Below are 57,671 nucleotides of genomic sequence, written 5' to 3'. Positions count from 1 at the left end.
TGGTGACCGGATTCCAAGTGACTACACGCTACAACAGTCGACCGGCTCCTGGCACGGTCACGACCGACAATATGTATTTCCTCACCTTCGGCTATGCCTTTGACACCACCCGCAAGCGATAAGTGGCTTGCAACACTGAACCGTGCGTTGATAGGAGGAGCGTCATGTTGAAAGAGTTCAAAGAATTCGCCATGAAGGGCAACGTCCTGGATATGGCGATCGGGGTCATCATCGGAGGAGCGTTCGGAAAAATCGTCTCGTCGCTCGTCGGCGACGTGCTCATGCCTCCCCTTGGCCTATTGATGGGCAAGGTGGATTTTTCAAGCTTGTTCATCAATTTATCCGATACCTCCCACCCGTCTTTGGTGGCGGCGAAAGCCGCTGGGGCTCCGACGCTCAATTACGGGGTCTTTCTGCAGAGCGTGTTTGACTTTCTTATCATCGCGTTCGTCATTTTCATCCTGGTCAAGCAGGTCAACAGATTCAAGAATGCAGCGCCTCCACCTCCACCGCCTGCTCCGCCGGCGCCGACCAATGAGGAAAAATTGTTGATGGAGATCCGCGATCTGCTGAAGGGTCGTCAATAATCCCGTATTCCGCAGTAGCCAGTGCAGCAAGACAATGAGCGCAAGGAACAGCTGGATACTCCATGGTTTGCGATCCTAACGCCGAACCGCGCCGCCGTTGAATCCGGTGAAACCCGGTATTGCCGGTTGTACAGACATTCGTTCCGCTGGATCCTATGTATTTCGAGACACCTTGTCTTGCAACCGCAGAATCAGGGACAATACGACCGTGATAACCAGAACAGGAAGGTTACGAGGTATGTACCATGCGTCCAAATCAGAAGGAGATCATCATGCGAGGGCTTAAGACGACTGTGGTTATGACAGGGGTGGTTGTCCTGATGGGCTGTGCTTCCTCCCTCAAGCAACCTGACCCATACATCAAGCAGTCGCAAGTGTGCACCGACCGATGGTACGGCTATTATCAAGAGAGTGGGTGTCCATCCGTGGTCAAGGCAGCGGCACCCGATCCATCAAAAGAAATGGCGGCCCGTCAGGCGGCGCTGGAGGGGGACCGTCAACGGCTGTCTGACGACCTGGACGCAGCGCGGCAACAGAATGGAGCATTGAGCAGCCGCGCGAATGACTTGGAGAGGCAGCTCGCCGACCGCGATGGGGAAATTGCCGTACTTCGTACCGGCGCCGACGAGCACGCGGTGGTCGCGAGTCAACTTTCGGCTGAATTGGCCGCGGCTAGGCAACGCAACTCAGATCTTGAGTCTCAATTAGCCGATCGCGACAAGGAACTGGAGGAGCTCCGGGGAGCTCTGTCGGCTGAAATGGAAAAGCTGAAAGAGGCCCAACGGGGGGTGCTCCGGGCGCTTCGTCCTGAGTTCGAGAAGGGCGACATTACGATCGATCTGAACAATGAGCGGTTGCTGATCAACTTGTCCTCCGCCTACCTGTTTGCTTCAGGGCAAGATGAACTGAAACCGGCTGGAGTGAACGCACTCAAGCAAGTCGGGGCAGTCTTGAAGGATTACCCCGAGTACAAGGTGGCAGTAGATGGTCATACCGACAGCGTGCCGATTCAGGGAGCACTCAAGAAGAAGTTCCCCACGAATAAAGAACTCTCTGAGTCCCGTGCGGTCAATGCAGCAAAGGCACTACAAGAAGGCGGCCTTAGCGCTCCGACGACGCATGGTTATGCAGACACCAAGCCGGTTGAGTCGAATACGACCGCTGCGGGTCGTGCAAAAAACCGCCGCGTCGAGGTTCGCGTCACGAGGTAGCGATTCGCGCGGAGAACGACGACGGAGGCTTCTCCCTACCGGAAAAGCCCCCGTTGCCTCGTTTGGTATGCACTACAACGTACAGGGACCCTGCTCACCTATCTCGATAGTCACATCTACCGCCGCCATGGCCAGGGTTTCATAATCCCGGATTCCGCAGTAGCCAGTGCAGCCAGACAATGAGCGCAAGGAACAGCTGGATACTCCATGGTTTGCGATCCTAATGTCGAACCGCGCCGCCGTTGAATCCGGTGAAACCCGGTATTGCCGGTTGTACAGACATTCGTTCCGCTGGATGCTATGTATTTAGAGGCACCTTGTCTTGCAACTGTAGAACCAGGGATAATACGACGGTGATAACCAGAGCATGAAGGCTACGAGGTATATACCATGGGTCCAAAGCAGAAGGAGATCATCATGCGAGGGCTTAAGACGACCGTTGTCATGACAGGGGTGGTTGTCCTGATGGGCTGTGCTTCCTCCCTCAAGCAACCTGACCCATACATCAAGCAGTCGCAAGTGTGCACCGACCGATGGTACGGCTATCATCAAGCGAGTGGGTGTCCGTCCGTGGTCAAGGCAGCGGCACCCGCTGCCTCAAAAGAAATGGCGGCCCGTCAAGCGGCTCTGGAAATGTCCTCCGAATTGGCTGCCGCCAACCAGCGGGTGGCTGATTTGGAAAGCCAACTTGCCGACCGTGACAAAGAACTCTCCGGTCTTCGGGGCGACTTATCCGCAGAAACGGCGAAGTTGCAAGAGGCGCAACGGGGGTTGTTCCGGGCCCTTCGTCCTGAGATCACCAAGGGGAATATCGCGGTCGATTTAAACAGCGAGCGTCTTCTGATCAACTTGGCTTCCGGCTATCTCTTCGGCTCGGGCGAAGCTCAACTCAAGCCTGCGGGAGTCGATGCGCTTAAGCAAGTAGGAGCAATCCTGAACGAGTATCCCCAGTACAGGGTGGCAGTTGACGGTCATACTGACAACCAGCCGATAGGCGATGCGTTGAAAAAGAGGTATCCGACGAACAAAGAACTGTCGGAAGCCCGCGCCAACAACGCGGCTCAAGCTTTGCGGGACGGCGGGCTCGCCAGCAACCTGTCGGCCACCGGTCATGGCGAGAGTAACCCGGTCGCCAGCAACAACACGGCAGAGGGGCGAGCCAAGAATCGTCGGGTTGAGGTTATCGTCAAGTAACGGACGCGAAGGATTCTTGCTATTGTTGAAGACGGAAGGGGCTCTTAACAGCTAGGAAGGCCCTTCACCGCACGTAACCATCTCACGTTCTTCGGGACTCAGCTGATCCTCCAGGCGCTCCTAAAAACCGAGGTCGGACAAGGAGGCGTAATCATCTGGGCGCCGGCCCAGCGGCCAGTGGTACCTCCGCTCCGATTCTTTGATAGGAAGGTCGTTGATGCTCGCGATGCGCCGACGCATGAGGCCGTTTCCATCGAACTCCCAGTTTTCATTGCCGTAAGATCGGAACCAGTTTCCTGAGTGGTCGTGCCATTCGTAGGCGAAACGTACGGCGATGCGGCTATCTTGGTATGCCCACAGTTCCTTGATTAAGCGGTAGTCCAGCTCTTGGCTCCACTTGCGCGTTAAAAACCGAACGATTGCCTCCCGGCCGATCAGAAATTCCGAACGGTTTCGCCATACGCTATCGACTGTGTAGGCCAGCGACACCCGGTCGGGGTCGCGTGTATTCCAAGCGTCCTCCGCCATGCGTACTTTCTGGATAGCAGTCTCCTGAGTAAAAGGCGGGAAAGGGGGCGTCTGCTGGGGGCTGCTGACATCACGACTTCCTGCGGAAGTGTCACGGCCGACAATCGAAAAAACTGTTCTCGGCTCAGATTCTTGAGAATCCTGACCCTGCTCTTGCAGCACGCAACTCGGTCTCCGGTTCGGCAATGCGCATCTTTAGAGAATCAGTATACTCTTCAACCTCTTCTGCAGAATATCATGACCTGATGTACTTAGGGTGATGGCTCATTGAGAAGGTCCGCATCTCGCTCCTTGTCGTTGTGACAAGCTCCCTGTCCGTCCGCGAGCAAATCGTATTGACAGCTCACAGGTTCCAATGCTACGTTTCGCCGCTCTGCTTCGTGGTTCGCACGAACCCTTTAGGTTTGTCCAAATATCGCACGTGGATCTGGAACGGTGATTAAGACAACGGTTGCGCGACGTTACGCTCAAGCCCTCTTCGGGCTTCTCGATCAATCAACCATCGAAGCCACGCGAGGGACGCTCACCGGCCTCGGTCAGGCCATGAAGGAATCAGCTCAGCTTCGCCACGTCGTGGCCTCACCTGTGTTCGGGGTGGAGGAGAAGATTGCTGTACTGACCGCACTCGGCGACAAGCTGGGGTGCCCTCCTGCCGGTAAGGCATTTTTGGGTCAGTTGGTGAAGAAAAACCGGGTGGGCTTTTTGCCGGAAATTGCCGACGCGTTCGGCAAGTTGGTCGATCAATTAAAACGGACACAGCCGGTGACGGTTTCCTCCGCGACGGCTCTTCCGCCGGTGGAACAGGATCGAATCAAGACGCACCTACGCGAATCGCTGAAGCGCGAAGTCGATGTGACGTTTCAGACCGACGCCGGTCATCTCGCCGGCTTGCAGATCCACATCGGCAGCACGGTGGTCGACAGCACTGTCCGAGGCCGCTTGCGCGATTTGCAAGTTCTGTTGACGCGAGAATAAGGAGTAGCCATGCAGATCAGGGCCGAAGAAATCAGTGCGATCATCAAAGAGAAGATCAAAGGCTTCGATAAACAAGTCGATGTCAAGGAGACGGGGTCCGTCATTCAGGTGGGCGACGGCATCGCCAAGGTCTATGGTCTCGATGGAGCCATGGCCGGCGAGATGCTCGAATTCCCCGGAGGCCTCTACGGTATCGCGCTGAACCTCGAAGAAGACAATGTCGGCGCCGTCTTGATGGGTGACGATGTCGGCATCAAAGAAGGCGATCCGGTCAAGCGCACGAGCCGCATCGCGGAAATTCCGGTCGGCGAAGCGCTCGTCGGTCGCGTCGTGAACGCCATCGGTCAGCCGATCGACGGCAAAGGCCCGATCAAGTCACCCCACTCCTCCCGTATCGAGGTGGTCGCGCCCGGCGTGAACACCCGGCAATCCGTTCGCGAACCGCTGCAGACCGGCATCAAGGCCATCGATGCCATGATTCCCATCGGCCGAGGCCAGCGTGAATTGATCATCGGCGACCGCCAGACCGGAAAGACCGCCATAGCGGTCGATACGATCATCAATCAAAAAGGCCTGAATGTCTTTTGCATCTATGTTGCCGTCGGCCAAAAGCGCTCGACTGTTGCGCGAGTCGTGAAGACGCTCGAAGAAAACCACGCGATGGAATACAGCATGGTGGTCTCCGCCAGCGCCAGCGACCCGGCGCCCATGCAATTCCTGGCGCCCTTTGCCGGCGCCGCGATCGGGGAGTATTTCCGCGACCACGGCAAGCATGCGCTGATCGTGTATGACGATTTGTCGAAACACGCGGTCGCCTACCGTCAGCTTTCGTTATTGCTCCGCCGACCACCGGGACGTGAAGCCTATCCGGGCGACGTATTCTATCTGCACTCACGGCTGCTCGAACGCGCAGCCAAGCTGAGCGATAAACTGGGTGGAGGTAGTCTCACGGCTCTTCCCATTATCGAGACACAGGCAGGCGACGTATCGGCTTACATTCCGACGAACGTCATTTCGATCACGGACGGCCAGATCTATCTGGGAAGCGATCTCTTTTACTCCGGTATCCGCCCGGCGATCAACGTCGGTCTGTCGGTCTCTCGGGTCGGAGGATCGGCGCAGATCAAGACCATGAAGCAGGTGGCTGGAACACTCCGGTTGGACCTTGCGCAGTATCGCGAAATGGCGGCGTTCGCTCAATTCGGAAGCGAGCTGGATAAGGCGACCCAGATGCAGCTGGCCCGTGGTGTGCGCATGGTGGAATTGCTCAAACAGGGGCAGTATAAGCCGATGCCGGTAGCCGATCAGGTGCTCTCGATCTACGCGGGTGTCAACGGATACCTCGACGATGTGCCGGTGGACAAAGTGCAGCAGTTCGAGGGCGATCTGCTCCACTACATCCAACAGAACCATTCGGACCTGAAAAAGGAAGTCACCACCATCGGCAAGATCGACGACAAGGTCGGCGGCCGCTTGAAAGAGATCATCACGACTTTCAAGCAGAAGATGGGATACGGGACGAAAGCGTAAGCACAGGACTGAGTATCGAGGACTTAGGACTGAGATGGACGGCAGGGAGCCGGGTTTGCCACCTTAGTCCTCAGCACTCAGCACTTGAGCAAAGGAGTAATACCGTGAGCACAGGAAAAGTTATTCAAGTCATCGGACCAGTCGTGGACGTGGAATTCCCTCCTGGCCGGCTACCCAACATCTACAATGCGATTAAGGTGACGCAGGAAGAGAATAAGGCTGCGGGCAAGCCTGTTGTGAATATCACACTCGAAGTCGCCCAACATCTTGGCGAAAACCGCGTGCGTGGGGTTGCCATGTCTTCGACCGACGGGTTGACGCGCGGAATGGATGTACTGGATACCGGAGCTCCGATCTCGGTGCCGGTCGGGCGCGAAACCCTCGGCCGCCTCATCAACGTGCTCGGTGAACCGGTCGACGAAAAGGGGCCGATCAAGGCGAAGAATAACTACCCGATTCATCGCCCCGCTCCCAAGCTCGAAGATCAGGAAACCAAGACAGAGGTGCTGGAAACCGGCATCAAAGTCGTCGATTTACTCGAACCCTACAGCAAGGGCGGCAAAGTCGGACTTTTCGGCGGCGCCGGGGTAGGCAAGACCGTCATCATCATGGAACTGATCAATAACATCGCGTTGCACCACGGCGGATTCTCCGTGTTCGCCGGTGTCGGTGAGCGAACCCGTGAAGGTAACGATCTCTGGCACGAAATGCAGGAGTCGAAGGTCATCGACCCGGACGATTACACGAAGTCGAAGGCCGCTCTCGTGTATGGACAGATGAACGAACCTCCTGGAGCCCGTCTCCGCGTCGCGTTGACCGGCCTGGCCGTCGCCGAATTCTTCCGCGACGAGGAGAACCAAGACGTGTTGCTGTTCGTTGACAATATCTTCCGATTTACCCAGGCCGGTTCGGAAGTATCCGCGTTGCTGGGCCGCATGCCCTCCGCAGTGGGATATCAGCCGACCCTCTCGACGGAGATGGGTGCGTTACAAGAGCGCATCACATCGACCAAACGAGGTTCGATCACCTCCGTGCAGGCCATCTACGTGCCGGCCGATGACTTGACTGACCCTGCCCCGGCGACGGCGTTTGCACACTTGGATGCGACCACTGTGTTGTCCCGCTCACTCGCCGAGTTGGGGATTTATCCGGCGGTCGACCCCTTGGATTCGACCTCACGTATTCTGGACCCGCAGATCATCGGGGATGAGCATTACAAGGTTGCGCGCGGCGTACAGTCCGTCCTCCAGCGATACAAGGACCTTCAAGACATTATCGCGATTCTTGGCATGGACGAGTTGTCGGAAGATGACAAATTGGTCGTGGCTCGCGCCCGGAAGATCCAGCGCTTCCTCTCGCAGCCCTTCCACGTCGCCGAAGCGTTTACCGGTGCACCCGGCAAGTACGTCAAACTCAAAGATACGGTCCGTAGCTTCAAAGAGATTCTCGACGGCAAGTACGATCACTTGCCGGAGCAGGCCTTCTACATGGTCGGCCCGATCGAGGAAGCGGTGGCCAAAGCCGAGAAAATGGGAGTGAAGGTATAAAGAGGCGATGAACCGTGCATCCTCCTGGCTCGCGCAACGCGCGGTCTCGGAAGACCCTCGTTGCATGCGCGCAATGGAGGATGCCTCGCTTCCTCGCCTCTAGGGGGAAGGGAATTAGGGAAGAGAAATCATGGCGGGAAAGATTCTGTTGGAAGTCGTCACGCCGGAGAAGCAGCTGTTGAGCCAGCAGGTTGATGAAGTCATCGCCCCTGGGTCTGAAGGAGAATTCGGTGTCCTCCCGGGGCACTGCCATTTCCTGTCGACCCTTCGCATCGGCGAACTTCGTTATCGTGTTAATGGTCACGCCCATTCAATGGCAGTTCTGTGGGGCTTTGCCGAAGTCACCCCGACCAAAGTCACCGTCATGGCGGAAATCGCGGAGAAAGCGGAAGATATTGATGTGGACCGTGCTACCGCTAAAGTCGCTGAGGCGGAGCGACGTCTTCAAGCGGGTGGCTTGCCGTCCGAGGTCAAAGAAGCCGAGATCAGTCTCGAAAAGGCTCGTCTTCGCAAGAAGATCGCCGAGCGGACGAGAAAGATCGGCCACGCCTAGGTTATTCGATTCCTGCCGTGCCTCGCGGACCCAACGTGATAGTACGAAGGAGGTCCTGGGTATGACACGCCCGACCAGCAGAGCGACCTCCGCCCTGCCGGTCGGGGATTCAGTGATCGCTGAATCATCCACGCTCTCAACCGTCTATAGATGCTCAGTAGCCGTTATGGCCGGACGCTTCTGTTGCCGGTGATTGTCTCAACTCGATACTGATCACGATTGCCCCCATGACATCGTTGAGCTTGAAGTCACGCTTCGGGCTGTCGGGATGGGCATTGTGACAGCCGATACAAGCCTGTGTGACGGCCAGATCGGCATACACCGCCTCAAAATACCGCTTATCAGCCACCCTCGTGACTCCGGTGTAGGGACGGTTGGGTTGAGCCATAATGGTGCCGAGTCCGATGCTTTCCATAGCATTCGTCGCGATATTGCGCTTGTTGATCGGCCATAAGCTGATCAGCCGGTAATGCATACCAAGGCCTCTCCTGTCGTTGTACCGTCCTGATTCCAGCAGGAATTGAGCGGGTAGGGGCAACGTATGCTTCTGTTCCCAGTTTTCCGATGCGACGACCACACCTTTCGCTTGCATACGCTCCACGACATGCTTGGTATAGATATCTCGGTCGGCCTCGATGACGGCGTGGATATAGTCGGCCACCGTTTCGATCGGGAGAGTGATCGGTGCTGTTTCAGGAACAGCGCGAGCCGGCCAAAGGACGGTCGCGCATCCTACTGCAAATCCCAGCAGAGCGGCTCTCCACCACAATTTTTGGGAGGACATCATAGGTACCTCCTGGTTGTGCGCGCGGATGGATCGTCTGACCGGTTACACTCCGCGAGCAGATGAATTGCACGGATGTTCAACACGAGGAATCGTTGTGCCGGCAGACGGACCAATCTCTGTGCAGGATCAGTACAAGCAATTACATGAGCGGGTCGGAAGGGTCTGATGGACCTGTACAAGTCAGTAGGTAAGCGTGTCTTACCGGCGGGTTTCCTGCGGTGCAAGAAATCGTGGGAAGGTACCAATGACATGGCCCCATTCCCTTGCTCGTATGAGGTGACATACGCGCACAGTCATACGATCCAGAAGCATACTCTCCAGTTCTACACATTGTCCAATCGCTGCCTGCCGGAGTCCCGGGTAGGAGTACGAGGCGCCACTGAAAGCCATCATCAGTCGATTTGGCATGGTTCTTTGTCGTATCTTTCGACTTGATCCGTGGAAATGGGTCACCGGCTAACTCGAACTGTCTCACGAAGGCCTGGTGCGAACCTCGGTTCCATAGGATGAGTCGAGGGAACAACATAAAATGAAAACGATTTGTGGAACGAGGGTGCATTTTCAGACAGGTGACTGGTCTGTCGAGGCAACACCTAGCTGAGGTCAATCCATGCAGTTCCCGCCTGAAACCAAACTGAAAGACGGCACCCCAATTGAGCTGGTGCTGGCGGAGAGCCGGGATTTTCCCCTGCTCGCCAAGCTCTATGATCGAATCGTCGCCGAGGGCACGTCGTACCCGCACGAGCGGTCGCTCACGGAAGCTGAATTTCATGACTATTGGGTCACCGGCAAGAGCACTGTGGTCGCGTATGAACGACCGAGAAAATCGGCGCAGGAACCGCTCGGTGCCTTCTACCTCAAGCCAAACTGGCCCGGGCGGGCACGGCATGTGGCGAATGCAGGATTCATCGTGGTGCCGGAATGGCGGAATCGCGGATTGGGTCGACTGCTTGGCGCCGTGATGCTCGACTATGCCAAAGAACTTGGGTATCGCAGTGTGATCTTCAATCTCGTCTTTTCAGAGAATCAGGTCGCGCGTCACTTGTGGGAGAAGCTCGGTTTCCGTGTGCTCGGCGTGCTTCCCGGCGCGGTTCGCATGAACGACGATCAGTACCAAGATGCGCTCATTATGTTTCGTTCGTTGATCTAGGTTGAGTCTTCCATGTCAACCCAACCAATCTGGAATCCCCAACAGTACGCAGAGCATGCGCGGTTTGTGACGGACATCGGCGCGCCGCTGATTGACATGCTGGCTCCCAAACCGGGTGAACGTGTCTTGGCTGTTGGTTGCGGCGACGGAGTGGTGACCGAGCAGATTCGGCATGGACGAGTTGTCTTGACGCCCCACAAGGGCATAGGCTACGCTTCCGATCTCGGAACCCGGTCTTTCTGAACTCGCAAGAGACGACCGAGGGTGTTCGTGTCATATCCAAACCATGGAGAGATGGAGATGACGTATTGTGTGGGGGTTATCATGGGGTCGGGCTTGGTGCTTGCGTCGGACTCACGGACCAACGCCGGCGTGGATCAAGTCGGCAACTTTCGAAAAATGGCGGTGTTCGAGCGCCCCGGTGAACGGGTGATCGTGATGCTCAGTTCAGGCAATCTTGCCGTAACCCAAGGTGTGGTGGAGTTGCTGGAACAGCGGGCCCAGATGCATCAAGAGAACATTTGGAACACCTCATCCATGTATGATATCGCCTGCCTCGTCGGCGAGACCTTGCGCGAGGTGCAGAAACGAGACGGTCCCTATCTCATGCAGCACAATATCGAGGCCAGCGCCGGGTTCATTCTGGGAGGGCAGATTTGCGGCGAACGGCACCGGCTCTTCAATATCTATACCGAAGGCAATTTCATCGAAGCCACCCAAGACACGCCCTATTGCCAGAACGGAGAAGTCAAGTATGGGAAGCCCATGATCGACCGAGTGATCACCTATTCCACCGGCCTGATGGAAGCGGCGAAATGTGTCCTAATCTCGTTCGACTCGACCATGCGCAGCAATATCTCCGTCGGCCCGCCGATCGACTTGCTGTGTTATGAGCGGGACAGCTTGAAAGTCGGACTCCAACGGCGCCTGGGAGAACAAGACTCGTATTTTGACGAGGTGCGTCAGCGATGGGCAGAGGGATTGAAGCGGCTGTTCACCGACCTGCCCGACCCGCATTGGAACGATTGATCCTATGAGTATCAGAGTCGCCCTGAACCACAGGACCCATTATCGTTTCGATCGACCGGTGAGCCTGTCCCCGCACGAGGTCCGGCTGCGCCCCGCCCCTCATTGCAGGACCCGCATTCACAGCTATTCGCTGAATATTCGTCCCGCCGACCATTTCATCAACTGGCAGCAGGACCCCTACGGCAATTACCTGGCCCGCCTCGTCTTTCCGGAGCGGGCCACGGAACTCGAAGTGGTGGTGGATGTGGTTGCCGATATGACGGTGATCAACCCATTCGATTTCTTCGTCGAGCCGTCCGCCGAGCGATTTCCGTTTACCTATGCCCCACAGCTGAGGAAGGAGTTGGTGCCGTTCCTCGAAGTCGACCCCCCCGGGCCGTTGCTTGGAGCTTGGCTGGAACGGTTTAAGAATGCCAACCGCGAGGAGTCGAACTTCATTAACGACTTTCTGGTTCGCCTCAATCAACGGCTTCAAAAAGATATCGACTACATTGTCCGACTAGAACCGGGCGTTCAAACCTGTGAGCAGACGCTGCAATCGCGGCGGGGCTCGTGTCGTGATAGTGGCTGGCTGTTGGTGCAGATTCTGCGGAACTTTGGTCTCGCTGCGCGATTTGCATCTGGGTACCTGATTCAACTGGTAGCTGATGTGAAGCCTCTCGATGGACCGGCCGGGCCCAAGCAGGATTTCACCGACCTCCATGCTTGGGCAGAAGTCTATATTCCTGGGGCCGGTTGGATCGGGCTTGATCCGACCTCTGGTCTATTGGCGGGTGAAGGGCACATCCCCTTGGCCTGCACGGCCTCTCCGTCCAGCGCCGCGCCGGTGATCGGGAGTACGGGTGTCTGCGAGTCCGAGCTGGACTTCCGCATGACTGTGACGCGGATTCACGAAGATCCACGAGTCACGAAGCCCTATACCGACGAACAATGGCGAGCCATCGAGGCGCTGGGTCTGCAGGTCGATGTCGATCTGCAGGCCGGCGATGTGCGGCTCACGATGGGAGGCGAGCCGACGTTCGTTTCGATCGACGATATGGAAGGGGCCGAGTGGAATACCGATGCGCTCGGTCCCACCAAGCGGAAGCTCGCCGGCGATGTGCTCAAACGCCTGAAGAGCCGTTTTGCGCCGGGTGGGCTGCTGCACTATGGCCAGGGCAAGTGGTATCCGGGTGAAGTGCTGCCCCGGTGGGCCTTGGGGTGCTATTGGCGGCTGGATGGCGAGCCGGTTTGGAATGATCCCACATTGATTGCCGATGAATCAGTTTCCTACGGCTATTCAGCTGATCACGCGCAGAAGTTTGCGGCCCGGTTGGCCGAACGGCTGAATCTCGACCCCGCCTTTGCCATCCCTGCCTATGAAGATGTCTGGCATTACCTCATGGAGGAACAGAAACTGCCGGTCAATGTGGACCCGCTCCAAAAGGACCTCAAGGATCCGGCGCAGCGTCGGACGTTGGCGCGTCTGCTGGATCGAGGGTTGGGGGAAGTGGCCGGCTATGTCTTGCCTCTCAGAGAGATCGCGCCGCCGAGGCTCCGCCGGTCTGGTCCGCGCAAAGCCCGATGGATTTCCGGTCCCTGGCCGCTCAAGCGGGGGCGGCTGTACCTGTTGCCGGGAGATTCGCCGATGGGCTATCGGCTGCCCTTGACCTCTCTCCCCTGGGTGGCTCCGGACGATGTTGAGATCGAGCCGGAACAAGACCCTCTGGAGGCGCGCGAGCCCTTGGGACCGGCCGGGTCTCGACCGCGCGGATCGGGAGCGCCTGATCAACGCCAACTCGCGCTCAACACAGCATGGGCGGTCGGCGAATCGGCTCGGGACGTGCTTCGGACAGCATTATGTGTGGAAGTCAGACAGGGACGACTGCACGTCTTCATGCCACCTCAGGCCTATGTGGAAGACTACCTCGATCTGGTCATCGCGGTTGAGGAGACTGCTGCTGAATTGCAGAGCCCGCTGTGGGTGGAGGGCTATCCGCCTTCCTATGATCCTCGATTGCAGTCGTTCAAAGTAACTCCCGATCCAGGCGTCATTGAGGTCAATATTCACCCCGCCAAGACCTGGGACGAACTAGTCAGCAACACGCACATCCTCTACGAGGAAGCGCGCCAGTCACGATTGGGGACGGAAAAGTTCATGCTCGATGGGCGCCATACCGGCACGGGCGGCGGAAACCATATCACGCTGGGCGGCCCCACGCCGGCGGACAGTCCGATGTTGCGCCGCCCGGATCTGCTCCGGAGCCTCACCACCTACTGGCTGAATCATCCCGGGTTGTCCTACCTTTTTTCCGGCATGTTTGTAGGGCCGACCAGCCAGGCGCCTAGGGTGGATGAGGCCCGCCACGATCACCTGTATGAACTCGAGATTGCGTTTCAGCAGATGACGGCCAAGCAGCAGGCCGGGCAGGGCACTCCGACGCCGTGGCTAGTGGATCGTTTGCTTCGGCATTTGCTCGTGGATCTGACCGGCAATACGCACCGCGCGGAATTCTCCATCGACAAGCTCTATTCGCCGGATTCCGCGACAGGACGCCTGGGATTGGTGGAATTCCGGGCCTTTGAAATGCCGCCTCATCCCAGGATGAGCTTGTCACAGATGTTGTTGCTGCGTGCCCTCGTTGCGAAGTTTTGGAACCAACCCTATCACGCTCCGGTGGTGCGCTGGGGGACCGAATTGCATGACCGGTTCATGCTGCCCCATTTCGTCTCGCAGGATATGAAGGACGTGCTGGGGGACTTACAAGCCGGCGGGTATGCATTTCACGACGAGTGGTTTGCACCGTTTCTTGAGTTCCGCTTTCCCCGATACGGGAGCGTGGTCTATGACAATATTGAGCTGGAACTGCGGCAGGCGATTGAACCGTGGCACGTGTTGGGAGAAGAAGCGGTTGCCGGCGCCACTGCGCGCCATGTGGACTCGTCGGTGGAACGCATTCAAGTCAAGGTCAACGGCATGATCGATCCACGCCACGTCGTGATGTGCAATGGCCGTCCGGTCCCGCTCCATCCAACAGGGACGCGCGGCGAATTCGTGGCGGGAGTCCGCTACCGGGCCTGGCAACCGCCTTCGGGGTTGCATCCGACCATCCCGGTGCAGTCCCCGCTGGTGTTTGATCTCGTCGATACCTGGGCCGGCCGTGCAATCGGCGGGTGCACGTACCACGTGGTGCATCCGGGAGGACGGAGCTCCCCCTCGTTCCCGGTCAACGCAAACGAAGCCGAGGCCCGACGCGCCGCTCGGTTCTGGGACCACGGTCACACGCCAGGGCCGATGACCATCCAACCCGAAGAGCGCAATCGCGACTTTCCCTTTACTCTCGACCTGCGACGTAGTCCCGCCTCAAGTTAGGAGCCTGTCCGAGTAATGCCATTCTACTGCGGCACACGATCCGCAAGCATCTGCATCGTTCTCGGCTCAAAAAATTCCTCAGCGTATTCCAGCGAATACGCCTCCGGATTTTTCGAGCCTGCGGCCTTGCATCTGCCAGCGGCTCCTTCGCCTCGAAACGAAGGATTACTCGGATAGGCTCCTGGCCCGCCCCACCACCTCTTGACCGGCTTCCCACAGTCCTTCGGGTGTTGTACCGGTCGCCACTTCCGACCGATCTATCCGTGGTGAGTTGAGGGCTGGATACACCCCGAGGACAGGCGATCTATCCGTGCGAGCCAGACTTGACACCAGCTTGTAACGTAGGGATATTGGGGCCGATTTCCCCACAACAGCCGAGAGTCCAAACGGGATATCCCGCTCCCCCGTTTAGGTGACCCAGCGGTTCACTTAATAGTTAGGCATGATGAGGCCGCGCCAGTGTCTCCCAAGAGTTCTTTGATCAGATTGTGGGACCCTCAGCTTAGTGAACGGGAGATCTACTTCGTTGGCTCTATCTCGGTTCATTGGGCAAGCATGGAGCATGAGATCTTCATGCAGACCCTGTCTACGTTCGAATCGGAAGCATTCAATGTCGCCAAGCTCCCAAAGGAGATGAACAACCTTCAGTTCACAGGAGTTCTCGCGCTCTGGAAAGAGCGCGTGGTCGACAAGGTGAGAGGTCGACGAGCAAAGACCTTGTTCCAGCAGTATGAACGGATCACTCAGCTCAAGACCTACAGAGATGCTTTGACGCACGGTATGTGGCATTGGTCCCCGGACGATCTTGGTTCCATCAAGACTACTCGCGTGAGGAAGCGAGAGGTCATCACAACGCGGTTTTCCGCCGCCGACCTTGAAGACTTTGCGAAGAAGATTGCTGAGATCAACTTCTGCATCCGCTTTCCGGCTGGCCTTCCCGATCTAGCGAGAGCACACTTGCAAGAAGGTGGCTATATCAGTCGCAGAGCAGCAGCCATGTTTACGGGTGCGCCAGTCGATAGCGAAGGCTTTCCCACGGGCAATCCACCCAAGCCCCAGTCCATCGCCGAAGAATGATGCCTAACCCTTCGCTCGAGCCGACTCGCACCGGCATGGCACTCGCGCCTCAGCTCAAACGTTAGGCCGCCTGTGTGCACTATTATTGCGACCGGTTCCGGAATCCGAGTCCGGCGTTACCTCCGCAAAGCCTACGGTCCAGGCCGCTGGCGGAAGCTGAAAGGAATCGTCCCGTCCGGTTGCCGAACGGTATTCTGCGAAGGGTAGAGCTTCATTGGTATGAAGCCCACAACATCGGCAGGCGAGACCTCAAGATCAAGCGGTACTTGGAGGAATCATGAGACAACTAGCCAAATCATTTGCCCTCTGCGTGGATAATACCGACTACAAGGCATCTTTGATTCCAGGCAAGGTGTATCGAATCATCCCGGACCCGCAAGCGGCCAAGGACGATCTGGTGCGGATCGTGGACGAAAGCGGCGAGGATTATCTCTATCACAAGGCATACTTCGTCTTTGTCGATTTTCCACGAGCCATTGCGAAAAAGAGTCGATCGCTTGAGGCCGCCACCGCCTAACTAACCGTTGCAGCGAATGGTGCTTCAGGCCGTAGCTGAACGGCAGGGCGTTCGGCCGCACACCCGCGACATCTTCAGATGACGAGTGCCGAAGAACACGAGGCTGTGCGGCGAGAGGATGTTCGCGCACGGTCGACGCCTCACTGCACTTTTTCCTTCATCATCACTCCTTCGACCGGGCGCAGGGCGAAGAACGTTTCGTAAATGGCGTCGTCGGTCCGATTGAGCTTGAGTTGAAAGTCATCGAAAAACTCGTGCAACCCGCCAGACAGGATGTCCGCCATATCGGCGTAGTCCATTTCCGACCGTAACCGACCCAACCGCCTTTCCGCCAGATTGTTATGCCTGTCGCTCTCTGATCCAACAATCGCATGGAGTGAATCTTCGGCCTTGATGAGGCAATAGCGGATGGCCCGCGGAAAGTTCGGATTGAGAATCAGAAACTCCGCCACCTGGTTGGGCGAGATGCGGCCATGCTGTTTGCAATACATCTCCAGGGCGCTGGCGGACTTCAACAAGGCGGACCATTGGATAATGTCGAACGGCGTGCCGACTTCGGCCACGGTCGGGAGCAGCATGAAATATTTTACGTCGAGGATGCGGGAGGTCTTATCCGCTCGTTCCAGCAGACGCCCGAGTCTGGCGAAGTGCCAGCCTTCTCCGTGCGACATGGTGGCGTCGGTAATGCCCAGGAAGAGGTGGCAGTTCGCTTTCACGTCCGCCAAAAACGTGTGGAGATTTCGGCTGGACAGGCCCTTCGCGACACCGTCTCTGACCATAAGATAAAAGCGGTTGACCTGCTCCCACATGTCGGTGGAAATGACTTCCCGGACCGTTCGAGCGTTCTCTCGGGCAGCCAGGAGGCAAGACAGAATCGAATTGGAATTTGTGGCATCGGCTAAGAGAAACTGGATCACGGTTTCCTTCGTCGCCTTTCCATAGTGACCGGTAAAACGTTCATGATCTCCCGTTGCGGCCACCAACGGCTCCCACTGCTCCGTGGTGCCTCTGGGAAGGTCGAGAGTGAGGTTCAAGTTCACCTCGATGAACCGGGCATAATTCTCCGCCCTTTCGATGTAACGGTTCAACCAATAGATGGAACTGGCGACTCGGCTCAGCATCGTCGGTCGAGCGCGAGACGGTTGCTGGTTTGAGCTTCAGCGGCAAAGACGTCGTTCATGAAAGGACCCAGGTATCCTTATTGCCTCCACCTTGAGACGAATTCACCACGAGTGACCCTTTCCGCAATGCCACGCGTGTCATACCTCCCGGCAAGACGTACACATCACGTCCATACAAGACGTAGGGACGCAGATCGACGTGGCGCCCTTCCAAATGATCCTCCACCAAGGTGGGCACTCGCGAGAGGGCCAGAGTGGGTTGGGCAATGTAATTGCGCGGGTCGGCCTCGATGCGACGGGCATACTCCTCGCGATCTCGTTGCGAGGCCTGTGGGCCTATCAGCATCCCGTACCCACCGGCTTCATTGGTGGCTTTCACGACCAGTTGATCCAAATGCTCCAAGACATAGGTTCGATCCCGTCTATCCGAACAGATATAGGTGGGTACATTCGGGAGTATCGGTTCCTCCGCCAAATAGTAATTGATGATCTTCGGGATGTAAGCATAAATGGCCTTGTCGTCCGACACACCTGTACCGGGCGCATTGGCGAGTGCGACTCGGCCTCTCTTGTAGGATTCCATCAGACCGGGGACTCCGAGCAGGGAATCTTTTCGAAACGCCAGGGGGTCCAGATAGTCGTCATTGATCCGGCGGTAGATCACATCGACACGCTGAGACCCCTTGGTGGTGCGCATGTGGACCGACCCCTCCACAACCACGAGATCGCTGGCTTCGACCAATTCCACTCCCATCTTTTGGGCGAGCAGGGAATGTTCGTAATAGGCGGAATTGAAAGTGCCCGGCGTGAGAATCACGACGGTCGGATCCGGAAGCTCGGAAAGGGAACGAAGGGTTTCCAAGAGTTGGCTTGGATATCCATCAACCGGCCGCACGCGATAGGCCTCGAACAGCTCGGGAAATGTCCGTTTCATGACCTGTCTGGCCTCCAACACGTAGGCCACCCCGGACGGGCAACGGGTGTTGTCCTCGAGGACATAGTACCGACCATCGCTGATTCGCACCAGGTCGATTCCGGCAATGTGGCACCAGATGCCGCGCGGTGGGTGGAGGCCCATGCAGGGCTGCAAGAAACCCTTGCTGGAATAAATCAGGTCGTTGGGAATCACTCCGTTCTTGAGGATCTTTTGATCGTGGTACACATCGTCGATAAACAAGTTCAACGCGCGCATGCGCTGACAAAGGCCGGATTCGATGTGCTCCCAATCCGACGCCGAAACGATCCGTGGGACGATGTCGAAGGGGAAGATCTGCTCATGTCGGTCATCGCTTCCATAGACGCCGAACGTCATCCCCATGTTGAGAATCACGCGTTCCGCCGCTTCCTGTCGTTTTTTCAGCTCCCCTTCCGGCAGTGATGCAAACTTTCGCAGTAAGAGCGTGCTTCCGGGTCGCGGCTGGCCTTTCTCCTCATAGAGCTCGTCGTAGAACCCCTCTGGGTCGTAATGCGAAAATCGTATGCCCATGTGAGTTGCTCCCGGGGAGCCACCCTAGCAAAACGCCTCGTCGGCTTCAACCGCTCCGCTGAGAGCGAAGCCGGAGCTGAGCGGACCGGTTTACTTTGGTACTTGGTACTATGATCCTCCGTTACGAAAGAAGCAAACCGCCGGCAATAGCCGATTGCATTTGACCAAGGCTCTTTAGTAGCGTGTTCTGCTCATGATTACAGAATTTATCATCACTGCCGGAGAACAGCCCAAACGGCTGGACCTCTTTCTCGTCAATCGAGAACGGGAGATCTCGCGGTCTGCCTTGCAGCGGCTGATCGAGCTGGGGCGCATTCGAATCAACGATCAGGTGGTGAAGGCGAGTCACAAGATCAAACCCGGCGATCGGATCACCATGGATGTACCGAAGCCGGAGCCTCTTTCAATCAAGGGAGAGGCCATCCCTCTAGAAGTGCTGTTCGAGGATGAGTCTCTGCTGGTCTTGAATAAACCGCCTGGCATCGTCGTCCATCCTGCTCCGGGGAACTGGACCGGAACCCTGGTGAACGCGCTGCTCCATCATTTCCAAACATCGGGCGGCACGATCTCGACCATCGGTGGAAAGGAGAGGCCCGGTCTCGTCCATCGACTGGACAAGGAAACCTCCGGCGTCATGGTCATTACCAAGACCGACCAGGTGCACCGCGCGCTTGCGGCACAATTCAAGCATCATACCATTACCAGGGTGTACGAAGCCTTGGTCTGGGGCGTTCCCAAGAAAGGCCGAGGAGTGATCGAGCTGGCGATCGGTCGGGACATCAAAGATCGGAAGAAATTTTCCCCGAGAACGACCAGTCCTAAGGAATCGGTGACGGAGTATGTGGTGGAGCGGCGGTATGGGAAAGCGGCTGCCCATGTGCTGCTGTATCCCCGAACCGGCCGGACTCATCAGCTTCGGGTTCACCTCGCCTCCTTGGGACATCCCATTCTGGGGGATCACACGTACGGCGGACGGAAGGTCTGTACGGTCGTTGAAGTGGTGATTCCTCGGGTGATGCTCCATGCCAGGACGCTGGGATTCGTTCATCCAACGACGGGTAAAGTGGAGGAATTCACGAGGCCGATTCCTGGTGATATGGAGACGGTGACGAATGCGTTTGAGGAGCTGATACTCGCCACCCACGGTAGAGTGCGTGGATCAGCCGCGGAATTCCATTTTGCTGAGGACGCATGCTGACCACCGAAGTACTCGATACCGTGGGAGGGTTAACGTCCCATCTCAAGTCCTATGCCGCTAAGCTTCCGCCCATTGTCCACTTGAGCTCGCTACCCTCGGGAGTGAAACCTGCTTTCGAGGCGGTGGATGGCTATGAAACCATCGTGTCACGTGCGCGAAGCCAGAGTGCTGGAACCCCGTACAAGTCGCTGAATGAATCGTTGGTGTCATCTCTGGAGGCGTTTGAAATCGGGAACCTCCTCGGGGCCGTTCAACCGCTTCTCTCGGCATTGGATCACTTGGAACGAATGCAGCGGGATAAGGAAATTGAGATCGGACGAGTGGATGAAAAGCGACTCAAGGACTATCGAGCTGCTTTACAGAAGATCCTTCCGGGCAATCAGCCCGAGTTGGATGGTGCAGGTGGAGGGATGTGATGCCGCAGTTTTGAGTTCTGAGTGCTTGGTTCTTAGTTTTCCGGAGAGACCCCAAACTCATCACTCAAAACTCACAACTGAAAACTCAGCAAAGCAGCTAGAGAGTCAGCGAGTCACAAGCTCATTAACGTGGACAACTTCTGACCGGATAGTTCGGGATTCCTTGGGCATCTGCACCTCTGATTGCACGCTACCTCTAGCAAACTCCCTGAATCCATTCTGATACTCCCTGAATCCATTCTGATACTCCCTGAATCGAAATAGATTCACCTCGCGGAGCTCTTCCTCGTAAAGAACAGCACAATCCTTTGAAATTCACGCCATCCTGGCAGATTCAACGAGGTCCGTTCTTTGCTTGAAGTATGCAGCGACGAGATATTCCGTGGACGTCATCGCAAGCAGGAACAGACGAATTGACCTCTAGGCATGGAGAGAGATTAATGGATCTACTTTGATAGAGCCATATGATCTTATTCCAAGGAGGAATCGCAGAGGTCTCAAGTGGCGCTATTGTCCTGGCCTCGGAACAGGTGGTACAGCGGCTTCGCGTGCAAGAATTCGGTGAGTTACGTGCTCCAACGATCGGTTTGTCATGACCACGATGCAAGCGAGCTTTCCTTTCAAGAGGAGCCATTCCCCAACGCAAGACATCTACAAGGCTTGACGCCATTTCTTTCATTGATGGAGAGCCAATCACGCTTTAGCCGAGGTGAGGAAATGACTCGATCTCACGTGTTTTTCTTTGATATCCGCAACACATTGGGAGTCGTCGACCGCAAGGGACATCTGATTCGTTTTCGACCAAGCGTCGACGAGCTCCTCAAGAACATCAAGGCGCTCGATGGTGTGCGTCTGGCGGTGATCACAAACGTACCGCCTGGTGTTGACGCATCGCTGATGCTTAAAGATGCGGGACTAGAAGGCTATTTCGAACGCATCATCTCCACCCAAGATCCAGAGATTCTCGCAGTCAAGGCAGAAAAACCTCAACGGGCCATATACGAACTCGCTGCAAGAGCGATGAACGTCAATCCGGAGGATTGCACGTATGTGAGCGAAAACTTGCTGGAGGTCTTAGGTGCAATCAATGCTGGCATGACAGGAGTCGTTAAGAAATTTCCGCCCGGCGGTGATTATATGCACTCCAACTTACCGCGAGGAGTCGTTTTACCCGTTTCAAGCGGCCGGCTCATCGAAGCTCTGCTCGAAGGCCAACATATGGTGGGGAATCGGATCGTCAACGCCGCATCTACTATCGTTCAACGTCTGCGCGCGAGCGAGGACCCGGTGGAGATCTTCAAGGCGTTGCTAAGCGCAATGCACCGTCTGGTATGGATCGTCAATCATTTCATCGACCCCTATCATCATCGTATGGAGGAAGAGGTGCTTGTGCCTTTCGCTCACATGCGTGGATATCCCTCGTCCAAGACTGCTTGGATGCTGGAAGAACACGACCAAGGTCGCGCCTACTTCAAGGCTATGACCATCGCACTGAACCGGATTCAGGCGGGCAATAAAAACGCTTTGCTCGAGTTCGCCAACGTCACGGATGCGTTCGTAAGGCTTTATAAAACCCATGGCAAGCGTGAAGATGACGAGCTCTTTAAAGAGATCGGCGACTTGCTGACCGACGAAGACGACGCCGTCATGTGCGGCATGATCGAGCGACTTGGTCCGCCTGACATTACACTGCACTACAACATGATCCAAGGTATGGAAAATGACTTGGAAGGACACACATGATTCTCTTCGATCCCAACATACCCACTTGGCTTCGGCGACCGGCAGCCAGCATCCTTGATGATGCCCAACTCGCTGCGCTCGACCGTCTGTTTGATGGCATACTTCCCGCCGACCACACGCGCCAAATCCCTGGTGCTCGGGAAGCCCGCGCCAGTCGTTTCGTGAATCAGCTGCTGGCCATGGACCCAAGCGTCTACGAAGAGATCCCGGCCTGGCGGGCCCTCTATCTAAAGGCGCTGGGTGAACTCGAAAAGTACTGCATTAAGAAGTACGCCAAAACGCTGGCTGATATCGAAGACGCAAGCTTAGTCGAATTGTTGACGCAGCTTGAGGCTGCTGCCCTCGAAGGCCTAGCGACCGATCTGGATCAAAAGGTCGTATTCACCACCTTACGACGGCACTGTATTCAAGGGTGTTTCGCCGATCCGCGTTGGGGTGGCAACGACAATAAGATCATGTGGCGTGCCCTGGGCTACCTCCAACCCGCGGAGAATTTGTATCATGACTGACCAAAAGTTTGATGCCATTGTCGTCGGCTCGGGAGCGGGGGGGGGTACTGCCGCCCGAGTACTTGTACAACATGGGCAGCGAGTGATCGTCTTCGAGAAAGGTCCGCTCAAACGTCCTGACGACTTTCTGCCTTACGACGAACTCCACTACTCCGAACACAAGGCGCTGATTCCATCGAAACAATCGGACCCAATGATGTACGTGGATCCGGTGACTCAGGTGGCGAAGAAAGTCGAACGCTGGTGGATCGGCAACATGGTGGGCGGCGCAACGATGTTATGGGAAGCCAATCTGCCCCGCTATACGGCTGAGGATTTCAGTCTGCTTGACGTCATGCCTAGTCCACCGCCCGGCACCTCGCAGATCAATTGGCCATGGTCTTACGATGAGTTCCAGCCCTGGTTCGAGATGGCCGAATGGGAGTGGGGTGTTTCCGGCCAGGCGCCGACACCTGGCACCCGCCATATGCAGGAACCCACACGGCCCCGGTACCAATTTCCGATGCCACCGCTCCGACCTCATGCCTCGACCCCGTTCCTCCAATGGGCGTTTGGTCGAGCTGGCATGCTACCCTTCCCAAGCCCACGCGGAATCAATACCCGCACGTTCAATGGACGTCCAGGTTGTCCATACTGCGGTTTCTGTCAAGGCTACGGTTGCGCCGTGAACGACCGCGCAAGCAGTACGAACACCGTCCTCGCAACCGCTTTACGTAGCGGTCTCTGTACCTTGAAAACGGAGCATTGCGTGACGCGCATTCTCTATAAGAGCGGAGTGGTGGAGGGTGTGGCCTACAAAGATTCCCCGTCCGGGCAGGAGTTTGTGGTGAAGGCACCTCGGGTGTTTGTCTCCATCCAAGCCCTCGAATCAGCTCGTTTGTTTCTCATCTCGGGAATACCCGATCCGAACAAGCTGATCGGCCGCTATTTGACCTACCACACTAAGGGCAATGCTGAACTAACTTTCAAAGGTCAACCCGTCTGGGATGACGGCCCGCAACGACTGTTCCAACCCCGTACCTCGCTGGGGAGTCTGCAGCTGCGTGATCTTTACGTGATTCGCGACAAGCAGCGCCCTGAACTCACCAAGGGCGGCAAGTTTTCAATCTACGACCCGTTCACTATCAGCCCCCTCATTAAGTGCGTAACGAGGGCTGGTGGGGCCAAAAAATCGAAGGATCTTTGGGGCAACGACTTGATCGATCGCCTCGTAGAGCTCCGAAATCAAGGCGGCGTGATGTTCTCCTTCACCGGCGAGACGATGTCCTTGTACGACAATCGCGTCGAGCTCGACAAGGATGTGAAGGACCCCTGGGGATTGCCGGTCGCTCGCGTCAACTACAAGCATCACGACTACGATCTAGCGATCAGTAAGTACTGCATGGATCGCGTGTGTCAGATCATGGTCGAGGCTGGGGGTGAATTGCGCAAGTTCGAGCCGCAGGCCGCGGTCAATGAAGGCTATGGTCACAATCATGGCACATTGCGTGCCGGCCGGGATCCCTGGGCTTCGGTTCTTGATGAGAACTGTGAGAGTCACACGGTGAAAGGTCTGTATGTTCTGGATTCTGCGTTCATGCCCACAGCAGGCGCTTCTAATCCGACGCTTACTCAGATCGCGAACGCCTACCGCGTGTGTCACGGTCTGTTCAATCGCAACCCGAGGACAAGCAAATGAGAATCGCCGCTCACCGTGGCACATGCCGTCATGCGCCCGAGAATAGTCTTCCCGCCCTTATCGCTGGGTTCACCGGAGGCGCTGATGTGCTCGAATTCAGCCTCCAACTCACACAAGATGGTCATTTGGTGATCTCTCACGACGGGACAACAGATCGTCTTACCGAGGTCCCTGGTGTCATTGCGAACATGCGGCTGGCCGATCTCATGAGGTTGGACTTTAGTAAGACTTATCAGCCCCCGATCTCACCGACATTCCGTTATTATGCTGGCAGTCGCAGAATGGCGCTCCAAACATTTCATCGAGTACTTGAACAGTTGCCCGACGATATCGAACTGCTCATCGAACTCAAGCACGATTCTTCGCTCACTACAGGTCGACGAGAGGAATTCGTTAACAGGGCTCTCGATGCCATCGATACGTATGGCCTGGCATCACGCGTCGTACTATACTCCTTGGACCAGAAGAATCTCAGGGTTGTTCGAACTCGCGCACCTCACCTTCGCATTGCGACATTCGACATCACCTTGCCGCCCGATCGACAACTTCAGCTCATGAAGACGCTTGGAGCCGATGGTTTGGTTACCCGACTCGAGGATGTCTTTGCACAGGGCATACTCACAGCTTTTGGAAGAGCTCTTCAGGAAGTCATTGTGACTGGTGAGTTGAAAGTGGGTGCTATTCTTCATCCTGGACGTGAAGATGGCACCTTTACGCAAGCGGAATGGGTTGGGTTAAAAGACCTTTCGTTCATCTGGTCGATTTCGACCGACTCAATGTTAGAGGTCTCATTCTGTCGGCGGCAAGTCCAACTCGTCAACGAACCGTTTTCAGGAACGACTCTCAATCGTGAGAATTTTGCATTGGGTTACGCTAAAGCGAACGAATTCGCCGAGGTTACACAGAACGACGGCATCCATATCACGATTGCTCCCTATCCTCCCTTTCCACCAGCACCTACGGACCCCTTAGAAATCCGCTTGGGTGCTATTGAGACCAAACTGACTTACACAGCCAAGGATTGGCCCTATTATTCAGGTGGCGGGGTCGGATATGTTCCAGGCATCCGTGGCGACTTCGCCGCTGAAGTCGACTATCAAGTAGAAACAGTTGCACAAGCAACAACGCTTGAGATGGCCGTCCTGAATGTCGATCCTGGAGCTCATCAGGCTAAGAAGCCTGTTAACTTCCGCGAAAAGGATTCATTCTATGATCCGCACGGCGCTCCGCCCTACGTTGGTGTAGAACACGACGAAAACGATGGGATGCGGATCAACTGGAACTTAGGATCAGAATACGATAGCAATCAGTATGGAAAGCCGGTAGGTGACGGAGCCACGCCACGTGCCGGTCGCCTGCGCCTAGAACGACGAGGCGCATATTTTTCAGCGTACTACCGGAATAGTGTCGATGCCCATGATTGGGTGTGCTGCGGAACCGCACGGAATCATTCCATGAACCCTGTCGTCTACCTTCGCTGCGTCGGCAAGCGCTGGCGCCAGGAGGATGAGGCAAACCCGTCTCAGTTCCTGCCTGTCATCCCAAACAAAGTTGAGTTTCGTAACCTGACTATCACCAGATTCCTTGAGTAGCAAATTAGGAGGCATACATGCCCGAAGAATCCGAAATTCAGGAGCGAAAACATCTGGCTCGGATGCTCCTCTCGCTTGACCGGACTCCAGAGGACGACAGCCTAATTCCGCCGCCCGTCGCCGCGGAGGCGGGGTTGCTTGCCGATCTTGGTATCCAGTTCCCCGTCGGTCTTGCGCCGGTTCCTCAGCCGTTCAACACCGTGCCTAGTCCGGGGAAGCCGCTGCCGAAGGCGGATGTCGCAGTCATCACCTGGACCGTTGCCGAACGAGACGGAATGGCCGACGTACTTTCTCCCGGACGTCCAGGCAAAAGCTGGTATCGGTACAACCGCCGCTACGCGGAATTCTATGATGAACGGGTCCGCCCCGGAGCTCCCTCAAAAAAGGGCAAGATTCTCGGCACCTACATGCCCATCGAGATCGGCGGCAAAAAGGTCCTGTTGTTCAAGAGCGAACTCCACCTCAATCAGGACGGTATTCAGGATCCACCCCACGGCGCACCCGGCAACGCGACACTGCCCGTGAAGGACCTATTCAAGCAGATCATCGAAGACACGGAGGCGAGCCACGTGTTGACTGTTGGAACATGTGGCGGGATCCAGCTTGAACATGACCTCGGGGACGTGCTCGTCACCCGCGCCGCACGCTTTCGCTGCCGAGACGAGTTTAAGAACGCACCGTTCAACAACAAGACTTACAAGAGTGATTGGAGTCTGCCTACCGGCCAGTTCGGCAAAGCTGAGCAACTCATGCAAGGCTTCGCCGACAAGTTGATCGAGCCGATTTTCGGTCCACCGACCAAGCGCCATAATGGAGCCTTCGCGCTAGACCGGCCTTACAAGCCTTCAATCATCCACGAGAAGGGGACCGGCGTGAACAAAATTCTCGCCTTCCACCCGATACTCTCCACGGACTTCTTCGAGTTCGGAACGTCGGCCAACGTCGCCGAACTGGCAGCAATAGGCTGTGGCCTCGAGATGGGCGATGCAGCGCTCGGTCTCGCCGCCGAAGAGCTTGGTACCTCCGCACCGAAGTGGGCAGTGATCCGTAACATCTCAGATCCGCAGATCAACGCAGATCTCACCCAGTCTCCACGGCAGCTCAACATGCAGAGTCACTGGGCAGTTTGGTATTACGAAGCCTTTGGTTATTGGACGAGTGTCATGAGTGCCCTCACGACATGGGCTGTGATCGCCGACATGCCATAGGGGAGCCTCGGCATGCTGAACTCACGACTGCCGGCGGAAGTGGAATTGGTATACGAGGTGATGCCCTGTAACTCGATGCGGACATCGCAGGAGCCATTAGGATCGCCTCATCCTTGCACGTACTTCCGCAAGTGGGGTACTTATCATAGTTTCGATTACCAGACGGACGGCCCGCCTCCCACACCAGGTATTTCTCAGCCGCTTACCTATGTCGGTCGGGCCGCTGTCCTGCCCGAGATATTGAGTGGTTGCCGAAAGGCGCCGATTCTTGCGATCGGGATCAATCCGAACCTGCCCGGCTGGTTTTCGTCCAAACGTGGAGCGCTCAATCCGCTGTTCGATGACTACAAACAGTATGCTCATTATTTCCGATATCGTGCGGTCGACAAACTAATCGTTCCGTCTGCCGATTACACCGAGCTTGGCGGAGGGCCACACGATACACCCTTTTCCACATTCACCCTGCAGGTTGCCCCCGACGCCGATCTTCCTGCCCGGCTCGATCCTCAAACAATGTATCGCGGCTATCAAGGCCTCCTCGCTGACATGGCCGAGCAAATGGACTGGCCCTCAGACAAACTAAAGCTTGGCGAAGATCTCGCCTACATGAACATGGTGGCATGTCCATCTGCAAAATGGCGTACGCAGCCCGATCCAAGCGACCCCGGTATGCCGATTATGACCGTGAGCGAGCGGAACGGGATCGTGAGCGAGTGTTTTCATGAGAGAAAATACTTTAGGCGCCAGTTGCGGCAATCCCTGCCTGCGGTCGTACTGGTGTTCAGCCAGAGCACGGCAAACGCGTTCATTGCTGAGTTCCAGGATCACTTCGTGGAGGGAAATCCTCAACCCGGCGAGAAGGTAGCGGATCTTCTCGATCGTACAGTCCGCTTACGATATGGCAAGCTTCCTGATGGGACCGAGTTGATTGCGCGGGTGATCTTTTCGCCACACATCAGCGGAGATCCAGATAACTTCGAGGCACACCGCGCCAAGGTAGTCGCACACCTCGTCAAGGAAGCGCAGTCGGGCGGAATTCAGTTCAATCCCGCATCGGGGCACTTACGGCGACCGCGCGGCGGCTGTGTCTTTTGTCCGACACTCGAAATCGGTAGGTGTGATTATGAGGCAGAACTGATCCCGCTCGAGTCCATTTCAGGATTGCTCGGGGCGGCTGAAGCCTCTGATCCGGTACGTGAAAAATCAGTGCAGGCAGATTTGCTGCCAGAAGTGGGTACGCGAGCCGCTTACTCGAACTGGGAGGATCCGAATGCCTGAACCAAAAGTGATTCTGTGGGACTTTGTTGGTGCCCTAGTGGACCGCGATGCACGCGGATTTCGAGTCCGAGAGCAAGCCGCGTCCCGCATCACGCAAGGCAGCGCCCGGCAAGGTATCCTCGCGACACTACCCACTCTCTCCAGTGCGGCGCAGCTCCGCCTTTTCCTGCGCGATCATCTGCTCGAAGCCTTCTTCGATCCAGGATTGCTTATCAATATGAGTGCATTCCCGGTTCCACCGGACGATTCCCGTGCCTTTCACGCAGCCGCCGCTTTGACCGGCGAGCGCCCAGCAGACATTCTGTTTGTAACTGCCAACGCCATAGCCGCACGCGCTGCGCGGGAGGCAGGATTCCAAGTGGAAGGAGCTGCATCTGGCGCGCCTCCCGTGGGGCTGCTGGCTGACACAATTTCTGCTGCGGAGTTGCTGGCGGCAATCGATCCAGACACAGGTCCGGCATTCGTGCTCCGTGGTCGCATCGTCACAATGGACACTGGCGGCCATGTGATCGACAACGGACGGCTTGCCATCCGCAAAGGCAAGATCGAGGCTGTCCTCGACTCCGTTGGAGCATTGCCATCGGGGTTTTCAAGCGCACCGGTCATCGATACCGAAGCCACGATTTTCCCTGGCCTCATCGACCTACACAATCACTTTGCATACAACATTCATCGCTTGTGGAAAGTACCCGGGAGTTTCGAAAACCGCACGCAGTGGCAAAGAGACAAGTCGTACCGCCGTGGGGTCAACCAAGCCACCGGACTCATGGCCAAGATTGCTGTCTTTGCCAAAGCGATGGCGAGGTTCGTCGAAGTAAAAGCAGTGATGGGTGGAACCACATCGGGCCAGGGAATTCGTATGAAGGTGCAGGGATTCGCTCGGCTCGCTAAGGGCGTGATGCGCAATATCGAGATTACCGGCGATTCGCGCCTCCCGGAAGCGGCCACGCTCGTGCCCGATCTGAACGCCAACAACGCCAGCCAGGTGGAGCGGTTTCGCCGCTCGCTCACCAACAATCGAGCCTTCCTCTATCACCTTTCCGAAGGCACTAACTTGGCCGCGCGCCAGCGGTTCCTCGACCTCAAAGACAACGACCTTGTCGAGTCGAACCTAGTCGGCATTCATTCCCTAGGACTCCAACCTGAAGACCTCTCATTCCTCGCCTCCAAGGGCGCCAAGGCTGTGTGGAGCCCGTTCTCGAACCTTCTCCTTTATGGCAAGACTCTGAACTTGAGCGGAGTGATTGCATCGGGCGTGAAATTCAGTCTAGGTTCTGACTGGTCTCCCACGGGAGGCAAGAATCTGCTCGAGGAGCTGAAGGTGGCACGATGGGTCTCGAAGCATCAGGGAGGCGTTCTTAGTGACCAACAGTTGGCGAGGATGGTCACGATCATTCCCGCGGAGATCCTCGGTTGGGAATCCATACTCGGATCGCTTCGAGACGGGGCCCTGGCCGATCTACTCGCAATCCGAGGTACCACAGGTGATCCTTATGCCCAGTTGATCGGTGCGCTGGAGAAGGATATTGCGCTCGTAGTAATTCATGGAGCTCCTCGATACGGGGACTCCATATTGATGGACCAACTGGCCACGCCCGATTCGCTCGAGAAGGTCACCGTCGGTGGCACATTGAAACACTTATTCCTCGACTCGGTTGCTTCGCCGCTCAATGGTCTGAGTCTCGGGACCGCAATCGAGCAATTGACGAAAGCGATGTCAGACTTGAAGGCCGTTCAGCAGCAGGTGCTAAACGAAGGACCGGGGCTGTTGTTCGATGCTGATTCTGGCTTCGAACTCGAACTCGATATGGAGGCACCGCCTCAGGACGAAACAGAAGCTACCCTCTTCGCTGATGGTGACGAAGTGGAAGCGTCGATGCTGCTCGATACCCTCTTTGTAGAGGAGGATCATCTGATCCGTATCGATGGCCAGCCGAATCTGCCGAACGGGCTGAAACAGGAGTTGCGAAATGCCTACCAATGAGGAAGAGCGCTACCGCGTTTCGGTCCTCATCAGAAATGAGCAAGACGCCCTGCGTGCAAAAGAGCTTTTCACCAAGGGCGGCTCCAAAGACATACATGTCTATGACGCAATCGTAACCGGCTGGGCTACGAAGCCGATGGTCCGCAGCCTCCGTCAGATGGGCTTTGTCGTAGAGCGGTCCCGGCGCGAGGCACGAAATGACGGGACTATGAAGAAGCCAATACGTGGAGCGCAGGCAGCAATGGGTAAACTTAGGAACTTAGCCAAGCAGAGCTCCTTGCCAGAATTGATGGAAAGAGGAGCTCCCAGTTTGTCCGGGGTTGGGAAGCCGCTGGCGTTTGCACCCGAAGTCCTCGTCGCCCATCTGGTGTCATTCCGCGGACCGATGCGTCCGGCATGGCGCGACGAATTGCGGAATCTGGACCTCAGGTACGAATGCAAACTGGATGACGATACATACCGCATGCTGCTCGATCCCACCCAGCTTGCCCGCGTCCGTGAGCTTGACTTTGTCTCTCAAGTTGAGCGCGAGCCGGATCGCGTCACTGAAGGCGTTGTGGATAAATGGGAGAAGTCACTACTGGAACCCTCTCCTGCCAATTTGACCAGTGTGGATACCGGTCCCGGGATGGAACAAATGTACGACGTCATTTTGCACCGGGCCGAGGATGTCGCAAAGGTGTTGAAGTTGCTAGCGGGGATGGAACAGATTCAGGTGCTCGATCGAGGACATGACCGCATTCGGATTCTCGCACCCCTCAACGCGCCTGCCCTAGCCGTGATCCCCACCATGCCCCAGGTGAGCCTGTTGGCCGACTACGAAGCCCCGCTGCTGTTCTGCAATGAAACTCTGACAACGATCGGTTGTCGTTCCAAAATACCTCACGCGGCAGCCACATTTCCTTGGACCGGCAAAGGTGTGAAGGTCGGGATCTACGACAGCGGTGCCGACGCCACTCACCCGGACCTCGGGCCAGCTATCGCAAAGGTTTCCGCGCGCCCAGGTGCGATTCTCCAGGATACGATCGGGCACGGCTCGCATGTCGCGGGTCTGATCGCGGGCCGGGGTGTTCAGAGTAATGGCCGAGTGCGTGGGGTTGCGCCGGGCGCTAGTCTTTACGTGACTTCGATGGTCACGGCCTCCGCGAGTCTGATTCTGCCTACCGATTTCAAAGACCTGTTCGGTGACACCCTCGGCGATGGAGTCCAGATTGTCAATCTGAGCTGGGGCACGCCGATCAGCGGCGACTATGACCAGGGAGCAGTTCAGATCGATGACCTGGCCTATCACAACCCCGGAGTTCTCTTTGTAATCGCGGCTGGTAATTCGGGCGTTGCATTGAATGGACAGCACAAGTTCAAGACCATCGGAACTCCCGCCTCCGCCAAGAACGCCCTAACCGTGGGCGCGCACGGCGTGACTTGCGCTGACAATACCTGTCAGAACCACGCCCTTACGTGGGGGCAGTTCCGTCCTCAGAAGTTCCCTCAAGCTCCAGCTGCCAATGAGCCGAGGTGTCCAGCAGCTCCAGGGACCGTGTCTGCGTTTTCGAGCCGAGGGCCCACCGACTATGATTCGATTAAACCCGATCTCTTGGCACCGGGTGTCCTAGTCGAGTCAGTACGCTCGCAGATTGCCTCTACTCAGAGTGGGCGGCTATTCGATTCGGGTTGTCCAGTGCTCGATTCCCAGTTCTACGTCTGCTGCTCCGGTACTAGCATGGCTGCTCCAATTATTTCCGGAGCGGCAGCGGTCCTCATCGAGTATCTCCGAGACGTTCGGAACACACCCACACCATCGTCGGCCCTGGTGAAAGCTCTGCTTCTCGCGGCTGCCCGGCCTGTTAGCCAACCGTCACCGGAGCGCGCCCAAGAGAACACGATTGGGATCGGATACCCAGACTTCGACCAAGGTTTCGGGCTCATGGACTTATCGTTGCTGTTGCCTCATACCGGCGCCTCCCCTGGACGTCGCATAGAATTTACCGACATTGGGAACGACAGTCCGCTCGCACTAGCCAGCCGTCAACCCACAGGTGCTCCGCGCAAGTCGCAGCAAGTCTACCGCTTCGATGTCCTACCCGGCGCGACCGAGTGGCTTACGTTGGTACTCTGCTGGACTGACTGGCCCGCATCGAGTGTCCAGAACAACTTAGCCCTGCTCCTTGGAACTCCCGACGGTATCTTTGCAGGAAATCAGAGGCACAAGTTCCGAAAAGACCCTCTGTTCGATGACGTCGGCGAGGGCGGAATTGTGCTTGATAAACGCAACAATGTGGAGGTCATTCACATCACGCAGCCTGCCGCTGGGTCATACGAGATCCGCGTCCTCGCTGAAAATACGTCCCAGCCGTTCTTGGAACCTCGGCAAGGCTACGGCCTGGTGATCGTAGGCGAGATCTCTCAACTGCAGAGCGTTTAATCAACCTCTCAATCACTTTCCACAATGCAAGCTAGGAGCCTGTCCGACGTTGACAAAATTGCCCGATTTCATGGGTATCTGAACCTCTCGTCACGTGGCGATCGTTGGTTCTGAGCCAAATGTGTGCGTCGGATTATTCACGATTCCCAAAGTCGGACAGGCTCTTAGTGTCCCATCTTTGGCCCTAATGCGTTCGGACCAACGGTGACAAGTTTGAAGCGGGTAGGGCTCCCACAGTGGGGGCACTTCGCTCGAACGGTTTCATCGTCGAGCACCTCGTACTCATCAGGTTTCAGCCACATCAGCTGGGAACACTTTGGGCAGGTTCGGACTTGCGTTGACATCGGTTTCCCCGTACACTCTAAAACAATTCGGGGGATACTCTAGTATAAGATGCCTCCAACCCTCAAGTCCGCCGTCACCTACTCGACGAAAGAACTCCCTGAAGCAGGTCAGCTCCTCAGGCTGTTTCACCAGGCGCCTTGGGCCAAGAGTCGATCGCTCGATGAGGCGAAGGACATGCTGCGCCATACCGACCTGACCGTGTGTGCCTGGGATGGCGATCAACTGATCGGGTTCGGTCGCGTACTCACAGACTTCATCTACCGTGCAACCATTTGGGACGTGATCGTCGACAAGGCGTATCAGGGACAAGGAGTTGGGACCGAAATCGTCCAGCGCATCCTCGATCACCCCCGCCTCAAGCGGGTGGAGCTCTTTTGGCTCTGTACCAGGCGTCCGGGTTTTTATGAAAGACTGGGCTTCAGCTCAAAGGAGCAGACCGGCATGGTGTGGAGCCGGGGAAAAAATCGCCGCCTGGGATAGGAACTGTTTTGCGGGGTGAGGGTAGCCGATTCTTCACAGTCCGTAGAAAGGTTGGTCACAGTACCAGCGGTACCAAGCTAGAAAAACATCTTCCCGCCAAAGAGAAAGCCGAACGAGGACGCATTCCAATCATCATTCCTGATTCCGTTGACGGTCGCATGACCGTTGTTTTGTTTGTAGGCCCATTCGACGTTGAAGGCGAACCGTTCAGTGAACCGGTAATCGCCTCCCCAGCCTAAGCGCCAGGCGAAGGTGTTGCTCGGACTAATGCGAGTAGTTGTATCTTCGCCGAAACTGTTGACGTTCACGCCGAAGCTCATGTTCACATAGGGGCTGAACCGACCCAATTTGACCGGACGTAGTTCCATTGTGGGAAGCACAGATACCGTATCTTGATGTCCGAGGTCCATGTCCGGCTGCTCCAGGCTCACTCCGTGCCGTTCCCACTCAAGCATCATTCCGATCAAAAACCAGGTATTGAGACTGTACATACCTTGAAAATTGACCAGTGGTCCTATTGACGTCGACGTATTCTCCGTGAGCTGTTGGGTAAGCGGGGCAAAGCCTGCTCGATACCCCACTATCCACTTGCCTGCTTCAATCCCCCCGAATCCTTCAGCCAAGGCACCGTCTGAAGTGAGGATCACCGTTGCGGCAATGACGACCAACAATCCAACCAATCCGGCCCGCAGACCTCGCCTCCGCATGAAACTCCTCCTCTCGAATGTGGCCGCTTCGGTCACATGCTGATATTGATAGGTTTCGGTATCTCCTTGCACTTAGAACCCACCGCCGATTCCCATCAGTAGGGAGCGCTCTTATAGACATAGCATTATCAAGAAAGCGGAGCAAGCTTACTTGCTATATGCAGCTACTTAACGACAGTGAGCGACCCGCATCCGCCGCACACGTTTTGGCGAAAAGAAAACCGAGATGAAAAACAGAGTGGTGGCCAGTAAGACAATGGCTGGCCCGGAAGGCACATCCCACAGGGCAGACATCAGGACACCGGCCACGGCGGTCAGAATGCCGATTGCCGCTGAATAGAGGGTCAGTGCCGCGAGGCTATGGGTGAGTTGGTAGGCGGTCGAGGCTGGAATCAGGATCATGGCAAAGACCAAGATCGCTCCGACGGTTTTCAGTGAGACCACCACCGTCAAGGCGACCAACGTCAGGAGGAGAAAAAATATCTGGCGGGCTGGTACACCGGACGCTTCAGCCATCTCTTGGTCGAAGGCGATGAAATAGAGTTCTTTTGCAAACAGGAGCAGGAGGCCCAACACAAGAACGCTCAACGCTCCAATGATGTGGAGTTCTTCGGGGGTGACCGATAGAACGCTGCCGAATAAGAATCCGTACACCTCGGCATTGTAGGTTTTCATCAGTCCGATAAAGAGAATGGCCAGTGCCATTGTCGTGGTATAGAGAATACCGATTGAGACATCCAGTTTCATCCGGCCACGTTCTTCGACCCATCCGGTAATCCAGACCGTCGCAAGACCGAACACAATGGCGAGCAACAATGGCGGCCATCCCATCAAGTAGCCGAGTGTCACGCCCGCGAATGCGGCATGTGACGTCCCAGCCCCGACGAATGCCAATCCCCGCAACACCACAAATACCCCGATGACCGAACAGAGTCCCCCCACCATCGCTGCGGCAAGAAGTGAGCGTTGCATGAAATCGTAGGCGAGGAGATCGAGCATGAGTGGTAAGACTATAAACGAATACTGACTCGACCGATGTTATTCGGACATTGCCCGTAGGGAACGGCTTCTCGACCCATCGGATAAAGCCTCGAACCTCAAAGGTGCGGTTATTATGCCCGCCGCATCTTTCTATGTGCGCAAGCTCGGCAGCATAAAAGGATCATAAGCCGAGAACATAATGGGGATACAGGATGACACTTAGGATGGCAAGAAGAATTATCGCGGAGTGTAATTGGCACATTATTATGGCCGTTTTTTGAAGTACAAAATCTTGTCCAGTTAGGCTGCCCTTAAGGAGGACCACCATGACGTGGGCATTCTCTTTTGGAAGAAAGCTGGGTTGCCTGTGCTCCCAACTAGAGAGCAATAGCAGCTGGGTTGGTATCTGGTGGATTGAAGATCAGATAATCCTAAAAACGGCAGTTGAAGCAGCGGCCTGCTCGGGGATCGCCTGGCTGGCAGCGGATTGGGGGCACATTTCTTCGTACGAAGGGAGTCACCCAATGGGTGAGGCCCCACGCAAGGCCGTGGCAGGACAGAAGGGGGCGATGGTGCTCGATACGTGTGGGGGGCGCATCCACGTGGAGTGGGACCCGGCTGCCGCCGTGCCCCCACTGGGGCAGCGGCCGTTCTGCATTGAGTGTCTCAAGGTGAGTGGCCTGTTCGAAGCCTGGGTGGCGGACTGCCCACTGGCCTCCCCCAGCCACCACGCGTCGGCTACACGCACCGTGCTCGCCACCGTGCTGCTGTCGATCCTCGCCGGCCACCACCGCGACGCGCCTAGCACGGCGATGCGCCATGACGGCCTCCCCCCGGGGCTGGTGGGTGTGGCAGGATTCGTCTCGGAGGAGACAGCGCGACGGGCGCTTGCTCGGATGGACGAATCGTTGGGCGTGGCCTGGCTCGATCGGCACCGGGCGAAGACGACACACCCGGTACTGACGACGCCGTGGATTCTGGATCGGGATCCAACGGTGCAGTGCCTGGACGGGAAGCAGGAAGGGGTCGGCGTGGGCTCCACCCCGAAAAAGCCGGGGCGACCGGCGCACCGCTATCAGAGCGCATTCAGAGCGAACACCCGGCTGGCCCTGGCGGTGGACGTCCTGCCGGGCAATGGAGAGCGCCCCGATGCAGAGCCTACCGAGGCTCTGGGCGTGGCTGGCTGCCGTACCGCAGGCGGCGCGCCCCGCCTTGCTCCGAGGGGACGTGGACGTTGGCAACGAATCGGTGCTCCGCGAGGCCGAGGATCGAGATCAGCCGTCTCGCACCACGCTGCGCGTCACGCAGCATGGGCAGGCCCTCAGAAAGACGCGCTTCCGCTCCACTGCGTGGGAAGAGGCGGGACAGGGGTGGGAAGGGGGCGATGAGACGCCGCTGCTGTCAGGCTGGAGCCGACCACGGCGTGTCATTGTGCTGCGCCGTCCCCTGACCGGCGAGATGCTCATGACCGGGACGGACGCCGAGCAATCACGGTTCGACTGCATGGAGCGCGAGGGGCCGACCACGCGCGACGAGTACGCTGGGCTGGTCACCGCAACTCGGTACGAGATCCTTGCCCGCGCCCAGCTCGATCGCGATCGGGCTGGGCGGAGCCGATTTAGTCCCGGACGCTCGACGACTTCGAGTCCGGTTCGCTGTGCCCACGGAGGAGCGGGCCGAGTTTCTCCACCGCCTGCGGACGCTCTCAGCGGGCTGCCAATTGCTGCGCAGTTGGATCGGGACCTGAGCGAGGCCGTCAATGTGGATTCCGCCCTCTCTTGCATCCCAGATACCACCGTGCCGACCATCCCACCGTTGCACCAGAGGCCCGGAGCCTCACCTTGATCTCATCTCAACTGCGGAATCCGGAATAATGGGGAGAGGGGGGAAATGACTCGGGAGTCCTTATCTCAAGTTCAAGAGAGCGATACGTTTTCTCACAATCGCCAGGAGACCCGCCAGAAGAGACATCCGTGAAAAGCATTTTGTAAGTCTGATAAGAGAACACCGCATGCGGTGGCGAAGACACCCGATAGCCCAGAGCCCATGGGTAACAAATCGAGTGCGCTGTACTGGGCGGTATGGGGGACAGTGGAGTTCCTCTCACCCGCTCAAGTGTACCTCTAGACCATGGGCCATCCAAGTGGCTCACGGACATACGTGTGCCTGAGTATTGAGTGGCAATAGCGAACCGGCTCTCCTGCGCCATGCACGAATCAAGATCCGACCCTAAATTTAGGGTAGCACACCAGAGCAGCTTCAGCTTTCTATGGCCCCGAAGAGCTACATCGAGAATCACCCTGGAGCGCGGTGCCATGAAGAGAAGAATGGATGGTGAATGTGGCGTACGCTGGAGTCTTGAGTGACACTCCCAAACCTGTTCTCCTGTGTTACGCACGATTCAAGATCCGACCCTGATTTCTTTCGACCACTGCTGACAGTTTCAACGAGTGTGTTGACGAAGATCGCCACAATGCTGAGGCATCACTTCAGTGAATCGCACGGATAGTGGATTATTACGTGAGAGGCAGAAAATGTGAGATACCGTGTCGAGCGGTTGTATATGAAGAATCCTTGACCATCTAATTTTGTGCACGCCTGAAATTGCATCTAAGTATTACTCCAGAATACAAGACATTGCCATTCCTTAGTTCATATTTTTCCACAGGTCTCAAGGAAAGCGTCGGAAATAGTGGTGTGATTTTTTTATTGCACACAGGTTCTCAAGTATTCTTCGTGCCTCGGACTCATTTCTCGAAACAATAACGATCTCATTATTGTCAAAATTGAAGCCAGCTTGCCACTCACTACTAGAGGTTGCATCGTCGCCAAATAGCTTGGCCCACTCTTTCCATAATTCTCGCCCACATTCGGTTATTTCCATCCAAACCCCTACCTTGTCGAATGACAAGTCAGGAAGCGGAGCTTTCGATAGCCATTCATTGTATTCAGAGGCAATTCTGTTGCGGTCAATTATGCTAATCGTAGATAAGGTTGCTTCCTTGTCCTCATTTTCGATCATTGTGCGAAGCAAACCAGCAACTTCCATGTCATAAATTACGTCAAGAAGGTAATCACAACTTATCTCACGAGGATATCCATACAGATTCACCAAATCCTGATACAAACTGGCAAGTGAATTTGGCGCATCCACGAGCAGATCAAGCACCTGGTGCTGGATACTACCCTTATCGCACCTCATGACCATTTCCTATGGTTACTTTCCATAAGGACGAAACGTTTCATGAAGCAATTTCCCATCCTTGTAAATCTGGTGATGATAGAGTCGAACGCCAGTTGGTTCATTTACCCATAGATCTTGTACACTAATGCCACCTTTATATCGCAGCCCTTGTGCCATCTCTGCCGTTGAACTTCTTACTCAGAAGATGGATATTTGGACCACACAAGATTCTTATTACCTTATGTTCCATGCGGGTTTCATTGGCATCGGTGTTGTCTTAATTGCTGACTACTGAGTAAAGCCCACGCACCCTCCCCTGTTCTGAGAAAATTCCAGAAATCCTTTACCACCAAACCCCACGCACTTCGAGCTGCGCCGAAGACTCCACCGATCCCCGGTGTATAGTATTGCGCATCTTCATAGTTTCCACCAGGTGCTTTGAATCCCACCGGCTGGGCCTTCGCAGGAGGACCAAAACTCCTAATCTTTCCTATAGAATTAGTTTCTGAGTTAGACCCCCTCATCACTTCTTGAGCCTGTGCCGACCCGTTTTGTACATACTGTTGGTACGCCTCATGTACCCCCAGTGCAAATGCCGCAGAGGCGGCGGCAATAGCCGCGCCGATCCCGGGATCCGATCCACTGATGGCTGCACTCGATAGTCCGCAGCCAAGACGCAACCAATGTTTTTAGATCTTTTATCAGTCCGCACTTCTTGAGGATGATGGCGCGAGTACGTGACTGAGATTTACTATGCGGATGCTGGCGTCGTAACTTGCCAGAGGCAAAATATTTACCGTCTGGACTAAACGAGACTGCTATCACAGGGGCAGAATGGACCTTCAGATTCTTTAGTTCAGTTCTCATCTTGAAATTCCAAATCCGAATTGTCTCGTCTTCGCCGCCAGAAACGAGGAGGTCGTTGCTGGCATTGATACTAACCGCAAAAACGGGTCCCCTATGCCCTTGAAATGTCCATTGTTTCGACTCCTCGCCTATCTTCCATATATGAATCGATCCATCAGCACAGCCAGCAGCGATGAATCCTCCGCCGCTCAATGCCAGCGAGAAAATCTCGCCGGCATTGAGCGAGACGGTTTTCACCATCCGGCCTGTTTCCGTCTCCCAATACCGTACCGTTCCATCCTCACTACCAGACACCACACGACTGCCATCAGAGCTGAACACAGCGGTACGTACGGCATTCGTGTGCCCAAGGAGTTCTTGGACCAATGCTTTGGTATTCAGATTCCAAATGCGGATTGTCGCATCATGTGAAGCTGTGGCGAGCAATTGACCAGTAGGGTCAAAGTAAATTGAGCGGATGCCTCCACGGTGTCCTCGTAAGATGGCTCTTGTCTCAAGGGTTCGCACGTCAAATATTCGTGCAACACCGTCTCTAGTCCCGATTGCAACAAGATCTCTTTTTGGGCTAAACGCCACGGAGAGAACATTAGGTGGTGGACTTTCTGCGGTATAGCCGCTAACTTCTTTGCTGCCCTCAAACAGAACTGCCAACTCTTTTCCGCTTTGGATATCCCAGAGTCGCGCTGTGAGATCGTGTCCTCCTGATGCTAAAAGCTGCCCATTCGTACTAAAAGACAGTGCGGCTACTCCATCTGTATGACCGAGGAGTACTCTCTCTGTATTTTCTGCACTGAAACCAATTTTGCATGCAGCAAGAGCCCAAACCGTGCATACAAGAAGCGTACGCCCGAGTACATATGATCTTGTGTTCAAGGTTTCCCGGCCTCTAACAGGCTGCGGAAAAACGATTTTGGGGCCTCTTCCGAAGCATCAACTTCGGTGTCTGGAATGACCTCGTACTTGCTCGAAAACCGCATTTGCTGCGACCAGGACAGGCGAACTGCCCACCCTGAGGCATTTCACCTGTCCAGAAGGAAATCGTGCTTTCTACGGGTTTCACCCAGTGAGAGGGCGAGTTTTTCCGCAACCTGCTAGGAAAGAACCGACATCACTTCGCAAATACCTACCCTTAAACCAGTTGTATCAAAAGTACCCATGCCTACAATGACGACTATCTTGTGCCGATTGACTTTGAATACGTTCGAGTAGCTTTTGTAGGGAAGAAACAAGGTCTTGCTCTAGATCCTTCTTCTGACCCGAAAGAAGGTTTTGCGCACTCTTCAATTGCCGAATGGCCTCCTCAACCGCTATGTCGTCGAGTGACTTCTCCGCGAGGTTGCTTGCTGAACCATATCGACGCTTGGATTCCTCTGACTTACCCTCTATTAATAATAATAACCCGCGTTGGTAGTCTGATAGAATGCGATATCGGATATCGCTTTCCTTGACCAATTTAAGAGCCTCATCGTTTGCTTTCATCGCATCAGATATGTTGCCCATGCGTAGTTGCACATTAGCCAGCTGAACATAGGCTGCAATCTTATCCCCGCCTTTGTTGATGATCCAGTGAAGGTCCTCGGCTGAGGAAGAAAGGTCGCCAAGCTCAGCATACACCCAAGCCCGATAAAGTCGGGCCTCATGGTCTTGAGGATTGTTCCGAATGACCTCTGAATAATCATTCACAGCATCATGATCCTTTCCCATACACTCAAGAATAAGTCCTCGCTCTAGAAGTGCACTACGATAGCCAGGTTTTAGCGATAACCCTTTACTGTAACTTTCATAGGCTTCTTCATTGCGCCCCAGTTGCCTGAGGGCGGCGCCGCGATCAACATAGACACCGGGTGTCCGTCTTCCCAACCTAACGGCCGTGTCTAAATCTACGAGGGCTTGTTCAAATTGACGAACGGTCACGCGTACCGATCCTCGGCTTGCCCAAAAAACTGCGTTGTCTGGTTCATGTCGTATGGCGGCAGAAAAATCATCTATCGCCTCTAACGTTTTTCCAAGTTTTGCTAAGGCGCTTCCTCTCACCTGATACGCCTTTGTGTTTTTCCCTCCGGCACTGAGATACTGCGAGCTTTCTTTCACCGCTGTCTCATATTGACCCATTTGTAGATAGGCCAGCGCTTTAATCAGTAGCGGCTCAAGGCCATGAGCACTTTCAACCAGAGCCTTGTTGGCGAAATCAATGGCTTCTTGGTAATGCCCCGCCTGGAGTTTCGCGTTTGCAGCTTCCAGGGGGTCTTGTCCTCTATCTGACGCTATGGCTGCAGACAACAATGGACCACTACCGACGAATTGAACGTGATGAACCGTTCCAACAAAAGTCAGCGTCAGTAACCCAACAGGCATTATAGGCATCATGAGGTAGTCGTTATCTCATTTCGGATATCAACAAAGTTAACGCCCCTGCCGCCATTGAGGAGGGCCCGGCCTTCGAAGAAACCTGCCGCTTTCTTGCATATCTTGATAAAGACCTGGTCGATCGTAAGGACCCTGTATGATACCTTTGTTTTTATCGGAATAGTAATACTGGAATTTCTGAGTTCCAGGTTCCAAAGACAGTTGATCGATGCTACTTTTTGCATTCACATCGGACTCGATGACATTTCCCCTCTGGCCTGCCATCTCTTGCCGTACGCTCTCAAGCTCCTTAATTGCTTCTCCAAGAGCCTGTTCGGGAGAATCAGGAACACCTCCACTTCGTGGAACATCGCGAGACGTTGGCCTGCCACTGTTATTCTTCGCAACCAAAAGATCCGCACTAGGGCGTGTCATCAATTAAGCCATGTCATCGAAGCAGCGAGATAGATGGCACCGAGGAAATTGGCGGCGCGTTTATCATAGCGGGTGGCGATGGCACGGAATTGCTTGAGTCTCGCGAAAAAGTTCTCGATCAGATGGCGGGCTCGGGAGAGGTCTTGATCGTATTCACGTGGGGTTGTTCTGTTGGATTTGGGTGGGATGACGATGGTCTTCCCTGCTTTTCGCAGCGGTTCAATCACCCGTTCATCGGCATCGAAGGCTTTATCGGCGATGACGGTATCCGCCTCAATGCCGGGTAGCAAGACATCGGCGCCCTCCAGATCATGCGCCTGTCCTGGGGTGAGATGAAACCCGGTCGGATTACCCAGCGCGTCACAGGTGGCGTGGATTTTCGTGGTCAGGCCCCCCTTGCTGCGTCCGATGGCTTCCTGCACTTGGTGCCCCCTTTTGCCCCAGCGCTGTGCTGGTGGGCACGGACGATGGTGGAATCGATCATCGCGTATTCATTGTCGAGATCCTCGGCCAGACGCGCAAACACCCGTTGCCAGACGCCGCGTCGACTCCAGCGCGTATGGCGCGTGTGGATCACTCGGAAATCTCCGAACCGCTCCGGCAGATCCCGCCACGGGATTCCCGCGCGATACCGGAACAACACCGCTTCCACAAATAGCCGGTTGTCCTGCGCGGTCACCCCCACCGTGCCTTCACGCCCAGGCAACAGGGTTTCAATCTTCTCCCACTGGTCATCCCGCAACCCGTACCGTCTCACCATCCGCAGGCCCCTCCTTCGGCCTGGGACGGAGTGAATCACACCACGATGGCTTTGTGAACCTAGAAAATTAATTGATGACACGCCCTAGCTTTACTATCTTTCACTTGCGTTTGGAAGGAGGGTTCAATCCGGTTATATAGCTCTTGTATTCCAAGCGAAAACGCGGCGGTACTAGCTGCAATCAACGCTCCCACTCCTGGATCTGCCCCACTAATAGCCGCAGCCGAGGCCCCAGCTATTGGAGCCGCGGCAAACGCCCCCAACTGTCCCCACTGACCATAGGCTCCACCACCTATCGCACCCGCGGCTGCCCCCGACGCAATCGCCAAGCCGATGTTGATCTTATACCCTGCTGCCATCGCTAAGGCACCACTTGTACCTCCTGCCACGGCTCCCGCGACGGCGCCTCCAGCAATACCAGATCCGATGTCTCCAAGACTGGCAAATGCGGCCGATGCCGGCTCAAAAGTACCAAAGCCTACTCCCGCGCTCACCCCGCCGATCACACCACCGAGTAACGTCGCCTGTAAATTCCAATCGCTTTGAATGCCGCTGGTGACGGCGCCAACAATCGCACCGATGACAATGGCAACAATAATGAGATCGTCAATCCCAAAGATGTGCCCAGACGGATCGGTGTACAGCATCGGATTATTCCGTGCATAGGCATACCGATTGAGTGACTGCGGATCATCGAGATACGGTACGATGCTATCCGGCGAGATAAACCGACCGAACCAGGGGTCATAGTACCGAGATTCATAATAGTAGAAGTCGGTGCTGTAGTCGAACTCCTTGCCCGTGTACTTATACGGCACATCCACGGCCGGGGTGGTGAAACTCTGATTCGTGCGCGGGCCGCCAAAGGGAGAATAGGTGAGCGCCTGGGCCTTGACCCCGGTACTGTCCGTGATCACACTGGAACTGCCCAGATGGTCCCCATGCCAGTAGTGCACGGTCCCGTTCGTGGCGACCGTCGCAATACGGGTGTCGCCAGCCCAGATGAACCGGCTGCAACTGGTGGTGGTCCCGGTCGTATCACACTCATAGAGCTTACTGATGTAGCGAGTCGTCGTGGTGCCCACGATCTTCTTCACCCGCCCGCCCTGGCCGTCGTAGACGAAGGTGGAGTTCACTGTTGTACTGCCAAACGTGGTCACGGCGCTCGCCAAACGATTATCGACATTAAACGTCGTACTGGAACTGTAATCGCCGAGCGTACTCGTGATGCCCGTCTGGTTGCCATTGTTGTCGTAGCTGTACTGATAGGGGCCGGCGATCTGGACGGCATGGGGCCGCACCACGCCCGCGCCACTGGTGGGATAGGTAAAGGTCCCTCCAGTGAGTTGACTGTTCGACAGGATATTCCCGATCTGGTTATAGCTATAGGTGATCGTGAGCGGTGCGCCCCCGGTGTCATAGGGACCCGTGGCCGTGGTCAGCCGATCGAGGGCATCGTAGCCAAAGTCTTGATTGCCATTGATCGGATCCGTGATCAGATCTACATTCCCATCGGCGGTAAAGGCATAGGCGAAGTCTTGATACAGGGGATTGGTCCCCTTCTGGGTCTTCGTCTACTCTGGTGAGGAATTGTCTCCGAATTGGACCAATGTCACAGGGCCAAAGATTTTGCCTTGCGACGTGTCTCGTTGACGCGGAGTTTAGTTTCGGAATCTGCTAACAACTAGGGCGTGTCCTCAATTGAGCCAGATGGCGGAGGCGGCGAGATAGATTGCGCCGAGGAAATTTCTGGCGGTTTTGTCGTAGCGCGTCGCGATGGCGCGATCGTGCTTGAGTTTGGCAAAGAAATGTTCTATCAGGTGGCGCGTTTTATAGAGTTCTTTGTCGTATTCCCGCTGTTCCATGCGGCTGGATTTTGGCGGGATGACACTCTCAACGCCCGCCTGCTTCAGAAGGTCCAGAACGCGCTCGCTCGCATCGAAGGCTTTATCCGCAAGCAAGGCTTCGATTTTTTCAAGAACCCCCGGCAGGAGAACATCGGCCCCTTGCAGATCGTGCGCGTGACCGGGCGTGAGGTGAACACCCGTGGGATTGCCCAACGCGTCGCATGTGGCGTGGATGTTGGTGGTCAGTCCGCCCTTGCTGCGCCCGATCGCTTCTTGTTCGCGGACGTCTTTGGTCTCCTGCCCCCCTTTTTACGCGCCCCCGCCGCGTGCTGATGGGCACGCACGATTGTGGAGTCGATCATCGCGTATTCATTGTCGGCATCAGCGGCCAGATGCTTGAACACATTTTCCCAAACGCCGCGCTCGCACCAGCGCGTGAAGCGTGTGTGCACAGCCTTCCACGGGCCAAACCGTTCCGGCAAATCCCGCCAGGGAATCCCCGCCCGGTAACGGTATAAAACCGCCGCCACGAACAACCGGTTGTCCTTCGCCGTCACGCCAACCGTATCGTCGCGCCCCGGCAGCCATCCTTCGATCCGCTTCCACTGATCGTCCCGCAATCCATAACGCCGTTGCCCCATCCATAAGCCCCTCCCCTGGCTTATGAAGAGTGAATCACAGACCTAAGCTATTGTGAATCCTCCAAACTAATTGAGGACACGCCCTAGTGGTGATGATGGTAATCTTCGACGATGACGAGATCTTTTTCTGTAATAACGAGGTCTTTACCGTACACCTGGTGAAGAATCTCCGGCTTGAGAACCTCCGCTGGAGGAGCGGCGGCGAAGAGTCTGGTTTTGAGAAGAACCATTCGATCCACTCTTGAGCGAATCATATTAATGTCGTGTGTAATAAGAAGGACCGTCAGCTTGAGCTCGTCGTGAAGGTGTTGCACTAACTCAATGACATTGTGTTGGGTGGTGATATCCAGACCGGTCGTCGGTTCATCCAATATCAGGACCTTGGGTTGCTGGGCCAGAGCCCTGGCGATGAAGACGCGCTGTTGCTGGCCGCCGGACAGATGCCCGAGAGCGTTGTCTTTGTGAGATTCCATTCCGACCTGAGCCAGCGCCTCCAGCGCGATGTCACGATCCTTCCTCCCTGGGCGTTTGAACAGGCCCAGCGCTCCGTAACGACCCATCATCACCGTTTCGAGGACCGTCACCGGAAAATTCCGATCGACGACCCCTTTCTGCGGGAGATAGCCGATTTTTGCGCGATGGTGGCAGCGGAGCTCATCACAGGCACAGTCGAAGATATGAAGATGACCCTCTACTGGAGCGAGAAGCCCCAGTACGGCGCGGCAAAGCGTCGTCTTGCCTGATCCGTTTGGGCCGATGACTCCCACGAACTCGCCCTCGTAGATAGTCAACGAAATGTCTTTGAGCGCGATGAGCCCGGGAAATCCGAAGGAGGCATGGTCGAAACGGATGATCGGTTCGCGGAGGTCAGACACGGAATCCGAAGCTCCTTCCGGCGCTAGATGAGAACGGTTACGAGGTCGTTTCCAATGCACCGGCCAATTGGAGCACATCATAGCGAAGCATGTCGAGGTAGGTCCCGGTTCCCGCCAAACCGCCCGGCATCGCCGTCAAGACGACGACGCGGGTCTTGGTCTCCCTCGCCAGTAGCTCCGGGAGTCGCCGGCTGAGTTGAACCTCGGATACGACAACCTTGATATTCTCTCTTCTCACCTTCTCAATGAGAGACTGCAGATGGAGGGCGGATGGTTCTGTGCCGGACTGCATTTGAATCGTGCCGACAATGTCAAAGCTGAATCGCTTTGCCAAATAGGGCCAAGCTGGATGATGGGCGATGAAACGCCGGTCGGATAGCCGCTGAGTACGCTCGATCAGTTCCTTTTGCACCTGACCCAGCCGTCGGAGGTAGGCCGCTTGATTGGCCTGGTATTCAGCTGTATGACTTGGGTCCACTTCGATGAAGGCTTGGGTGATATGACGCAGCATGATAGCGACATTCTCAGGGTCCAGCCAAATATGCGGATTCCCGGCTTCCCCTTCAGGATGCATCCCTCCATGAGCATCAGCGTCGTCTCGTATCAGTTCTACTCCTTGGGAAGTCGTGATTACACGTAACGATTGGTCTCCGGCGTTCTTCACCAGGGATGAAACCCAGACCTCCAGTCCCATGCCGACCTCCAGCAACAGCCTGGCCTTCCGTACTGCGACCAGATCGGTGGGCTTGGGTGAATAGGTATGCTCGTTTTCGTAGCCGCTCAACAAAGAAGTGACTCGTACATACCGGCCGCCGACCTGTTCCGCCAAATCCTTCAGGACGGGAATCGTGACCACGACAGGAATCGGGTCACGAGCCTCCGCAATAGTGCCGGAGAGGAGAACAAAGCCTGCTAGTACGACGAGGAAAGAGAAGACAGGCGACTTCCGCAAGTGGTTGACCAGAAACATCGGCGGGGACGGTAGCATCCGCGTATGATGGTGTCAACGAGATCATGGGAGCGTTACCGCTCATAGGCCCTGTCCATTCGACTCCTTGACCACACACCAAAGTTCGATTAGCGTAGCACACCCGTTGGCCTCTGGGCATTCGTGCGGGTGGTGAAAGGATACCGGAGATGAATGTCGTCGGATTGATGTCAGGAACTTCAGCGGACGGAGTCGATGCGGCGTTAGTCACCATCGTCCGTCAGAAGGGCGGTCTCCATGTCGGGATGCTCGCGTTTCATTCGCTTCCCTATCCCCGTTCGCTGCAACGACGAATTCTCTCGGCATCGGCGTCGGGAACGGTGGCGGATATTTGTCACCTGAATGCGCTCTTAGGCGAATGGTTCGCCGACGCCGCCTTAGGCGTCATTCGCTCGGCTCAATTATCTCCGGAAAATGTCGACCTGATCGGATCTCATGGCCAAACAGTGCATCACCTGCCGCATGGCATCAAAGATACGGGTGTCGGCGCAATACGCTCCACACTGCAAATCGCCGAGCCCGCAGTCATTGCTGAACGCACCGGGATTACGACAGTGGCCAATTTTCGCCCGCGCGATATCGCAGCCGGCGGACAAGGGGCGCCGCTTACCCCAGGGGTCCACGCACTGCTGTTTCGGCATCCGCGCCGCGCCCGGCTCATCGTGAATCTTGGCGGTATCAGCAACGTCACCTACCTTCCCCGCGGATCAGGCTCTGAGGAACTCGTCGCGTTCGATACGGGGCCGGCAAATATGGTGCTCGATGGGCTCATGTCACGCACCACGAATGGGCGGGTCTCGATGGACCGCGAGGGGCGTTTGGCGGCCAAAGGCCGGGTCGATTCAAGGTTACTCGCCAAACTTCTCGCGCATCCATATCTTTCTCAGGCACCCCCAAAATCGACCGGTCGTGAGGCGTTCGGCGCGAAGATGCTGGATGAACTACTCAATTGGCAACAAGCACGTCGGTTATCGGTTGAAGATCTTCTAGCCACTTGTAGCCGCTGGACTGCCGAATCGGTTGGGACCGCAAGGCGGTGGATCAAGGGCGGGATCGATGACGTGATCGTGGGTGGGGGCGGCGTCCGGAACCGGGCGATCATGGGACATTTAGCTGACATCTTTGCTCCAGCGCCGGTCACGCCATTTGAGGCACACGGTTGGGACAGTAAGGCACTGGAATCGGTGGCTTTTGCCGTCCTGGCGTATCAAACCGTGATGGAACAATGCGGGAACGTCCCATCGGTCACGGGGGCGGCGTCCCCAAGGTTGTTGGGATGCATCGTCCCAAGCGGTCCGCACTGGTACGAGCGGCTGCGATCGCGCAAGGACGGAAGTAAGACGAGATGAAAATTCTTTTGGTCGGTTCGGTCATCACAGTGATCATCGGTCTTTGGCGCTACCTGAGGAGGGCACGTCGAAGAAAGAAGCAGACCTCGCCGTTTGCCATTCCTCCCGGCGTCACCATCGGTTCAGCCCGCTTGCTCGCGGAAGAGGAGGTCGCGTTGTATAGCCTCCTGCAAATGGCCGTCGAAGAGCGCTATCTCGTGTTTAGTCAGGTGCCGCTATGGTCCTTCGTCGAGGTCGAAGCGGAGGCAAAGGTGCGTTCCGATGTTTTGCGCCAGATCGCGCTCAAACGAGTCGATTTCGTCTTGGTCCATCCCGGGTCGTGCCGTGTCGAACAGGTCGTGCAGATCGAGCATGAATCTTCGCAACCTCATCAGATTGAACGGCAGCACGTCATCGAGTCGGTGCTCGACGCGGCGGGGATCAAGCTGACGAAGTTGTCGTCAAAGAACAGCTATTCGCTTCCCGATCTCGCCGCACGACTGGGGATCACTGCAGAGGAGTGACGAGTCGCTTCAATCGAACACCGAGTTTCTACGGCGATTGATTCGTCGAATCTTCGGCACTGGGGGAAGCCTCGATGGCTTTGCGAGCGACTTCTGCTTCCGGGCTATCGGGGTATTCCTCAACAACCCGGTCGAACATCAGTCGTGCCGTCTCGTGATCGCCCAGTTTCGTGTACGTCTGGCCGAGCTTCAGCGTGGAAGCCGCCAATTTAGGGCTGAGCGGGTAATTGGACACGACGTCATAGAACGACTTGAGCGCGTCTCGATATCGCCTCATTCGATATTGACATTCTCCGATCCAGTATTGCGCATTGGCTGCTAAGGCGGATTGGCTATGCAGCTCGATGAAGAGTCGGAAACCTGCCATCGCTGCTTCATAGTCGCGGTGCCTAAATTCATCCATGACGCGATCGTATAATCGGCGGGTCGTGTCCTGCCGTTGAGTGGGGGCGGCCAAGGACTGGCCGACCGGAAAGAAAATAAATAGGAAGATGAGAATTCTGATACCTTTGCGGAGCATAACGAGCCTCCATCTTCTTAGATGACAGTCGAGAAGCGTACATACGCAATCGGTATGCCAGAACCATGACCATGCATGAACGAGAACCGCTGAAAAAATAGAATTTTGTTCGATTCCAAAGTCCGTCGGTTTCGATCGTCTTCAACGGCGTGTAGAGGAAGACACAGATTTGTACAAAGTGGTTCGAATCCCCTCATCCACGAATTCAGTATTCAATGAGCTCGCTCCGTGTCAACGTCGTAAGAAAAGCGATAAATATCTCCTGAGGAGAGCATGGTGAGTGAAGAGGCCATTCCGGCCAATCCCTTGGGTGGACGGACCCTGGTTGTCGACCGCGCCGATCGGCGCTGTTATCCGAGTCCCAGTGCAGCGCTGAAGGATGTCGGTGCGTCGGATCAGGTCTATGTTCGTCCCGGCATCTATGAAGATAAGCTGGTCATCACTCAACGACCGGTGCGGCTTGTCGGTGCCGGGCGAGATAGGGTCCAAATCTTCTGCCGGCGTGGCGGCCCGCTGTATCTACAAGAGGTGCCGGAAGGGTGGATTACCGGCATCACGTTCCGCTATGTCGGCAGCGATCAACATTCGGCACTCAACATACTCAACTCCACATGCATGATCACGCAATGCCGAGCGATGGAAGGAATCTTGTCGGGAGTGGTGTTATATGGACCCGAATGTCGAGTCGCATTCACCGACAACGAAGTGTGTCGCAATCGGGAGTCGGGCATTTTCGTCTTTGCTGGGGCTCAACCGCGAGTGGCAGACAATCGCTGTGTTGAGAATCACCATTTCGGCATCGCGGTCAGGGATCCGGGCAGTCGTCCGGAACTGGTGCGGAATCTGTGTGAAGAAAACATGCTGAGCGGCATTCTATTGTTCCAGCAGGCCGAAGGGTTGATTCTCGACAATGTCTGTCGGAACAATCAGCATTGGGGGATCCTCATGACACCCGATTCGCACCCCAACCCGGCGCCATCGGCCCTACCGACCATGAATCGACTCGAACCGAATCTTATGGGTCCGTATTCAGTCTCCGATCAACCGCTTGCTCAAATCGGACGATGAAACGGCCAAGAGTCGCCCGAACGGTAGATGATCGTTAACTCAAGCGGGTGGAGGAAGGCGAATCATCGGGGATGTGAAACTGAAAAGAGCTTCCCCCTTGCTGCTTGGCCCGATACATTGCGGCATCGGCATGCTTCAAGAGCTCATCGACCTCGTGATCATCGGTCGGGTAGACGGTAATACCGATACTCACTCCGATCAACGCCCTGTGCTGGCCAAGGTGGAATGGTTCCGCCAATAACTTGGTGATGCGCTGTGCGACAAGCGTGATGTCTTCTTCGCACGTCAGACCTTCAAGGATAATCGTGAACTCATCTCCTCCCATGCGGGCGACCGTGTCCACCTCACGCACACACTGTTGAAGTCGTTCCGCAACGGCCTTCAAAACCTGATCACCAACATCGTGACCCATGGTATCGTTCACCGGTTTGAATCGATCAAGGTCAAGCAGCATGAGACCGAGAGCCTGTTGGAGTCGTTTGCTGCGCGCCATCGCTTGGATAAGGCGATCTCGAAACAAAGTGCGGTTTACAAGGCCCGTCAGCTGATCATATTGGGCAAGGTAGGTCAGGCGCTCCTCAGCCCGTTTCCGTTCTATGGCATAGCGGATTGAACGGATCAATAGCTCCGATTGACCCTCTCCTTTGACGAGATAATCCTGTGCCCCGTTCTGGACGGCTTGTAACGCGAGTGTTTGGTCATTGAGTCCGCTCAGCACGATGATGGCAACGGTCGGGTTCGCGGCTTGCATTTGACGCACGGTTGAGAGTCCGTAACCGTCGGGGAGGGACAGGTCGAGAAGGACGGCGTCAAAACGTGCTCGGGCCAGACGTGCAAAGGCGTCACTCAAGAGGGTCACGTGGATGACCTCGAATTCTTCCATGTCCGATTCCAGCAGAATGTCTTGAGTCAGCCGCGCATCGACATCGTTGTCTTCAACCAACAGGACCTTAATCATCGCGCTCCGGGCCAATGCTTCCTCCCTCCCTCTCACGACCACTGCTTCACACACATGATAAGTATAGCCAAAGCCCCTGAATCAACAAGCGAATCGTCGAAGCAGTGTCTTCCGATTTTAGCTTCACCGAGGCTCCATGGGAGGGATGCACATTCACCTACAGATGAGACACTGCAGAGGCAGGCAAGACAGTCAGCTGGTCATCCAGCGATTTGGAGAAAATCGTGGACCACAGCATCGGCCTCAGGGTTCTGTCAATTCAAAGGGAGAAAGGAAGTGGGAGAGGAACAATTGAGTCATGAACCGTGAGAAATGATACGGAGGTCACCCGGGTAGGTACCGATTGGACCCTGCGGTGGGCCGATTGCAGCTTCACAGGCGTATCCCGGTTCAAAGGGCCATAGTAACGAACGACCCAGGACGCTGCCACGGATGTGAACATATCGTAACGTGACGCCCAAGCGAGCAGCGTCATCCTTAACCTTTTGGGTACATTCGTCTGATGTATATCCACGACGTGAAATCAGAAGCGGCTCTCCGGAGGCGCTGAAAAATGAGAATTCGCTTGCGCATCCCGTTACCGAGCACACCACACAGATAATTCGGGTAAGCCGCCGCAACCGTGTTCTTAAAAGCATGGAACCGTCGCTTTTGAGATACCTTCTGGTGATCCCAAGCCAAAAGACATATCAAACCATAACACGAAACCCCACTTTCAATCGACCTGAGGAAAATTTTATCTCGACCTTAGGGGAGGGCAGATCCCTGCAGAAATTGCCTCCTTCTCGGCAAGAATATCCTTTTAGCTCTTGCGGTATCTCAAGATCATGGCCGTAAACGGCCCATTATCGACACTCTTCACTCTGGCACAGAAGTTGACGGAGACGATCGAGTTTTGCTTTTGTTGAGATCGAGGCTTGGGTCCCCAGCGAGGTCCGTCCGATGCATGAAGTAGATCCGTTTACCGCTCTTTGGGAACTGCTCAGTCGCGACGTGAGGGCTGTCGGCGGGCTTCAAAGTCCTATGCTCAGCTGGATCGGCGCGGCGAGTATCCTCACCCTTTGTCTTTGGCATAGTGCGGTGCTCATTCGAGGTCTGGTGCAAATTCGGCGGACCCTTTCACGGTTCCACGCAACAGTTGCGCCGCTGGTATCGGCGCGCCAACAGATGTCCAAGGACTGGCTTGTCATTCCGACGTTGGCGAAAAGGCAGGCGCGTCCTGATGAGTCGGCGGAAACGCGACGTGATCTTGATGACCTGCAAGCCCTCGATCGTGCGGTACGGTCGGAGCAGGCTTTTGCCAGAGACTGGCTCTCATACCGCAAAACTCTTGCGGTAGAGCAATCTGCCTGGTTTCTTGAGCCGACAGTCCACAGCCAGCGCTCCGCAAGCGAGTTTTTCTCGTTCGAATCTCTCTGCACAGCCCAGCTCAATATCCGTTTTTACAGACAGCTTCCCGCCTTCATGACGGGTATGGGTTTGATGTTCACCTTCCTTGCCATTTTGATCGGGCTCAGCAAACTCCATGCGAATGGGTCGGAGATCGATGGAATCCAAGGTCTTATCAACGGGCTCTCAGGAAAGTTTGTGACATCCATCGTCGGCTTGGCCTGCGCCAATGCGTTCACTCTCCTTGAAAATTGTTTCTGTCATCGGCTGGACAACCGACACCGAGAGTGTGTTTCCCTCCTGGACCAAATGTTTCCTCAAAAAGCTGCCGATCAATCTGGTCAGGCTTCCACATCGTCGAACGGATCTCCAGCGACCATAGTCGCTCCTGTCCGAAACGATACCACGCATCAGCTTGTAGAAGCCGTGCAGCAACGCCTCGGATCAACCGTCACAGCTCTGAACTCCGCTGCACAAGCGCTTACGGCGCTGAATTCCAAACATTCACCGATGACACGTGATGATTTGCCCGGGGAGATCGGTCACGAGGTTCAGCGGGCGTTAAGACCCATGATGAATTCCTTGCTGGAAGCCATTCACGATCTCAAGCGCTCGATGAAAGAGCGATCTTCCCCGGTGCAGCTGTCTCCATCAGAGATGGAAACGATGTTCCAGAAACTCAGGAGCAATACAACTGCGACGGTAGAACATATGCGTCCGGCGAATAAAGACTCCGATCCAGGAAAGTCCTCTCGCCTCACATGACACGGCACGGAGAGAACGATGGGGATGAAGTCGATCTTTGCACAAGACAGTCGTGACAACTCAGCCGTGGTGACGAGCGGGGTTGCAGATCTTATGACCTCCCTCGCCGTCATCTTCATTCTCTTGCTCGTGACCTATGTGACTCGAGTCCAAGAGGGAAATACCAATCCGGTCAGGAGCCGTACCGTAGCGACGGACATGACACCGAGACTTGACCCACTCCATACACCGCCGGAAGCCAGAAGGCCGAACGTCCATACGATCACGGTGCCGGATACGGCGATCAACTTTGAGTTTGGGAAGAGCACGTTGCTCCCTACCACCGAAACCTTCTTGTCCGAGGCCATGCCTCACTACGCCGCAATCACTTGTCAATCTGGTGGTCAAGAAGTGGAAGCGTTTGTCATTGAGGGGTACACCGACGATCTGGGGGACGATATACGTAATCTGAGACTCAGTCAGGACCGCTCTTTTGCGGTGTTGGCGAAAAGCTTGGAAGTCATCCGCGAGAAGCTTCCTTGGGCTTATGAATGCTTCTTACAGAAAGCCACAGCGAACGGGCGTGGAAAACAGAACCTTCTACACAATGATGCCGGACAGCTGGACCGCGATAAAAGCCGTCGCGTCATGTTCAAAATCCACATGCGACCCATGTAGCGTACCGAGCCCGCACAATATGCTTTTTAACCATCGATGGTTCGCCTGTGCACGATCTCAGATCGATTCGGATCCCGTCTGCCGCCGGCTTGTCCCATGCTGGTAATTGCTATTGGTGGAGACTTGAGAAGCCCGTCCCCTATATGCGGCGACTCAGTTCGATCAACTGCTCGATAGAGAGGACTTCCGCACGGGTGGAAGGAGAGAGATTGAGGAACTTCAATGCTGCTGTCACCGGCTTCTGCTCGTACCCTTCATCTTTCAGCGAATTGACCAGCGTTTTACGGCGGTGCGCGAAGGCGGCTTTCACCAGCGCTGCGAATTTGGGCTCTTCCTCCTGGTTCAATCCTCTCTGATGTCTGGCCTTTAGCAGAACTACAGCAGAGCTCACCTCCGGTCTAGGGCGGAAACATTCTGCTGAGACCTTGAAGGCCTTGGTGATGTCGGACGAGTATTGGGTCATGACGGACAGGACGCCGTAATCTGAGCTTCCAGGTTTGGCCACCAATCGATCGACGACCTCATTTTGCAGCATGAGCACCATGCGGGCAAAACGGCGACGCTGATCGAGAAGGCGAAAGAGGAGAGGTGTCGACAAATTATACGGAAGATTGGCGACGACGATGGTGCCAATCGGAAGGTGTTCGATCGGAGAGGTCATCGCATCGCCGAGGATGAGCGTGAGATTCAACAACTGGGGCTGTCGTTCAGTCAGGTAAGCATGGAGTCGTGGATCGATCTCGATTGCCGTCACGTGGCCGGCGGCACGGCAGAGCGCTTCTGTGAGAATGCCGCGTCCGGGTCCGATCTCAAAAACGGTATCGGTCGGCGTTAGTTCAGCCAGCGCGACGATCTTGCGGACAATGTTGGAGTCGATGAGAAAATTCTGTCCAAGCCGTTTGATCGCTGTAGGAGGGAAAGAGGAGTCCACCCTCAACTCCCAGTTGGGGGAGCCTGGGATAATCGCTTGGCTAGTATTATCAGCGGCGAGCGATAACATTCCACGAGATCCGTAAACTCTTCGACCAGGTCATTGGTAAACGACGGTCCCGGTTGGATACGAGTGAACGCCTGTCCTTCCAGATGGCCAACGGTATCGGTGATAAGCGCCACGGTGCGCTCTTTCCATTTGGCTACCCGCTCCGTTCCAGCAACGGTGTTCAGATCTTGAAATGTCTGTTTCTCGAGCATCTCCAATTCATCAAGCTGCTGCCGGACCACGGTAAGCCCCTTCGACCTATCAGGCGACACGTCCGGCCCGTCCCTTCGTGGCTGGAGTTTCCGTCGTTCTATTCTGAGTAATCCTGGCAGCCAGCTTGACGGCCTCAATCAGACTTCCGGGATCGGCGACGCCCTTCCCAACGATATCAAAAGCTGTTCCATGATCCACTGAGGTGCGGATGATAGGCAGGCCCACGGTGAGATTGACGCACGTACCGAAGGCGACTAGCTTCAGGGGAATGAGGCCCTGATCGTGGTAGAGGGCGACGACGCCGTCAAAAGACCCGTTCGCGGCTTTCCCGAATAGGGTGTCCGCCGGTAGAGGATCACTTGCCAGGATGCCTTTCTGTTGGGCCGCACGAGCGGCTGGAAGAATCACGCGGGCTTCCTCATCGCCGAACAATCCATGCTCACCGGCATGGGGATTGAGGGCAGCCACTCCTATCCTGGGACGCTTGATGCCGAACCAGGTCGTCAGCGCCAATTGGGCCAAACGAATCGCCTTTTCAATCTTTGCTTGGGTCAGCAGCAACGAGAGTTCTTTGATCGCGACATGTGTCGTGACGAACATGATGCGTAACGGCCCGCCCACGATCATCATGCCTGACTCGTTCGCGTGGGTGAGATCGGCCAACAATTCGGTATGGCCTGGGTACCGGCAGCCGGCCATATTGATGGCTTCTTTATTGATGGGCGCCGTCACCATTCCCTGGATACAGCCGAGCTGAGCCAGTTCGACAGCTTTCTTGATAAAGGCGACCGAAGCGGCACCGGTCTCTGCTGCCGCGATACCAGGCTTGAACGTTCCCAGCGGTGTCTCCAGCGGGTCCAGCACAGCCACCGTTCCTCTTTGCGGCATCAATGTTTGATGGCCGTCAACAGCGAGGACCCTCTGTTTGAGCTTCAGTGCCTTGATCGTTCGCTCCATTACAGGCAGCGATCCGATGACGATCGGTCGGCAAACATTGTGCAGGCGAGCTCCAGATAGAGCCTTGGCGATCACTTCCGGGCCGATGCCGGCTGGATCTCCCATTGTGATTCCCAGCAAAGGTAGTTGGGGAGAGGAGGAACGTTTGCGAAGTGATCGCGATTCAGTTGACATAGAGATGCACCGTATAGCCGACATAGAACAGAGCCCCGGCGGCGAGTAGCCACGGCCGCCACTGACCGCCTATCAGAATCTGCAGGAGGCAGAGTCCCACCGCCTGCACGGCCAAGATCATGGTGGTCAATGCCGATGGTGCAATCGACCATTCGGTTCCGATCAACCCCAGAGTGACCGGGAAGGTGCCTTGAAACACCATGGCCCCTGTGACATTGGCCACGGCGAGCCGGTCTTTCTTGCGGTAGAGCCAGAGAAAGCTGTTGGACATCTCCGGCAGTTCGGTGGCGAGCGGTGCGATCAGCAGCGCCAAAATCAACGGCGACATGGCGAATAAGCCGGCCATCGATTCTGCCGCCATGACGAACAAATGGGCGCCCACTATCAATCCGCCTAAACCCAAGAGGGCCTGAAATCCGATCATTGCATACGACGGTATGGCGGCGCCCTTGTCGAAAATCAGCGGCTCCAACTCACCCCCTTCTTCGCCCTCGGTCGGTGCGAATTTGAGCTTCATGTAGTAGAGATACAAACAGATCAATATGACGGCCGCGATGAGGTGGATGAGCCTGGAGGGCACGAAGGCGCAACCCAAAGCGATAAAATATCCGATCATAAAAAACGTCAGGTCCGTCAGCACTTCCCGATAGTTGAGATGAAATCGTGCAGTCCGCTTGCCGGCTCGTGCATAGAGCAACAGCAAAACGGCCAATATGGGCAACACCAGCGTGCTGAGCATGAAAGGCGCCCCTAAGATGGCGCCCAAACCAACCTCAACCTCTTCCCGGCTTTCGCCGAAGAAAATCGCAATGATCGGGATCGAGGTTTCAGGCAGGGTTGTGCCGATTGCGGCAAAGATGCTGCCTACGGCTCCCTCGGAGATACCTCGCCGCTTGCCCAGCCATTCAATGGCATTGGTAAAGAGTGCGCAACCACCAAGCGTGACCGCAACGGAAACGACAAAGAGGAGCACGTAGTACAGAACGGTCACGCCCGGCCTCGCAAGTTGAT

General features: G+C 55.8%; 52 protein-coding genes and 2 pseudogenes (2 of these 54 running past the window's edge). 33 read left to right on the top strand and 21 right to left on the bottom strand.

Translation table 11 applies throughout. The annotated features are described in order from the left end of the window. The 4 genes from P0120_20735 to P0120_20720 form a co-directional block, all read left to right on the top strand. On the top strand, nucleotides 1-122 hold the 3' end of the coding sequence (locus P0120_20735; protein MDF0676736.1) for a DUF481 domain-containing protein. 994 nt of this gene lie to the left of the window's left edge; 122 of the gene's 1,116 nt are visible here — the last part of the coding sequence; the start codon falls outside the window, past its left edge; it ends in the stop codon at nucleotides 120-122. Nucleotides 123-164: 42 nt separating this feature from the next. After that, nucleotides 165-587: a large-conductance mechanosensitive channel protein MscL gene (mscL, locus tag P0120_20730; GenBank protein MDF0676735.1), complete on the top strand. Its 423-nt coding sequence runs from the start codon at nucleotides 165-167 to the stop codon at nucleotides 585-587. 245 nt (nucleotides 588-832) lie between these two features. Continuing rightward, nucleotides 833-1,798 (top strand): flagellar motor protein MotB, encoded by a 966-nt coding sequence (locus P0120_20725; GenBank protein ID MDF0676734.1) that lies wholly within the window; start codon nucleotides 833-835, stop codon nucleotides 1,796-1,798. 390 nt (nucleotides 1,799-2,188) lie between these two features. Continuing rightward, a complete protein-coding gene (locus P0120_20720; protein MDF0676733.1) occupies nucleotides 2,189-2,992 on the top strand; it encodes a flagellar motor protein MotB in 804 nt (267 codons plus the stop codon). A gap of 120 nt (nucleotides 2,993-3,112) precedes the next feature. Here the strand turns inward: P0120_20720 and P0120_20715 are convergent, their stop codons facing one another. Then, complete coding sequence (locus P0120_20715) at nucleotides 3,113-3,682, bottom strand: nuclear transport factor 2 family protein (protein MDF0676732.1); 570 nt, start codon at nucleotides 3,680-3,682, stop codon at nucleotides 3,113-3,115. Between the two features lie 273 nt (nucleotides 3,683-3,955). Here P0120_20715 and atpH point away from each other — a divergent pair, with 273 nt between their 5' ends. From atpH to P0120_20695, 4 genes are all read left to right on the top strand, one after another. Further along, nucleotides 3,956-4,495 carry an ATP synthase F1 subunit delta gene (gene atpH / locus P0120_20710; GenBank protein ID MDF0676731.1) on the top strand — a complete coding sequence of 180 codons (540 nt, stop codon included), beginning with the start codon at nucleotides 3,956-3,958 and terminating at the stop codon, nucleotides 4,493-4,495. 9 nt (nucleotides 4,496-4,504) lie between these two features. Then, entirely contained in the window at nucleotides 4,505-6,025 is a 1,521-nt protein-coding gene (gene atpA, locus P0120_20705) for a F0F1 ATP synthase subunit alpha (protein MDF0676730.1), read from the top strand. Between the two features lie 104 nt (nucleotides 6,026-6,129). Further along, complete coding sequence (gene atpD, locus P0120_20700) at nucleotides 6,130-7,572, top strand: F0F1 ATP synthase subunit beta (protein MDF0676729.1); 1,443 nt, start codon at nucleotides 6,130-6,132, stop codon at nucleotides 7,570-7,572. A gap of 130 nt (nucleotides 7,573-7,702) precedes the next feature. Beyond that, entirely contained in the window at nucleotides 7,703-8,125 is a 423-nt protein-coding gene (locus P0120_20695; protein MDF0676728.1) for a F0F1 ATP synthase subunit epsilon, read from the top strand. 154 nt (nucleotides 8,126-8,279) lie between these two features. On the opposite strand, the gene P0120_20690 is transcribed toward P0120_20695, so the two are convergent. Further along, the gene (locus P0120_20690; protein ID MDF0676727.1) at nucleotides 8,280-8,912 is read right to left on the bottom strand and encodes a DUF3365 domain-containing protein; all 633 of its coding nucleotides are present in this window, start codon (nucleotides 8,910-8,912) and stop codon (nucleotides 8,280-8,282) included. A 610-nt stretch (nucleotides 8,913-9,522) separates the two neighbouring features. Between P0120_20690 and P0120_20685 the strand changes: the two genes are divergently transcribed. The 6 genes from P0120_20685 to P0120_20660 all read left to right on the top strand — a co-directional run bounded on the left by P0120_20685 (nucleotide 9,523) and on the right by P0120_20660 (nucleotide 16,037). Continuing rightward, nucleotides 9,523-10,062, top strand: a complete 540-nt coding sequence (locus tag P0120_20685) for a GNAT family protein (protein ID MDF0676726.1) — start codon at nucleotides 9,523-9,525, stop codon at nucleotides 10,060-10,062. 12 nt (nucleotides 10,063-10,074) lie between these two features. Further along, complete coding sequence (locus P0120_20680; protein ID MDF0676725.1) at nucleotides 10,075-10,305, top strand: hypothetical protein; 231 nt, start codon at nucleotides 10,075-10,077, stop codon at nucleotides 10,303-10,305. Between the two features lie 57 nt (nucleotides 10,306-10,362). Continuing rightward, nucleotides 10,363-11,091 (top strand): peptidase, encoded by a 729-nt coding sequence (locus P0120_20675; protein MDF0676724.1) that lies wholly within the window; start codon nucleotides 10,363-10,365, stop codon nucleotides 11,089-11,091. A gap of 4 nt (nucleotides 11,092-11,095) precedes the next feature. After that, complete coding sequence (locus tag P0120_20670) at nucleotides 11,096-14,443, top strand: transglutaminase family protein (GenBank protein ID MDF0676723.1); 3,348 nt, start codon at nucleotides 11,096-11,098, stop codon at nucleotides 14,441-14,443. Between the two features lie 573 nt (nucleotides 14,444-15,016). Continuing rightward, nucleotides 15,017-15,520, top strand: a complete 504-nt coding sequence (locus P0120_20665; protein ID MDF0676722.1) for a hypothetical protein — start codon at nucleotides 15,017-15,019, stop codon at nucleotides 15,518-15,520. 277 nt (nucleotides 15,521-15,797) lie between these two features. After that, complete coding sequence (locus P0120_20660) at nucleotides 15,798-16,037, top strand: hypothetical protein (GenBank protein ID MDF0676721.1); 240 nt, start codon at nucleotides 15,798-15,800, stop codon at nucleotides 16,035-16,037. 140 nt (nucleotides 16,038-16,177) lie between these two features. Here P0120_20660 and P0120_20655 read toward each other — a convergent pair whose 3' ends face one another. Beyond that, a complete protein-coding gene (locus P0120_20655; protein ID MDF0676720.1) occupies nucleotides 16,178-17,158 on the bottom strand; it encodes an alpha-E domain-containing protein in 981 nt (326 codons plus the stop codon). Nucleotides 17,159-17,213: 55 nt separating this feature from the next. Then, nucleotides 17,214-18,644, bottom strand: coding sequence for a circularly permuted type 2 ATP-grasp protein (locus tag P0120_20650; protein ID MDF0676719.1), 1,431 nt, complete (start codon nucleotides 18,642-18,644; stop codon nucleotides 17,214-17,216). A 193-nt stretch (nucleotides 18,645-18,837) separates the two neighbouring features. On the opposite strand from P0120_20650, the gene P0120_20645 reads away from it, so the two are divergent. From P0120_20645 to P0120_20595, 11 genes are all read left to right on the top strand, one after another. Further along, nucleotides 18,838-19,842 (top strand): RluA family pseudouridine synthase, encoded by a 1,005-nt coding sequence (locus tag P0120_20645; protein MDF0676718.1) that lies wholly within the window; start codon nucleotides 18,838-18,840, stop codon nucleotides 19,840-19,842. Further along, entirely contained in the window at nucleotides 19,836-20,258 is a 423-nt protein-coding gene (locus P0120_20640) for a hypothetical protein (protein ID MDF0676717.1), read from the top strand. Before P0120_20645 ends, P0120_20640 begins: the two co-directional genes overlap by 7 nt. Before the next feature lie 717 nt (nucleotides 20,259-20,975). Beyond that, entirely contained in the window at nucleotides 20,976-22,001 is a 1,026-nt protein-coding gene (locus P0120_20635) for an HAD hydrolase-like protein (protein MDF0676716.1), read from the top strand. Then, on the top strand, nucleotides 21,998-22,510 hold the full coding sequence (locus tag P0120_20630; GenBank protein ID MDF0676715.1) for a gluconate 2-dehydrogenase subunit 3 family protein: 513 nt from the start codon (nucleotides 21,998-22,000) through the stop codon (nucleotides 22,508-22,510). The genes P0120_20635 and P0120_20630 overlap by 4 nt, the downstream gene beginning before the upstream one ends. Further along, nucleotides 22,503-24,188 carry a GMC family oxidoreductase gene (locus tag P0120_20625; protein ID MDF0676714.1) on the top strand — a complete coding sequence of 562 codons (1,686 nt, stop codon included), beginning with the start codon at nucleotides 22,503-22,505 and terminating at the stop codon, nucleotides 24,186-24,188. Before P0120_20630 ends, P0120_20625 begins: the two co-directional genes overlap by 8 nt. Beyond that, nucleotides 24,185-25,780, top strand: a complete 1,596-nt coding sequence (locus P0120_20620; protein MDF0676713.1) for a glycerophosphodiester phosphodiesterase family protein — start codon at nucleotides 24,185-24,187, stop codon at nucleotides 25,778-25,780. The genes P0120_20625 and P0120_20620 overlap by 4 nt, the downstream gene beginning before the upstream one ends. Before the next feature lie 17 nt (nucleotides 25,781-25,797). After that, nucleotides 25,798-26,988: a hypothetical protein gene (locus P0120_20615; GenBank protein ID MDF0676712.1), complete on the top strand. Its 1,191-nt coding sequence runs from the start codon at nucleotides 25,798-25,800 to the stop codon at nucleotides 26,986-26,988. Nucleotides 26,989-27,000: 12 nt separating this feature from the next. Then, nucleotides 27,001-28,266 (top strand): hypothetical protein, encoded by a 1,266-nt coding sequence (locus P0120_20610; protein MDF0676711.1) that lies wholly within the window; start codon nucleotides 27,001-27,003, stop codon nucleotides 28,264-28,266. Continuing rightward, a complete protein-coding gene (locus P0120_20605; GenBank protein ID MDF0676710.1) occupies nucleotides 28,259-30,250 on the top strand; it encodes an amidohydrolase family protein in 1,992 nt (663 codons plus the stop codon). Before P0120_20610 ends, P0120_20605 begins: the two co-directional genes overlap by 8 nt. After that, nucleotides 30,237-32,672: a S8 family serine peptidase gene (locus P0120_20600; GenBank protein ID MDF0676709.1), complete on the top strand. Its 2,436-nt coding sequence runs from the start codon at nucleotides 30,237-30,239 to the stop codon at nucleotides 32,670-32,672. The genes P0120_20605 and P0120_20600 overlap by 14 nt, the downstream gene beginning before the upstream one ends. Nucleotides 32,673-33,065: 393 nt before the next feature. Continuing rightward, the gene (locus P0120_20595; protein ID MDF0676708.1) at nucleotides 33,066-33,497 is read left to right on the top strand and encodes a GNAT family N-acetyltransferase; all 432 of its coding nucleotides are present in this window, start codon (nucleotides 33,066-33,068) and stop codon (nucleotides 33,495-33,497) included. A 77-nt stretch (nucleotides 33,498-33,574) separates the two neighbouring features. Here the strand turns inward: P0120_20595 and P0120_20590 are convergent, their stop codons facing one another. Beyond that, complete coding sequence (locus P0120_20590; GenBank protein ID MDF0676707.1) at nucleotides 33,575-34,204, bottom strand: outer membrane beta-barrel protein; 630 nt, start codon at nucleotides 34,202-34,204, stop codon at nucleotides 33,575-33,577. 168 nt (nucleotides 34,205-34,372) lie between these two features. Next, nucleotides 34,373-35,176 carry a metal ABC transporter permease gene (locus tag P0120_20585; protein ID MDF0676706.1) on the bottom strand — a complete coding sequence of 268 codons (804 nt, stop codon included), beginning with the start codon at nucleotides 35,174-35,176 and terminating at the stop codon, nucleotides 34,373-34,375. A gap of 335 nt (nucleotides 35,177-35,511) precedes the next feature. Here P0120_20585 and P0120_20580 point away from each other — a divergent pair, with 335 nt between their 5' ends. Both P0120_20580 and P0120_20575 read left to right on the top strand, forming a co-directional pair. Beyond that, nucleotides 35,512-36,573 carry a hypothetical protein gene (locus tag P0120_20580; protein ID MDF0676705.1) on the top strand — a complete coding sequence of 354 codons (1,062 nt, stop codon included), beginning with the start codon at nucleotides 35,512-35,514 and terminating at the stop codon, nucleotides 36,571-36,573. 76 nt (nucleotides 36,574-36,649) lie between these two features. After that, entirely contained in the window at nucleotides 36,650-37,030 is a 381-nt protein-coding gene (locus tag P0120_20575; protein MDF0676704.1) for a hypothetical protein, read from the top strand. Between the two features lie 826 nt (nucleotides 37,031-37,856). Here the strand turns inward: P0120_20575 and P0120_20570 are convergent. The 5 genes and pseudogenes from P0120_20570 to P0120_20550 form a co-directional block, all read right to left on the bottom strand. Then, nucleotides 37,857-38,387 (bottom strand): hypothetical protein, encoded by a 531-nt coding sequence (locus P0120_20570; protein MDF0676703.1) that lies wholly within the window; start codon nucleotides 38,385-38,387, stop codon nucleotides 37,857-37,859. A 555-nt stretch (nucleotides 38,388-38,942) separates the two neighbouring features. Continuing rightward, a complete protein-coding gene (locus P0120_20565; GenBank protein MDF0676702.1) occupies nucleotides 38,943-40,109 on the bottom strand; it encodes a WD40 repeat domain-containing protein in 1,167 nt (388 codons plus the stop codon). Nucleotides 40,110-40,379: 270 nt separating this feature from the next. Continuing rightward, nucleotides 40,380-41,591, bottom strand: coding sequence for a tetratricopeptide repeat protein (locus P0120_20560; GenBank protein ID MDF0676701.1), 1,212 nt, complete (start codon nucleotides 41,589-41,591; stop codon nucleotides 40,380-40,382). A 425-nt stretch (nucleotides 41,592-42,016) separates the two neighbouring features. Next, a pseudogene (locus P0120_20555) lies at nucleotides 42,017-42,777 on the bottom strand (IS5 family transposase). A 59-nt stretch (nucleotides 42,778-42,836) separates the two neighbouring features. Beyond that, complete coding sequence (locus tag P0120_20550) at nucleotides 42,837-44,081, bottom strand: RHS repeat-associated core domain-containing protein (protein MDF0676700.1); 1,245 nt, start codon at nucleotides 44,079-44,081, stop codon at nucleotides 42,837-42,839. On the opposite strand from P0120_20550, the gene P0120_20545 reads away from it, so the two are divergent. Next, the gene (locus tag P0120_20545; GenBank protein MDF0676699.1) at nucleotides 44,067-44,363 is read left to right on the top strand and encodes a hypothetical protein; all 297 of its coding nucleotides are present in this window, start codon (nucleotides 44,067-44,069) and stop codon (nucleotides 44,361-44,363) included. The genes P0120_20550 and P0120_20545 overlap by 15 nt on opposite strands. A gap of 111 nt (nucleotides 44,364-44,474) precedes the next feature. Here P0120_20545 and P0120_20540 read toward each other — a convergent pair. The 3 genes and pseudogenes from P0120_20540 to P0120_20530 all read right to left on the bottom strand — a co-directional run bounded on the left by P0120_20540 (nucleotide 44,475) and on the right by P0120_20530 (nucleotide 47,128). After that, nucleotides 44,475-45,265, bottom strand: a pseudogene (locus P0120_20540) (IS5 family transposase). Nucleotides 45,266-45,348: 83 nt separating this feature from the next. Beyond that, the gene (locus P0120_20535; protein MDF0676698.1) at nucleotides 45,349-46,140 is read right to left on the bottom strand and encodes a metal ABC transporter ATP-binding protein; all 792 of its coding nucleotides are present in this window, start codon (nucleotides 46,138-46,140) and stop codon (nucleotides 45,349-45,351) included. A gap of 37 nt (nucleotides 46,141-46,177) precedes the next feature. Further along, a complete protein-coding gene (locus P0120_20530; protein MDF0676697.1) occupies nucleotides 46,178-47,128 on the bottom strand; it encodes a metal ABC transporter substrate-binding protein in 951 nt (316 codons plus the stop codon). Nucleotides 47,129-47,277: 149 nt separating this feature from the next. Here P0120_20530 and P0120_20525 point away from each other — a divergent pair, with 149 nt between their 5' ends. Continuing rightward, nucleotides 47,278-48,477: an anhydro-N-acetylmuramic acid kinase gene (locus P0120_20525; GenBank protein MDF0676696.1), complete on the top strand. Its 1,200-nt coding sequence runs from the start codon at nucleotides 47,278-47,280 to the stop codon at nucleotides 48,475-48,477. Further along, a complete protein-coding gene (locus tag P0120_20520; protein ID MDF0676695.1) occupies nucleotides 48,474-48,980 on the top strand; it encodes a DUF2726 domain-containing protein in 507 nt (168 codons plus the stop codon). The genes P0120_20525 and P0120_20520 overlap by 4 nt, the downstream gene beginning before the upstream one ends. A 28-nt stretch (nucleotides 48,981-49,008) precedes the next feature. On the opposite strand, the gene ybgF is transcribed toward P0120_20520, so the two are convergent. Next, entirely contained in the window at nucleotides 49,009-49,500 is a 492-nt protein-coding gene (ybgF, locus tag P0120_20515; GenBank protein ID MDF0676694.1) for a tol-pal system protein YbgF, read from the bottom strand. Between the two features lie 273 nt (nucleotides 49,501-49,773). Here ybgF and P0120_20510 point away from each other — a divergent pair, with 273 nt between their 5' ends. Next, the gene (locus tag P0120_20510) at nucleotides 49,774-50,568 is read left to right on the top strand and encodes a right-handed parallel beta-helix repeat-containing protein (protein MDF0676693.1); all 795 of its coding nucleotides are present in this window, start codon (nucleotides 49,774-49,776) and stop codon (nucleotides 50,566-50,568) included. A gap of 34 nt (nucleotides 50,569-50,602) precedes the next feature. Here P0120_20510 and P0120_20505 read toward each other — a convergent pair whose 3' ends face one another. Next, on the bottom strand, nucleotides 50,603-51,526 hold the full coding sequence (locus tag P0120_20505; protein MDF0676692.1) for a GGDEF domain-containing response regulator: 924 nt from the start codon (nucleotides 51,524-51,526) through the stop codon (nucleotides 50,603-50,605). A gap of 942 nt (nucleotides 51,527-52,468) precedes the next feature. Between P0120_20505 and P0120_20500 the strand changes: the two genes are divergently transcribed. Both P0120_20500 and P0120_20495 read left to right on the top strand, forming a co-directional pair. Continuing rightward, on the top strand, nucleotides 52,469-53,680 hold the full coding sequence (locus tag P0120_20500; GenBank protein MDF0676691.1) for a hypothetical protein: 1,212 nt from the start codon (nucleotides 52,469-52,471) through the stop codon (nucleotides 53,678-53,680). A gap of 18 nt (nucleotides 53,681-53,698) precedes the next feature. Beyond that, entirely contained in the window at nucleotides 53,699-54,337 is a 639-nt protein-coding gene (locus tag P0120_20495) for an OmpA family protein (GenBank protein MDF0676690.1), read from the top strand. Between the two features lie 139 nt (nucleotides 54,338-54,476). Here P0120_20495 and rsmA read toward each other — a convergent pair whose 3' ends face one another. The 5 genes in view from rsmA to larC are tightly spaced (at most 58 nt apart) and all read right to left on the bottom strand, a layout consistent with a single transcriptional unit that may run on beyond the window. Then, complete coding sequence (gene rsmA, locus P0120_20490) at nucleotides 54,477-55,268, bottom strand: 16S rRNA (adenine(1518)-N(6)/adenine(1519)-N(6))-dimethyltransferase RsmA (GenBank protein MDF0676689.1); 792 nt, start codon at nucleotides 55,266-55,268, stop codon at nucleotides 54,477-54,479. 2 nt (nucleotides 55,269-55,270) lie between these two features. Continuing rightward, a complete protein-coding gene (locus P0120_20485) occupies nucleotides 55,271-55,588 on the bottom strand; it encodes a hypothetical protein (protein ID MDF0676688.1) in 318 nt (105 codons plus the stop codon). Next, the gene (pdxA, locus tag P0120_20480; protein MDF0676687.1) at nucleotides 55,578-56,591 is read right to left on the bottom strand and encodes a 4-hydroxythreonine-4-phosphate dehydrogenase PdxA; all 1,014 of its coding nucleotides are present in this window, start codon (nucleotides 56,589-56,591) and stop codon (nucleotides 55,578-55,580) included. The genes P0120_20485 and pdxA overlap by 11 nt, the downstream gene beginning before the upstream one ends. Before the next feature lie 58 nt (nucleotides 56,592-56,649). After that, nucleotides 56,650-57,651 carry a hypothetical protein gene (locus P0120_20475; GenBank protein MDF0676686.1) on the bottom strand — a complete coding sequence of 334 codons (1,002 nt, stop codon included), beginning with the start codon at nucleotides 57,649-57,651 and terminating at the stop codon, nucleotides 56,650-56,652. Continuing rightward, on the bottom strand, nucleotides 57,648-57,671 hold the 3' portion of the coding sequence (gene larC / locus P0120_20470; GenBank protein ID MDF0676685.1) for a nickel pincer cofactor biosynthesis protein LarC. It continues 1,194 nt past the right edge of the window; the window shows 24 of its 1,218 coding nt (coding positions 1,195-1,218); the start codon falls outside the window, past its right edge — the gene reads right to left on this strand; its stop codon occupies nucleotides 57,648-57,650. Before larC ends, P0120_20475 begins: the two co-directional genes overlap by 4 nt.

Origin of the sequence: Nitrospira sp. (assembly GCA_029194675.1) — a bacterium.
In the GTDB taxonomy this organism is placed as follows: Bacteria; Nitrospirota; Nitrospiria; order Nitrospirales; family Nitrospiraceae; genus Nitrospira_D.
This window is presented reverse-complemented; position numbering and strand designations above follow the sequence as displayed.

Bases quoted from the DNA above. Each gene is read 5' to 3' on its own strand.
- mscL (MDF0676735.1), top strand. From the start codon at position 165: ATGTTGAAAGAGTTCAAAGAATTCGCCATGAAGGGCAACGTCCTGGAT.
- P0120_20725 (MDF0676734.1), top strand. From the start codon at position 833: ATGCGTCCAAATCAGAAGGAGATCATCATGCGAGGGCTTAAGACGACT.
- P0120_20720 (MDF0676733.1), top strand. From the start codon at position 2,189: ATGGGTCCAAAGCAGAAGGAGATCATCATGCGAGGGCTTAAGACGACC.
- atpA (MDF0676730.1), top strand. From the start codon at position 4,505: ATGCAGATCAGGGCCGAAGAAATCAGTGCGATCATCAAAGAGAAGATC.
- P0120_20695 (MDF0676728.1), top strand. From the start codon at position 7,703: ATGGCGGGAAAGATTCTGTTGGAAGTCGTCACGCCGGAGAAGCAGCTG.
- P0120_20690 (MDF0676727.1), bottom strand. From the start codon at position 8,912: ATGATGTCCTCCCAAAAATTGTGGTGGAGAGCCGCTCTGCTGGGATTT.
- P0120_20685 (MDF0676726.1), top strand. From the start codon at position 9,523: ATGCAGTTCCCGCCTGAAACCAAACTGAAAGACGGCACCCCAATTGAG.
- P0120_20680 (MDF0676725.1), top strand. From the start codon at position 10,075: ATGTCAACCCAACCAATCTGGAATCCCCAACAGTACGCAGAGCATGCG.
- P0120_20675 (MDF0676724.1), top strand. From the start codon at position 10,363: ATGACGTATTGTGTGGGGGTTATCATGGGGTCGGGCTTGGTGCTTGCG.
- P0120_20670 (MDF0676723.1), top strand. From the start codon at position 11,096: ATGAGTATCAGAGTCGCCCTGAACCACAGGACCCATTATCGTTTCGAT.
- P0120_20665 (MDF0676722.1), top strand. From the start codon at position 15,017: ATGCAGACCCTGTCTACGTTCGAATCGGAAGCATTCAATGTCGCCAAG.
- P0120_20660 (MDF0676721.1), top strand. From the start codon at position 15,798: ATGAGACAACTAGCCAAATCATTTGCCCTCTGCGTGGATAATACCGAC.
- P0120_20655 (MDF0676720.1), bottom strand. From the start codon at position 17,158: ATGCTGAGCCGAGTCGCCAGTTCCATCTATTGGTTGAACCGTTACATC.
- P0120_20650 (MDF0676719.1), bottom strand. From the start codon at position 18,644: ATGGGCATACGATTTTCGCATTACGACCCAGAGGGGTTCTACGACGAG.
- P0120_20645 (MDF0676718.1), top strand. From the start codon at position 18,838: ATGATTACAGAATTTATCATCACTGCCGGAGAACAGCCCAAACGGCTG.
- P0120_20640 (MDF0676717.1), top strand. From the start codon at position 19,836: ATGCTGACCACCGAAGTACTCGATACCGTGGGAGGGTTAACGTCCCAT.
- P0120_20635 (MDF0676716.1), top strand. From the start codon at position 20,976: ATGACTCGATCTCACGTGTTTTTCTTTGATATCCGCAACACATTGGGA.
- P0120_20630 (MDF0676715.1), top strand. From the start codon at position 21,998: ATGATTCTCTTCGATCCCAACATACCCACTTGGCTTCGGCGACCGGCA.
- P0120_20625 (MDF0676714.1), top strand. From the start codon at position 22,503: ATGACTGACCAAAAGTTTGATGCCATTGTCGTCGGCTCGGGAGCGGGG.
- P0120_20620 (MDF0676713.1), top strand. From the start codon at position 24,185: ATGAGAATCGCCGCTCACCGTGGCACATGCCGTCATGCGCCCGAGAAT.
- P0120_20615 (MDF0676712.1), top strand. From the start codon at position 25,798: ATGCCCGAAGAATCCGAAATTCAGGAGCGAAAACATCTGGCTCGGATG.
- P0120_20610 (MDF0676711.1), top strand. From the start codon at position 27,001: ATGCTGAACTCACGACTGCCGGCGGAAGTGGAATTGGTATACGAGGTG.
- P0120_20605 (MDF0676710.1), top strand. From the start codon at position 28,259: ATGCCTGAACCAAAAGTGATTCTGTGGGACTTTGTTGGTGCCCTAGTG.
- P0120_20600 (MDF0676709.1), top strand. From the start codon at position 30,237: ATGCCTACCAATGAGGAAGAGCGCTACCGCGTTTCGGTCCTCATCAGA.
- P0120_20595 (MDF0676708.1), top strand. From the start codon at position 33,066: ATGCCTCCAACCCTCAAGTCCGCCGTCACCTACTCGACGAAAGAACTC.
- P0120_20590 (MDF0676707.1), bottom strand. From the start codon at position 34,204: ATGCGGAGGCGAGGTCTGCGGGCCGGATTGGTTGGATTGTTGGTCGTC.
- P0120_20585 (MDF0676706.1), bottom strand. From the start codon at position 35,176: ATGCAACGCTCACTTCTTGCCGCAGCGATGGTGGGGGGACTCTGTTCG.
- P0120_20580 (MDF0676705.1), top strand. From the start codon at position 35,512: ATGACGTGGGCATTCTCTTTTGGAAGAAAGCTGGGTTGCCTGTGCTCC.
- P0120_20575 (MDF0676704.1), top strand. From the start codon at position 36,650: ATGACCGGGACGGACGCCGAGCAATCACGGTTCGACTGCATGGAGCGC.
- P0120_20570 (MDF0676703.1), bottom strand. From the start codon at position 38,387: ATGAGGTGCGATAAGGGTAGTATCCAGCACCAGGTGCTTGATCTGCTC.
- P0120_20560 (MDF0676701.1), bottom strand. From the start codon at position 41,591: ATGCCTGTTGGGTTACTGACGCTGACTTTTGTTGGAACGGTTCATCAC.
- P0120_20545 (MDF0676699.1), top strand. From the start codon at position 44,067: ATGGGGCCGCACCACGCCCGCGCCACTGGTGGGATAGGTAAAGGTCCC.
- P0120_20530 (MDF0676697.1), bottom strand. From the start codon at position 47,128: ATGCTACCGTCCCCGCCGATGTTTCTGGTCAACCACTTGCGGAAGTCG.
- P0120_20525 (MDF0676696.1), top strand. From the start codon at position 47,278: ATGAATGTCGTCGGATTGATGTCAGGAACTTCAGCGGACGGAGTCGAT.
- P0120_20520 (MDF0676695.1), top strand. From the start codon at position 48,474: ATGAAAATTCTTTTGGTCGGTTCGGTCATCACAGTGATCATCGGTCTT.
- ybgF (MDF0676694.1), bottom strand. From the start codon at position 49,500: ATGCTCCGCAAAGGTATCAGAATTCTCATCTTCCTATTTATTTTCTTT.
- P0120_20510 (MDF0676693.1), top strand. From the start codon at position 49,774: ATGGTGAGTGAAGAGGCCATTCCGGCCAATCCCTTGGGTGGACGGACC.
- P0120_20505 (MDF0676692.1), bottom strand. From the start codon at position 51,526: ATGATTAAGGTCCTGTTGGTTGAAGACAACGATGTCGATGCGCGGCTG.
- P0120_20500 (MDF0676691.1), top strand. From the start codon at position 52,469: ATGCATGAAGTAGATCCGTTTACCGCTCTTTGGGAACTGCTCAGTCGC.
- P0120_20495 (MDF0676690.1), top strand. From the start codon at position 53,699: ATGGGGATGAAGTCGATCTTTGCACAAGACAGTCGTGACAACTCAGCC.
- pdxA (MDF0676687.1), bottom strand. From the start codon at position 56,591: ATGGGAGATCCAGCCGGCATCGGCCCGGAAGTGATCGCCAAGGCTCTA.